Origin of the sequence: Microbacterium sp. NPDC019599 (genome assembly GCF_040632175.1) — a bacterium.
Classification (GTDB): domain Bacteria; phylum Actinomycetota; class Actinomycetes; order Actinomycetales; family Microbacteriaceae; genus Microbacterium.
This window is the reverse complement of record NZ_JBEYBL010000012.1, coordinates 1-57,671: the sequence shown is the minus strand read 5'-3', so window position 1 is coordinate 57,671 and position 57,671 is coordinate 1. Positions and strand designations below refer to the sequence as shown.

Annotated in this window: 45 protein-coding genes (1 of these 45 running past the window's edge); 29 read left to right on the top strand and 16 right to left on the bottom strand. The window is 70.5% G+C overall.

The window, feature by feature from the left end; translation table 11 throughout:
• Positions 1 to 1,014, bottom strand: the 5' portion of a protein-coding gene (locus ABZ477_RS17485; protein WP_360135802.1) for a phospholipase D-like domain-containing protein. The gene continues 669 nt to the left of window position 1, outside the view; only the first 1,014 of its 1,683 coding nucleotides appear in the window; its start codon is at positions 1,012 to 1,014; its stop codon lies beyond the left edge, outside the window.
• 206 nt (positions 1,015 to 1,220) lie between these two features.
• Between ABZ477_RS17485 and ABZ477_RS17480 the strand changes: the two genes are divergently transcribed.
• Both ABZ477_RS17480 and ABZ477_RS17475 read left to right on the top strand, forming a co-directional pair.
• Complete coding sequence (locus ABZ477_RS17480) at positions 1,221 to 3,632, top strand: hypothetical protein (protein WP_360135800.1); 2,412 nt, start codon at positions 1,221 to 1,223, stop codon at positions 3,630 to 3,632.
• A gap of 11 nt (positions 3,633 to 3,643) precedes the next feature.
• Positions 3,644 to 4,297 (top strand): hypothetical protein, encoded by a 654-nt coding sequence (locus ABZ477_RS17475; RefSeq protein WP_360135798.1) that lies wholly within the window; start codon positions 3,644 to 3,646, stop codon positions 4,295 to 4,297.
• A gap of 39 nt (positions 4,298 to 4,336) precedes the next feature.
• Here the strand turns inward: ABZ477_RS17475 and ABZ477_RS17470 are convergent, their stop codons facing one another.
• Positions 4,337 to 5,215 carry a helix-turn-helix transcriptional regulator gene (locus tag ABZ477_RS17470; RefSeq protein WP_360135796.1) on the bottom strand — a complete coding sequence of 293 codons (879 nt, stop codon included), beginning with the start codon at positions 5,213 to 5,215 and terminating at the stop codon, positions 4,337 to 4,339.
• A gap of 126 nt (positions 5,216 to 5,341) precedes the next feature.
• Here ABZ477_RS17470 and ABZ477_RS17465 point away from each other — a divergent pair, with 126 nt between their 5' ends.
• On the top strand, positions 5,342 to 6,328 hold the full coding sequence (locus tag ABZ477_RS17465; RefSeq protein WP_360135794.1) for an aldo/keto reductase: 987 nt from the start codon (positions 5,342 to 5,344) through the stop codon (positions 6,326 to 6,328).
• Between the two features lie 72 nt (positions 6,329 to 6,400).
• On the opposite strand, the gene ABZ477_RS17460 is transcribed toward ABZ477_RS17465, so the two are convergent.
• Complete coding sequence (locus ABZ477_RS17460; RefSeq protein ID WP_360135792.1) at positions 6,401 to 7,747, bottom strand: vanadium-dependent haloperoxidase; 1,347 nt, start codon at positions 7,745 to 7,747, stop codon at positions 6,401 to 6,403.
• 267 nt (positions 7,748 to 8,014) lie between these two features.
• Positions 8,015 to 8,542 carry a hypothetical protein gene (locus ABZ477_RS17455; protein ID WP_360135790.1) on the bottom strand — a complete coding sequence of 176 codons (528 nt, stop codon included), beginning with the start codon at positions 8,540 to 8,542 and terminating at the stop codon, positions 8,015 to 8,017.
• Between the two features lie 96 nt (positions 8,543 to 8,638).
• Here ABZ477_RS17455 and ABZ477_RS17450 point away from each other — a divergent pair, with 96 nt between their 5' ends.
• Positions 8,639 to 9,022, top strand: coding sequence for an MmcQ/YjbR family DNA-binding protein (locus ABZ477_RS17450; RefSeq protein ID WP_360135788.1), 384 nt, complete (start codon positions 8,639 to 8,641; stop codon positions 9,020 to 9,022).
• Between the two features lie 68 nt (positions 9,023 to 9,090).
• On the opposite strand, the gene ABZ477_RS17445 is transcribed toward ABZ477_RS17450, so the two are convergent.
• From ABZ477_RS17445 to ABZ477_RS17425, 5 genes are all read right to left on the bottom strand, one after another.
• Positions 9,091 to 11,931: a right-handed parallel beta-helix repeat-containing protein gene (locus tag ABZ477_RS17445; RefSeq protein ID WP_360135786.1), complete on the bottom strand. Its 2,841-nt coding sequence runs from the start codon at positions 11,929 to 11,931 to the stop codon at positions 9,091 to 9,093.
• Positions 11,932 to 11,935: 4 nt separating this feature from the next.
• Entirely contained in the window at positions 11,936 to 13,132 is a 1,197-nt protein-coding gene (locus ABZ477_RS17440) for a hypothetical protein (protein WP_360135784.1), read from the bottom strand.
• Positions 13,133 to 13,315: 183 nt separating this feature from the next.
• Positions 13,316 to 13,828 carry a hypothetical protein gene (locus ABZ477_RS17435; protein WP_360135782.1) on the bottom strand — a complete coding sequence of 171 codons (513 nt, stop codon included), beginning with the start codon at positions 13,826 to 13,828 and terminating at the stop codon, positions 13,316 to 13,318.
• Positions 13,829 to 13,835: 7 nt separating this feature from the next.
• Entirely contained in the window at positions 13,836 to 15,245 is a 1,410-nt protein-coding gene (locus ABZ477_RS17430; protein ID WP_360135780.1) for an aldehyde dehydrogenase family protein, read from the bottom strand.
• A 98-nt stretch (positions 15,246 to 15,343) separates the two neighbouring features.
• Positions 15,344 to 16,279 (bottom strand): helix-turn-helix domain-containing protein, encoded by a 936-nt coding sequence (locus ABZ477_RS17425; RefSeq protein WP_360135778.1) that lies wholly within the window; start codon positions 16,277 to 16,279, stop codon positions 15,344 to 15,346.
• Positions 16,280 to 16,439: 160 nt separating this feature from the next.
• On the opposite strand from ABZ477_RS17425, the gene ABZ477_RS17420 reads away from it, so the two are divergent.
• A complete protein-coding gene (locus ABZ477_RS17420; RefSeq protein WP_360135776.1) occupies positions 16,440 to 17,963 on the top strand; it encodes an APC family permease in 1,524 nt (507 codons plus the stop codon).
• A gap of 185 nt (positions 17,964 to 18,148) precedes the next feature.
• On the opposite strand, the gene ABZ477_RS17415 is transcribed toward ABZ477_RS17420, so the two are convergent.
• The 4 genes from ABZ477_RS17415 to ABZ477_RS17400 form a co-directional block, all read right to left on the bottom strand.
• A complete protein-coding gene (locus ABZ477_RS17415; protein ID WP_360135774.1) occupies positions 18,149 to 19,468 on the bottom strand; it encodes a DUF222 domain-containing protein in 1,320 nt (439 codons plus the stop codon).
• A 211-nt stretch (positions 19,469 to 19,679) separates the two neighbouring features.
• Positions 19,680 to 21,752 carry a primary-amine oxidase gene (locus tag ABZ477_RS17410; protein ID WP_360135772.1) on the bottom strand — a complete coding sequence of 691 codons (2,073 nt, stop codon included), beginning with the start codon at positions 21,750 to 21,752 and terminating at the stop codon, positions 19,680 to 19,682.
• Positions 21,753 to 21,845: 93 nt separating this feature from the next.
• A complete protein-coding gene (locus tag ABZ477_RS17405) occupies positions 21,846 to 23,567 on the bottom strand; it encodes a Na+/H+ antiporter (protein ID WP_360135770.1) in 1,722 nt (573 codons plus the stop codon).
• 148 nt (positions 23,568 to 23,715) lie between these two features.
• Complete coding sequence (locus ABZ477_RS17400) at positions 23,716 to 24,576, bottom strand: helix-turn-helix domain-containing protein (RefSeq protein ID WP_360135768.1); 861 nt, start codon at positions 24,574 to 24,576, stop codon at positions 23,716 to 23,718.
• A gap of 56 nt (positions 24,577 to 24,632) precedes the next feature.
• On the opposite strand from ABZ477_RS17400, the gene ABZ477_RS17395 reads away from it, so the two are divergent.
• From ABZ477_RS17395 to ABZ477_RS17365, 7 genes are all read left to right on the top strand, one after another.
• The gene (locus ABZ477_RS17395; RefSeq protein ID WP_360135766.1) at positions 24,633 to 25,445 is read left to right on the top strand and encodes a phytanoyl-CoA dioxygenase family protein; all 813 of its coding nucleotides are present in this window, start codon (positions 24,633 to 24,635) and stop codon (positions 25,443 to 25,445) included.
• 147 nt (positions 25,446 to 25,592) lie between these two features.
• On the top strand, positions 25,593 to 26,798 hold the full coding sequence (locus ABZ477_RS17390) for an ROK family protein (protein ID WP_360135764.1): 1,206 nt from the start codon (positions 25,593 to 25,595) through the stop codon (positions 26,796 to 26,798).
• A 31-nt stretch (positions 26,799 to 26,829) separates the two neighbouring features.
• Positions 26,830 to 27,789 (top strand): sugar ABC transporter permease, encoded by a 960-nt coding sequence (locus ABZ477_RS17385; RefSeq protein WP_360135762.1) that lies wholly within the window; start codon positions 26,830 to 26,832, stop codon positions 27,787 to 27,789.
• Positions 27,782 to 28,597 carry a carbohydrate ABC transporter permease gene (locus ABZ477_RS17380; protein WP_360135760.1) on the top strand — a complete coding sequence of 272 codons (816 nt, stop codon included), beginning with the start codon at positions 27,782 to 27,784 and terminating at the stop codon, positions 28,595 to 28,597. The genes ABZ477_RS17385 and ABZ477_RS17380 overlap by 8 nt, the downstream gene beginning before the upstream one ends.
• Before the next feature lie 79 nt (positions 28,598 to 28,676).
• Positions 28,677 to 29,930 (top strand): sugar ABC transporter substrate-binding protein, encoded by a 1,254-nt coding sequence (locus tag ABZ477_RS17375; RefSeq protein ID WP_360135758.1) that lies wholly within the window; start codon positions 28,677 to 28,679, stop codon positions 29,928 to 29,930.
• Between the two features lie 112 nt (positions 29,931 to 30,042).
• A complete protein-coding gene (locus ABZ477_RS17370; RefSeq protein ID WP_360135756.1) occupies positions 30,043 to 31,239 on the top strand; it encodes a glycoside hydrolase family 15 protein in 1,197 nt (398 codons plus the stop codon).
• Positions 31,236 to 33,470, top strand: a complete 2,235-nt coding sequence (locus tag ABZ477_RS17365) for a TIM-barrel domain-containing protein (protein WP_360135754.1) — start codon at positions 31,236 to 31,238, stop codon at positions 33,468 to 33,470. The genes ABZ477_RS17370 and ABZ477_RS17365 overlap by 4 nt, the downstream gene beginning before the upstream one ends.
• A 7-nt stretch (positions 33,471 to 33,477) precedes the next feature.
• Here ABZ477_RS17365 and ABZ477_RS17360 read toward each other — a convergent pair whose 3' ends face one another.
• The 3 genes from ABZ477_RS17360 to ABZ477_RS17350 form a co-directional block, all read right to left on the bottom strand.
• Positions 33,478 to 33,879 (bottom strand): hypothetical protein, encoded by a 402-nt coding sequence (locus tag ABZ477_RS17360; protein WP_360135752.1) that lies wholly within the window; start codon positions 33,877 to 33,879, stop codon positions 33,478 to 33,480.
• A 107-nt stretch (positions 33,880 to 33,986) separates the two neighbouring features.
• On the bottom strand, positions 33,987 to 34,532 hold the full coding sequence (locus ABZ477_RS17355; protein ID WP_360135750.1) for a hypothetical protein: 546 nt from the start codon (positions 34,530 to 34,532) through the stop codon (positions 33,987 to 33,989).
• Positions 34,533 to 34,674: 142 nt separating this feature from the next.
• Complete coding sequence (locus ABZ477_RS17350) at positions 34,675 to 35,430, bottom strand: helix-turn-helix transcriptional regulator (protein WP_360135748.1); 756 nt, start codon at positions 35,428 to 35,430, stop codon at positions 34,675 to 34,677.
• Between the two features lie 198 nt (positions 35,431 to 35,628).
• On the opposite strand from ABZ477_RS17350, the gene ABZ477_RS17345 reads away from it, so the two are divergent.
• From ABZ477_RS17345 to ABZ477_RS17265, 17 genes are all read left to right on the top strand, one after another.
• On the top strand, positions 35,629 to 36,027 hold the full coding sequence (locus tag ABZ477_RS17345) for a hypothetical protein (protein WP_360135746.1): 399 nt from the start codon (positions 35,629 to 35,631) through the stop codon (positions 36,025 to 36,027).
• Positions 36,028 to 36,049: 22 nt separating this feature from the next.
• Positions 36,050 to 37,588, top strand: coding sequence for a phage tail sheath subtilisin-like domain-containing protein (locus ABZ477_RS17340; RefSeq protein ID WP_360135744.1), 1,539 nt, complete (start codon positions 36,050 to 36,052; stop codon positions 37,586 to 37,588).
• Positions 37,589 to 37,590: 2 nt separating this feature from the next.
• Complete coding sequence (locus tag ABZ477_RS17335; RefSeq protein WP_360135742.1) at positions 37,591 to 38,112, top strand: phage tail protein; 522 nt, start codon at positions 37,591 to 37,593, stop codon at positions 38,110 to 38,112.
• A 9-nt stretch (positions 38,113 to 38,121) separates the two neighbouring features.
• On the top strand, positions 38,122 to 38,829 hold the full coding sequence (locus ABZ477_RS17330; RefSeq protein ID WP_360135740.1) for a hypothetical protein: 708 nt from the start codon (positions 38,122 to 38,124) through the stop codon (positions 38,827 to 38,829).
• An 828-nt stretch (positions 38,830 to 39,657) separates the two neighbouring features.
• The gene (locus ABZ477_RS17325; RefSeq protein ID WP_360135738.1) at positions 39,658 to 40,941 is read left to right on the top strand and encodes a DUF4255 domain-containing protein; all 1,284 of its coding nucleotides are present in this window, start codon (positions 39,658 to 39,660) and stop codon (positions 40,939 to 40,941) included.
• A complete protein-coding gene (locus tag ABZ477_RS17320; protein ID WP_360135736.1) occupies positions 40,938 to 42,860 on the top strand; it encodes an ATP-binding protein in 1,923 nt (640 codons plus the stop codon). Before ABZ477_RS17325 ends, ABZ477_RS17320 begins: the two co-directional genes overlap by 4 nt.
• Positions 42,851 to 43,105 (top strand): hypothetical protein, encoded by a 255-nt coding sequence (locus ABZ477_RS17315; RefSeq protein WP_360135734.1) that lies wholly within the window; start codon positions 42,851 to 42,853, stop codon positions 43,103 to 43,105. Before ABZ477_RS17320 ends, ABZ477_RS17315 begins: the two co-directional genes overlap by 10 nt.
• Positions 43,102 to 47,553, top strand: a complete 4,452-nt coding sequence (locus ABZ477_RS17310; RefSeq protein WP_360135732.1) for a DUF4157 domain-containing protein — start codon at positions 43,102 to 43,104, stop codon at positions 47,551 to 47,553. The genes ABZ477_RS17315 and ABZ477_RS17310 overlap by 4 nt, the downstream gene beginning before the upstream one ends.
• Entirely contained in the window at positions 47,550 to 48,197 is a 648-nt protein-coding gene (locus ABZ477_RS17305) for a hypothetical protein (RefSeq protein WP_360135730.1), read from the top strand. The genes ABZ477_RS17310 and ABZ477_RS17305 overlap by 4 nt, the downstream gene beginning before the upstream one ends.
• An 8-nt stretch (positions 48,198 to 48,205) precedes the next feature.
• A complete protein-coding gene (locus tag ABZ477_RS17300) occupies positions 48,206 to 48,505 on the top strand; it encodes a hypothetical protein (protein WP_360135728.1) in 300 nt (99 codons plus the stop codon).
• Positions 48,506 to 48,509: 4 nt separating this feature from the next.
• Positions 48,510 to 49,604 carry a hypothetical protein gene (locus ABZ477_RS17295; RefSeq protein ID WP_360135726.1) on the top strand — a complete coding sequence of 365 codons (1,095 nt, stop codon included), beginning with the start codon at positions 48,510 to 48,512 and terminating at the stop codon, positions 49,602 to 49,604.
• Complete coding sequence (locus ABZ477_RS17290; RefSeq protein WP_360135724.1) at positions 49,601 to 50,110, top strand: phage baseplate assembly protein V; 510 nt, start codon at positions 49,601 to 49,603, stop codon at positions 50,108 to 50,110. The genes ABZ477_RS17295 and ABZ477_RS17290 overlap by 4 nt, the downstream gene beginning before the upstream one ends.
• Entirely contained in the window at positions 50,110 to 50,427 is a 318-nt protein-coding gene (locus ABZ477_RS17285; RefSeq protein ID WP_360135722.1) for a PAAR-like protein, read from the top strand. The genes ABZ477_RS17290 and ABZ477_RS17285 overlap by 1 nt, the downstream gene beginning before the upstream one ends.
• Positions 50,428 to 50,429: 2 nt before the next feature.
• Complete coding sequence (locus tag ABZ477_RS17280) at positions 50,430 to 50,798, top strand: GPW/gp25 family protein (RefSeq protein ID WP_360135720.1); 369 nt, start codon at positions 50,430 to 50,432, stop codon at positions 50,796 to 50,798.
• Positions 50,795 to 53,335, top strand: coding sequence for a hypothetical protein (locus tag ABZ477_RS17275; RefSeq protein WP_360135718.1), 2,541 nt, complete (start codon positions 50,795 to 50,797; stop codon positions 53,333 to 53,335). Before ABZ477_RS17280 ends, ABZ477_RS17275 begins: the two co-directional genes overlap by 4 nt.
• On the top strand, positions 53,332 to 56,025 hold the full coding sequence (locus tag ABZ477_RS17270; protein ID WP_360135716.1) for a putative baseplate assembly protein: 2,694 nt from the start codon (positions 53,332 to 53,334) through the stop codon (positions 56,023 to 56,025). Before ABZ477_RS17275 ends, ABZ477_RS17270 begins: the two co-directional genes overlap by 4 nt.
• Positions 56,022 to 57,671, top strand: a 1,650-nt coding sequence (locus ABZ477_RS17265; protein ID WP_360135714.1) for a hypothetical protein, incomplete at its 3' end; no start/stop codon positions are given. The genes ABZ477_RS17270 and ABZ477_RS17265, both read left to right, overlap by 4 nt.

Sequence of the window (57,671 nt, the reverse complement as noted above, 5' to 3'; positions counted from 1 at the left end):
CATGGGCAGCGTGTTGTTCTGCTCGAGCCAGGTCCGCAGCTGCGCCGTCGTCGTCGAATCGTGCAGTCGACCCCAGTACTCCAGGAAGGCGGCGGCCACGGCCCGATCGTGCACGAGGTGACCCACGTTCGAGTGGCCGTAGATCGCGCCCTGTGTGAGGTTGGTCGACCCCGTCCAGACGGCGACGGGCTCGCCGTTCCGGGACAGGACGAGGAACTTGTTGTGCTGCAGCGAGGACTTGTTCTTCGCGACCCGCCACGTGATCACCGGATCCAGGCCGACTGCCGTCGCGGCGGCGTGATTGCGGGCTGCCGTCTCGTCGTTGTCCGCGTCGGCGCCGTCGGGGTCTCGGTCCCTGCCGTGCACGACGAGATTCACGTCCACCCCGCGGGCGGCTGCGAGCGCGAAGGCTTCGAGGGCCTTGGTCCACGTGAACTCGTAGAACGCGCCGTGCAGCGCCCACGTCGCGTCGGTCGCCGACGCGATGGTCGCCAGGAACGCCTCGCCGAGGCCGCGAGAAAGCCAGGCCCAGGCGCTCGAGTCCGGATCCTTCAGTTCGACGGACGGCGGGCCGTACTTCGCGTTCCAGGCCTGCGATCCGGCGACGCCACGGTTGAACCACACACCGTGCTCGCCGTCGTCCTCCAGCTCCGTCGTGACGGTGACGTCGACGTGCGCGCCGAGCCGGGGCCTGGAGACCGGAGCGTGCAGAAGAGCGACCCGATACGTGTAGGTACGGCCCGGCTTTGCGCTGTAGTCACCCCACTGGAAGCCCTGGATCGGGTGAGACCTCGTCGAGAAGTTCTGCCCGGGGGCGGGACTCGGGACGACCGAGCGGAACACCTTCATGCCGCGCAGATAGTACTGCTCGTCCTCGAGGTGGTCCTTGCGGCGGATCGCGAACCCGATCGCATCGACCCTCTCCAGGTCTTCCACATCGAAGCCAAGGAGGACGGCGTGCGTGCCCGCGATCGCCTGGACGGTGACGCCGTCGCGTGTCTCTTGTCGCCGCATCGCGGCATCCTCTCCCGTGCGGAATCGAGGAACCTGACGGCCGTCAAGCTAGCAGTGCCGGGTGTCGCCGTCCACAGGCATCGCGGCAGCCTCCAGACCGGCCGGGGATGGTCTTGTGCGTCGCGCCCGGCGAGAGGACTCTGGTGCGCGGGGGATCGATCCAGCTGTCGACGGCCTCGGCGCAGGCGACAGGAGAGGGGACCCCTATGTCTGTCATGGAGCTCAACGGCGCCATGTGGCGTCGCAAGCACGACGACCCTGCGGCTCCCACGAGACCGACGACTCCCCGCATCCTCTACCCGACGTCGCTGGAAGAGGTCATCGAACTGTGCGCGACGCGACCGCGCGGGCAGCGGGCCACCGGTGCGGGCAGCCATTGGTCCCTCTCGATGGGCGCGGTCGCCGATGTGAGCTTCGTCGAGACCCACGACCCCACCGACGTGCAGAAGGCGATGGGCCGGACCCTCTTCGACGTCGTGCCCGGCTGCCTGTCCGACGCGATGCTGGACCACCTCGCACAGCAGCAGCAGCCCGAGTACTCCGACCGGACCTTCGGGGAGAACGCGGGCGAGTACTACGTGCACATCGAGACGGGCAAGCGTGTCTATCAGGCCTATGCCGAACTCGACCAGGGCGACGATGCCAATCCGCAGAGCCTCGCCGCCTACCTGCGCGACCAGCGGGGCAATCCGACCTACCTCGGCCCCTGGGGATTCCGCACGCTCGGCGGCGCGGGTGGCCAGACCGTCTTCGGTGCTCTCACGACCGGCACCCACGGCGGCGACTTCCGGACGGGGCCGATCGCCGAGTCCGTCGTGGCACTCCACCTCGTGGTCGACGGCGGTCGCCACTTCTGGATCGAGCCCGAATCGCCGCACCGCACCGAGGTCCGGTTCACCGACGACGACAAGCTCCGGCGCGTGTATGCCGACGACCGCTACAAGGGCGCGGCCGCGTCGGGAGACGAGAACTTCCAAGTCATCCGCGACGACGACGTCTTCAACGCCGTCCTCATCGGCTCCTGGCGCTTCGGCATCGTCTACTCGGTGGTGCTCCGCGTCGTGCGGCAGTACACGCTGCACCAGGAGCGGCGACTGACCACGTGGTCGCAGGTGAAGAACCTCATCGCCGATCCCGCGTCGTCGCTCTGGACGAGTGCGGCCGCGGCGCCGCCGTCCGACAACCGCTTCCTGCAGATCGCGGTCAACGTCGTCCCGAACGCGAACTCGACCGACAATCTCGCCGGTATCACGAAGCGGTGGAACGTGCCGTTGGCGGCGCACCCCGTGACCGGCGAGCCCGCCGGTCGCGACGAGAGGGTGGGGCCGATCGTCGACCCGTTCGACGCGCTCATCGGCGCACCGCGGTTCGCGGGGGCGGGCAACAGCCGCACCTACTCTCCCGACCCCGCGCGTCCGGGCGCCGCTGCGCCGCCCAACTTCCTGGAGCGCGCGTGCGCGGATGCCGACTTCGTCGTCGGGGTCCTCCGCGTCGTGGCTGAGGAGGTCGCTGACTTCATCAACAGCAACGGTGCGGTCATCGGCGGCACTCTGGCCGCCGTCGCCGCGCTCGGCGGAGGGGCTGCCCTCCTCGCGCTGCTGGCGGCGCTCGCCGTCATCCTGGTGGTGCTGCTCGCCTTCATCGCCGCCCTCGAGGCGGCGCTGGGGCCCCGGCTCGGCAACACCCTGAACGATCTTCGGGACACCCTGCTCAACCGCTCGGACCCGGCCGAGCAGCAGGCCGGGATCCTGGTGTGGCAGATGATCGGCGAGCGGCTCTTCTCCAGCCAGCAGAACGACCTCGACTTCGAGGCGATCAGCTACGCCGTCATGGACGGGCACGACTACTTCGACAAGAGCTGCAACGTCAACGTCGACTCGATCGAGGTCTTCTTCGACGCGACGAATCCGATGCTCGTCGCCTACGTCGATGCGCTGCTGGCGTTCGAAGTGGCGCAGGAGCGGCTGACGCGCGCGTTCGTCGGATACTTCTCGCTCCGCTTCACCGGTCCGACGGAGGCTCTCATCGGACCGGAGCAGTTCGAGCGGACGTGCGTCATCGAGGTCGCGGGCCTCAACGACGTCTCGGGCGTTCGCGAGCTCATCGACTTCGCCATCATGCTCGCCCTCGATCCGAACTTCGGCGGCATCCTGCACTGGGGCCAGCGCAACCCGTCGACGATGGCCGAGATCGAAGCGCGATTCGGGGACGTCGCAGGGGATCCGCGCGAGAAGCTGACCCGCTGGCGGGGCGTGCTCAGCCGCCTGTCGGACAACGGAGCCCGCGAAGGGTTCAGCAACGCCTTCACGCGAGACGCGGGTCTGGAGATCGTGACGCCCGCCATCACGTCCGCCGTCGGGCCGTCGGCGCCCGTGTCGCGGGGTGACCTGTTCACCGTGCGCTGGGACTGCCGACGCAATCCGCCGGCGACCCGGACTTCGGTCCGCGTGCTGTCGCCGACCGGCGTCGTCACATCCCATCCGGCATCCCCGCGGGCCGGCACCCTCGACGTCCCGGCCGTCGAGGGCGGGACCTACCTCGTCACCGTGTCGGCGTCGCTCACCGTCAACGGGCGGACGCGGACCGCAACGACCGACCTCTACGTCGCCGTCGTCTGAGAGGACTGATCATGGAAGAGATCTTCTACGGGCCGTGGGACGTGCGGGTGGTCAGCCGCGACGCCTGGTTCTCTCAACAGCTCGTCATCACCGGATCGGACGCGTCGGACGGCGCCTACGACGCCTCGCCGGGAGGCGGGCCCGGGCTCGTCACCGGCCCGCGGTGGGTCCTCCACGCCGAATGGGACGACAACGCGGGATCCGGGTGGCAGCCCAGCGCCCTGCGCCGCTCGGCGGCGTACACTCTCGCCGACGGCCTCGTCGTGACGATCGGAATCGACGACAATCTCGAAGCCGTGCGCGACCACGACTACGACGACGTCGTGATCGTCGCCCGATCCCTCGATCCCGCGCACACTCCGCTGCACCCGCTCGCGCCCCCGCTCGACTTCACCGTGCCCGAGGACGTGTGGTGGAAGTACTGGAAGTCCTCGGGCCGGAACCCCGACGACCCCTATCGCGGATACCCGCCGCCCGAATCCGGCAAGGACGGCAAGGACGATGAGGGGAAGGATCCCCGGGACCCCGACAATCCTGAGGACCCCAAGGACCCGAAGCACCCGCTCGATCCCCGGTGGCCCGACCGTCGCCCCCCGAAGCCGAACCCGCGGGACCGCGACTGGACAGACAAGGGAGGTGACTGGCGCCGCCCGACGTGCTGGTGAGTGCTGCGCTCAGTCCGTCGCCCTCGGCTCGACGGCCCGTCAGGGTTCCCGCGCCGCGGCTTCGGGTCGCATCTCCGGTGCGTCGGCGGCCCAGCTGGCGAGGAGCCTGAGGGCGTCGGCCGACGGCGTTCCCGGCTCGGCGGTGTACGTCGAGAGGTGCAGACCCGGGTCCGCGGGCAGCTCGAATGCCTCGTAGTCGAGCTCGAGGTCGCCGACGACGGGGTGATGGAGACGCTTGGTGCCGCTGCGGTGGAAGCGCACGTTGTGCGCGGCCCACAGGGTGCGGAAGCGGTCCGACCGCGTCGAGAGCTCGCCGACGAGGTCGCTCAGACGCTTGTCGTACGGGTTGCGGCCCGCTTCCGACCGCATCGCCGCCACGAGCTCCTGCGTGTTCTTGTCCCAGTCCGGGTAGAACTCGCGCGCGGCGGGATTCAGGAAGGCGAACCGGGCGCTGTTCGGCGCCGGATCGGCGAAGACGGGCGCGTACAGGGCACGGCCCAGCCGGTTCGCGCCGACGTAGTCGAAGTAGCTGTTGCGGACGATGGCGGGTGCCTCGGTGACGGCGTCGAGGAGGCGCTGGATGCTGGGCCTCAGCGTCTCGGCGCGCTTGCGCGGCTTGCGCGCGATCGGTGAGGCGTTCGCGGTGCGGGCGAGGTCGAACAGGTGCGCGGTCTCGGCCTCGTCGAGCTGGAGCGCCCGCGCGAGGGAGTCCAGGACGCTGTCCGAGACTCCGCCGAGGTCGCCGCGCTCGAGGCGCGTGTAGTAGTCGACGCTCACGCCGGACAGCAAGGCGACCTCCTCGCGCCGGAGCCCGGGGACGCGCCTGTGGCCGCGGTAGGCGGGAAGTCCGGCCTGGTCGGGTGTGAGGCGTGCGCGGCGGGTGGAGAGGAACTCGCGCACATCGCTGCGATGATCCATGCTCCCGACGGTACGCCGACGTCACCGGGCGGGGGAGGGTCTGGCAGTACCGGGCACGACAGCCACTGCCACGGCCGGCCGAGAGCAGTTGAGATTGTCAGTGCCACACCGCAGGAGAGGGAGATCATGCACACTCGCACACTCGGACAGCGACTCGAAGTCTCGGCGATCGGCTTCGGAGCCATGGGCATGTCGATGAGCTACGGGCCGAACCCCGGCGATCGCGACGACATGATCGGCGTGATCCGCTACGCCGTCGAACAGGGCGTGACGTTCATCGACACCGCCGAGGTCTACGGGCCGTACGACAACGAAGAGCTCGTGGGGGAGGCGATCGCCCCCGTCAGGGATCACGTGGTGGTCGCGACGAAGTTCGGTTTCAACATCGTCGATGGGGCCATGCGCGGTGTGAATTCCCGCCCCGAGCAGATCCGGCGCGTCGCCGAGGGGTCACTTCGTCGGCTCGGAGTGGACACGCTCGACCTCTTCTACCAGCATCGCGTCGACCCGGCCGTGCCGATCGAGGACGTCGCCGGCACGGTGGGCGAGCTCGTCGCAGAGGGCAAGGTCAGGCACTTCGGGCTGTCCGAGGCGGGTGCAGGCACGATCCGCCGCGCGCACGGGGTCCACCCGGTCACGGCCGTTCAGAGCGAGTACTCCCTCTGGACGCGCGACCCCGAGCCCGAGGTCCTTCCCGTCTGCGCCGAGCTCGGCATCGGATTCGTGCCGTTCAGCCCGCTCGGCAAGGGGTTCCTCACGGGAACCGTCGCAGCCGACGCGACCTTCGGCGCGGGCGAGATCCGAGCGCGCGTTCCGCGCTTCCAGGCGGAGAACCTGGAGGCGAACCAGGCGATCGTCGACCAGGTCCGCGCGCTCGCGGCGACTCACGCAGCCACCCCGGGCCAGATCGCCCTCGCATGGCTGCTGGCGCAGCATCCCTTCATCGTCCCGATCCCCGGCACCCGCCGGCGCGAGCGGCTCGAAGAGAACGCCGCGGCCACCACGGTCCGGCTCTCCGCCGACGACATCGCCGACCTCGACGCTCTGCTGACTCGCACCGCGGTCGCGGGCAACCGCTACGACGAAGCGGGGATGGCCGCCGTCGGCCTGTGACCTCCGTGACGAACCCCCGGCCCGAATGGGTCAGGGGTTCACGCGGACGGCACGCACGCCGTCCGCCGCCGGTCAGCGGCCTACGGACTGGAAGTAGTGACTCGCGCCGTACTCGGCTACGTTCCTGCCGAGCACCTGGCCTTGGACGTCGGCGAAGCGGTAGTGCAGACCCGCCCAGATCCGAGCGTCGATGAGTTCGGCCATCGGCTGCGAGAACGAGTCGAACGTGCGCACCTTCGGCTCGGCCGCCGCGAGGAGCGGCGACACGCTCGTGATCTGGAAGCCTCCTTCGATGACGTCACCGAAGAACATCCGCAGGATCGTCACGTGTGCGGCATCGTTGCAGTTGTGACCCGAGGGGTGGTCGGGATACGGCGCAGTGATGAGGGCGGTCCAGCCGGGCTCGGCGATCGTCGCGGGATTGTCGTCCTCGCCGGCGCGAGGAATCGCGTTCCACGGCCGCCAGAAGTCGTAGTGGTACTTGTCGTTCCAGCAGTTGATCAGCGCATCCGCGCCGCTCAGGTTCTGCAGGGCGAGGAGCCTCGCGCCGTCGGCGGCGCTGAGGCCGTTGCGCTCGATGAGCTGACGGGACACCTCGTTCCAGGTGAGTATCGGCGCGCTCTGCCACCACTTGGCGATGTAGGTCTGCTCGTCCGTCCTGGTCGACCCGGTCGCGCGCCCCAGGGCCTGCACCTCGTTGAGCTCGGCCGCATACGCGGGGCTGTCCAACGCGAGCGGAGGCGCGGTGCGGAACTGCGAGGAGCTCTCGATGAGGAAGGGCTCGACGCCGCCCGCCCACGGAGTGGGGTCGAGGATCTGCTGGCCTGCGGCGTTGAGCAGCGGCCACCAGTGCCCCGGCCGGGTGTCGGGAACCCATTGCGATTCGCCGAACCGGCCGTCGTCGGCGCGGGCATCGATCATGGCATCGGCAGCCGCGTGGCCGGCCGCGACGCCCTGCCGCTTGAAGGCTCCGTCGACGATCGCATCGAGCGAGGCGTCGTACTCCGCCGCCAGGCTGTCCAGCAGCGCCGCTCGACCCGGGAACGGCGCCCGCTCCGGTGCCGTCGTGACGAGCTCCGTGAGCACGTCGTACGCGGCGGTGGCCACAGCCGCGTCGGTCGACGCCTTCGCCCCGAAGCGCCTGTCGAGCAGGTAGGGCTGATGCCGCTTGGGGCCGATCGCGTTGACCGCGTCGTAGACGGCGCCCTGCGTCATCCCCATGTTGATCTGGAACGCCGGCGGGGCGCCACCATCCGGCCCCGGCACCGCGGCCAGCGTGGACGCCGCGACCTGGTTCCAGTGGACGACCGCCGTGGCGTCGGCAGGGGCCGGCGGGGCGGCAGACGCTCCGGCGGCACCGAGCGTTGCCGATGCGAGAAGGACCGCAGCGAAGAGGCTGAAGGATCGACGACTGTTCATGATTACCTCGAGATGTCGCGATCCGAGGCGAGACCTCGGGTACGCCTCACTGTGGCACCGATCCCCGGTGGTGTCGATTGCTCAAATCCCCTAGGGAGATCGACCCATCCGCGGCTCCGGTCCTGGTCGTGCGGGCCCGGATCGAACCCTTCGATCGTGGTCATGTCATCCTCCTTCGACTCGTTGAGAGAGCTGGGCTGTTGCGGTGCCGGCCAGTCTCGGAGACCGAGGTATCAGCCCGGTATCAGGCTGCGGCTGCTCCGCCGCTCAGCCCTCGCGCAGCGGCACGCGGTTGAGGGTGAAGCTGTAGCCCGCGTCGCCGACGCGCGGCATCCCGTCCTCGTCCAGCAGCAGGAGCAGGTCGTCGCCGACCGCCCAGAACGTGCGGAGGTGGTCGGGCACACCAGTGAGCCGGTACACGACATCGTCGGCATCGAGGGCCGTGCCGGATCCGATGCCGACGTCGCCCTGACGGACCTCGCGCTCGTCGCCGACCCCGACCCGGATGATCGACATGACGTACGTCGTGGGCTCGTCGGTGACGGGGTCGCGGTAGAGCACGAGGCCGAGCTTGATGCGCTGGCACGCGGGGTCGGGAACCGGATCGAGCGAGCACGGCACGTGCGCCTCGAAGTCGGCGGAGGCCGCGTCCCCTTCGGAGTTCCGGGCGGGGTACCAGGGCGGGAACTCCGTCACCGGCTGCGGCTGCGACGCGGCGATGCCGACCAGGATCGCACCCGCTCCGACGACCACCGCCGCGATGCCGGCGATCGTGACCCACGCGCTGGTCCTCATGGTCCGTCCGCCTCTCGCGTCCGACTATGCGCGCGCCCGGCATCCGCCACAAGCGCCACCGTCAGGAGGGTCGGAGGCCCGGCGTACGATCGCGCCGTGGCCACCCTCGACGACCTTCGCCGCATCGCGGTCGATCTGCCGGGCAGCGAGGAGCGAGCCATGACGGGCGGCGCCGCGTGGTTCGTGCGACGGAAGCTCTTCGCCTGGGAGTGCCACCCGTGGCCCAGCGTTCCCGAAGACATCCGCGAGATCATCGCGGCGGAGCTCGTCGTCGGCGTGAAGGTCGGCGACCGCATGGACGCCCTCGCGCTGGTCGAGATGGAGCCCGACACCTTCCTGCGGACGACCACGCCATGGAACGAGCCGAAGATCGCCTTCCGGATGGCCCGGATCGACCTCGACCACCTCGGAGAGCTCGTCACGGAGGCGTGGCGCACGCAGGCGCCGAACTACCTGCGGCGCGAGTTCGACGGCGCATAGCGGGGCGAAGAAGGGGAGCGCGTCCCCGATGCGAGCCGGTCAGCCGCGCGGCGAGAAGTCAGATCGGGTCATCCGACGGGCACGGCGCGCGCTCCGGGCACTCCCGTCGGCGCGTCCAGCGCGAGCCGGAGTGCAGCCGCGAAGGGATACACCGGGCAGAAGAGCGGCACGTCGGGCGCCGGCTCCGGCGCATCCGCGGCCTCGAACGCCTTACGGGCCTGGCCGAGATCGGCGAGCAGATCCGCCACGGACGGCTCGGCTGTCGGCGCGGGCGCGTCCGCGGACGCCGCAGTGGCCTCCGCCCCCGCAGGGGCTGCGAGCGAGACCCCCAGAGCTGCCGCCGCCGCGTTCAGGCTGTCCTTCGGCATCGCCGCGGCGAGCGCCGAGAGCCGTGCCACGGCCTCCTTCGCGAACGTCGGGTCGACCGGCACCGCGGGCAGTGCGAACGTCGTGCCGGACTCGACGCCGAACGGCGCGTCCTGGAAGACGCGATCGCGGTTCGCAGCGTCGATCAGGACGCTCCTTCCGTCGAAGATGTCGGCGTAGAGGTTCGCCGCGAGGGCGTTCCCCTCGAGGGCCAGATTCCAGCCCGGCACGGTCGCCCGCAGCGCGATGCTGTCCGCGAAGGCCAGCACATTCGAGGTCACCCGGATGACGCCCTGCCCCGACATGTCGAGCAGGCATCCGCTCGTGGACTGGCCCGTCGAGGCCCGGCCGGTCGGGTCGGCGGCGAAGAGGATCGTGTTGCCCTGCACGCTCCAGGGTCCGGGCCCGGGGACCTGGATGCGGACCGCCGTGCCGCTCGTGTTGACGACGACGTTGTTCTCGAACGCCCCGTGTCCGGCGCTGAGCTGGACCGCGCCGGATGCCGCGTTGGCGAAGACGCAGTTGCGCACGGTGAGCCCGCCGTTGCCGCCGCGAAGGTCGAGCAGCACCGCCGACTGGGAGGCGGCGGGGTCGAGGCTCCCGGCATCCGTGTACGTGTTGTAGGTCGATCCGTCGAAGACGAAGCCGTCGAGGACGAGGCCTTCCGCGGAGTCCTCGACGGTCAGCACGGGGATGCCGAAGATCCCCTTGGCCTTGGTCTCCGGCGTCAGGACGAAGCGCACAGGATGGCGCCACGGATCGCGCGCCGCGAACTCGGCATCCCATCCGCCCAGGAGCGTGAGGTTGCGGACGGGGATCCGCCAGGCGCCCGACCGCAGACGGCCCGTGTACTCGCCCTCGGCGACGAGGATCCGGTCGCCCTCGGCGGCCTTCTCGAGCGCCTGGAACGGATCGCGCAGCGGCGCCTCGCGGGTGCCGTCGCCGTCCGCACCCGTTCGCACGAACCAGTCACGCCCGGTCGGATGCTGTTCCTCCGGCGCCGCGATGTCGGTGACGGGTGCGATCGAGTCGAGCACGATCGTGACAGGCTGGCGCCCGCCCGCGGCGACATCGGTGCGATAGGTGCCGCGCAGGACGGTGAGTGCCTGGACGTCGAGGCCGCGTGAGTAGCGCATGGCCTCCGCGGTCTGGTGGTGGACGAGCCCGTGGCGCGGCGCGAGGGCCCACCACGGACTGTCGTCGGTGCCCGGCTCGTACACGGCGACCCCGATGTGCGACTCGGCCAGCTCGGGGATGATCTGCGTGTTCTGGTCGTTGCCGAGCCCCGCGCGCACCTGCACGGGCGCGCCTGCGAGCGACGGATCGGCCTGAGCCAGTCGAGTCCAGTCGATGTCCTGGTAATCAGGTGCCGCCGGCCGCTCTGTGAAGGGCCCCGGCGCCGCCGGCTCGGTCGGATGGCTGCCCTGGGTCGCGCCGACCGAGAGCGCGAGGACTTCCGCGGGGGCGAGGCGCCGCATGACCGGGCGCGGCACGTCGGAGTCCGCAGCGGGCGGGAGCTCGCCGAGCCCCGCGGCCTTCCGCAGCCCGTTGAGCGCGTCGACCGGTGGGCGCTCGTAGGTCGCGGCGACATCCGCGGTGTAGCTGTCGAGCCATCCGCTCGGCAGACCCGTCAGCTGCGGGTCGCCGACCGCATTGCCGGTCGCCGAGCGCAGGCCGACGTCGGCCAGTTCGTGGACATACTCCTCGGTGATCTCCGCCTCCGCCCCCGACACGCGACTGCGGAGGATGTCGCGGAGCGTGACCGCGAAGAGATTGCGTTCGACGCCGATCTGGGCGACATCGCTGAGGCACGCGATCGCCGCGTTGCCGCATCCGACGAAGAGGTTGTCCGCGATCGTGGCGGCGCCGTAGACCCGCACGCCGAGAGCCCGATCGGCGCCCGACCCGCGCGGCGGGTCGGCGTCGTCGTGCGCGAAGCAGAAGGTGTTGCGGCTGACGGTGATCGGCGCCTCCGGGGTCGCGTCCCGGACGATCAGCAGGCTGAGGCCGACACAGTTGACGACAAGATTGTCCTCGAACACGCCTCCGTCGCCGGAGAGCTCGACCCCGCCCGAGCTGCCGTTGGCGAAGACGCAGCCCCGCACGGTGATGCGCTCGCCGCGCAGGCTCACGAGCGCGCCGTCCCCCTGCGACGCATGCTGTAGGACGCCCTGGTCGTCGTACTCGTCCCGACCGGACCCGTCGAAGAACAGCCCGTCCAGGACGAGCCCGTCATGGTCTTCGGTGCCGAGGAGCAGGTTGGGCTCATGCGGCACGCGCAGCCCCGCGGTGGCCGAGAGCACGGTGGGCGTGCTCCAGGGCGACCGCGTCGAGAAGTCGCTGCTGTAGCCGCCGAGCACGGTGAGGTCGGGGCAGTCCACGACCCAGGAGGATCGCTGCAGGCGGCCCGTGTACGTGCCGGCCGCGATATGGATGCTGTCACCGGGAGCCGCCTCGCGCAGCGCGAGCCACGGGTCGTGGAACGGCGACTGCCGGGTGCCGTCGCCGACGGCGGACCCGGCAGCGACGAAGTAGTCGGTCATCGGGTTATCCCTTCACCTCGTCGTCGGCTTCCTTGGTCTTGCTGAAGAGCATGTCCCAGCCCGCCCGGAGAGTCAGCTTCGTCTGCTCCAGCATCCCGACCGCCGTCTGCTTGTAGTCGCCGTCGGCGAGGTCGGCGACGAAGTCGCTCTCGTTCGCGAGCAGGTCCTCGAGCGACTCGAACGTCGACTTCAGGTCGTCGTTGAACTTCTGCAGAGTGGCCGGATCGTCGGTCAGCTGCGCGAACGCCTTCGTGCTCTCCTCGATGAAGGTCGGATACAGCTCCTCGTAGAGCTTGCGGGACTGCTCCTTGGCCGCCTCCGCACGCGGTTCGAGCCCCTCGTTGATGACCTGGTCGGCCATGCCCTCCCAGTCGGTCGCCTGGTAGTCGCCCGTCTGGCCGATGCCGCGCCACGCCCCGGCCGCCTCGCCGCCGCGCACGAACACCCTGTCGATCCACTCCTCGTCGAGCTGCTCGCGCGCGTCCGTCAGCAGCTTGATGTTGTCCTGCACGACCTGCTTCGCGGCGCGCTTCTGCTTCGCAGCCTCGTAGTTCTCGGCCGCGGCCTTCTCCCACGACTGGATGAGCTCGGTGGCCGCGGCCTTGGCCGCCGGGTCCTTCATGAACAGCACGACAAGCCGGGCGATGCCGCTCGGCAGCTGGGCGTACTTGGCGATCAGCGCTTTGGCCTGATCGGTCATCGACGCGAAGTTCTTGACGAGGATCTGCTCGACGATCTTGTCGTTGCTGCGCGCCTGCTTGAGGTCCTCCTCGCACTTCTTGATGACGGCAAGGTCGGTCTCGAGGATCTTGCTCATGAGCTCGGCGGCGTCCGGGACGTCGAGCCGGGCGACTGCCTCCCACACCTTGCGCTCGCCGGCGAGGAGGTCGTTCGGGGCCACCGCCTCCATCCGCTCCTCGATGGACATCGCATTGGCTTCGCTGTCCTCGAGGACCGAGGTCAGGTCCTCTTCGAGCCGATCCAGCAGCGCTTCGGCCTGCTCGCAGTTCGTGGCCCACCGGTCGCGGAGGCCGTCGTGACCGGGCTGCTCGAGCTTGTCGAGCATCTCCTCGAACAGCTTCTCGCGATCCGTGTCGAACTTCTCGAGCAGCTCCAGGACCCGATCGAAGATCGACTCCTCGAAGCCCTCGGCGCGCATGCGCTGCTCGACCAGCTCGCGGGCGTCATCGACATCGTCCACCGGCAACCTCCGTGCACGGGCCGGACGGCGGCGCAGAACGAGCACCCCGCCGATCAGGCGACGAGCTCCCCCGGGTCACATGGTAGGGGCCCCCGGCGCCGGCTGCCACGGGGGTGCCGCATCGCGTGCGTGCGCCACGAGAGTCTCGGCACTTCGTGCCCGCGGTCCGCTCGTCGGCGGACGTCAGCTCAGCGCCGCGATCCCCATGAGTCCCGCGGACACCCCCATCGCGGCGAGGTGGACACGGTCGAGGGGATGCCGCATCCGGAGGGCGCCGGCGATCGACCCGATCAGGTACGCGGTCGGGACGAGGACGAGGAGCGCCACGAGGGAGCCGCCGCCATGACCGTGGTGGCCGGATGCTGTCCCCTCGAGGTGCGGGACCCCCGCGACGAGAGCGGCCATCACGACGAGTCCGAGCGCCGTGTACACGGGGGAGTGCGGCACGGCCACGGGTTCGTGGTCCGCGTGAGCAGGACCCCGCCGGGCGCGGTGCGCCACACCCAGCGCCCCCGCCGTCGCGATCAGGATGCCCGTCCACAGGATCGGCGGGAGCACCGGGGCGGTCGCGCCGGAGTCGAGCATCGCCGGCACCATCACGAGGGATGCCGACAGCTCGAGCAGGCGCGCCCGCCGCCGATGCGCCGCGAGGCAGAGGATTCCGATCACCGCGAGGGCGATCGCGAGCTCGTGCATGCCCGGATCAGCGGCTGATGACCTTCGGCGCGGCGACGGCCTTGAGGCCGGCGACGCCGAACTCCTGGCCGTACCCGGAGGCCTTCGTGCCCCCGAAGGGCACGACGGGGTTCAGGGCGCCGTGCCCGTTGATCCACACCGTGCCGGCCTGGAGGCGCGTGGCCACCTCGACGGCGGCGTCGACGTCGGCCGACCAGACCGAGGCGCCGAGGCCCTGCTGGGACGCGTTCGCGCGGCGCACCGCGTCGTCGACGTCGCTGTAGCGCATGACCGGGATGACGGGGCCGAACTGCTCCTCGTCGACGAGCGCGGCGCCGTCCTCGATGTCGGCGACGACCGTGGCCCGGTAGAAGAGCGGGCCGAGATCGGGTGCCGGCGCCCCGCCCGTCACGATGCGCGCGCCGCGGCGGCGCGCGTCGTCGACGAGGCCCTCGACGATGTCGAACTGCTTCTGGTTCTGCAGGGGGCCCAGGACGTTGCCCTCGTCGAGGCCGCGGCCCATCGGCATCGCCTCCGCCAGCCCGGCGAGGGTGTCGACCACCTGGTCGTACAGCGAGTCGTGGACGTAGAGCCGCTTGAGCGCGGCGCACGTCTGGCCCGTGTTGATGAAGCATCCCCAGAACAGGTTCTCGGCGATGGCGGCGGGGTCGGTCCCGGGCAGCACGATGCCCGCGTCGTTGCCGCCGAGCTCCAGCGTGAGCCGGGCGAGGTTGCCGGCGGAGGCCTCGACGATCCGGCGGCCGGTCGCGGTCGAGCCGGTGAACATGATCTTGTCGATGCCGGGGTGGCCGGCGATCGCGGCCCCGACCTCGCGGTCGCCTGAGACGACCGTCAGGACGCCCTCGGGCAGGTGGCGGTTGTAGACCTCGGCGAGGGCGAGCACCGACAGCGGTGTGTACTCGCTCGGCTTGACGACGACGGTGTTGCCCATGCGCAGCGACGGCGCGATCTGCCAGACGCTGATCATCACGGGCCAGTTCCACGGGCCGATCGCCCCGACGACGCCGAGCGCGTCGTAGTGCACTTCGGCGCGGGCGGCGCCCGCCTCGAAGACGACCTCGGGCTCGAGTGGGGTGTCGGCGGCGGCGCGGGTCCACACGGCGCTCGCACCGACCTCGAAGCGGGCGTTGGGGCCGTCGAGCGGCTTGCCCTGCTCGCGGGAGAGGATGACGGCGAGCTCCTCGGCGCTGGCCTCGAGGTCGTCGGCGATCGCGTTCAGGATGCGCGAGCGCTCGGCATGACCGAGGGTGTTCCACGCCGGCTGCGCGGCGCGGGCTGCTGCGACTGCGGCGTCGAGGTCCGCCGTCGTGTGGATCGGCGCGTAGCCGATCGTCTCGCGGGTCGCGGCATCCGGAATCGCCCGGCCCTCCGACTCGGAAACGGTGATGGCGTCCAGAAGCGACGTCGCGACGGTCATGGGATCCTCCTCGATCGGGTGTCCCTCGATCATCGGAGGATGCCGCGCGCCGGGTTTGCCCGTCCGCGCAGGTCGGTTGACCGGGCGTGCAGCGCTGGTCAGCCGGCGCGAACGCTGCTCGGCGGCACGCCGAAGTGCGCGCGGAACGTGCGGCTGAAGTGGGCGGAGTCGACGAACCCGTTGGCGAGCGCGATCGTCGTGATCGAACGGTGGGCCTGCTGCGGATCGACGAGGGCGTCGTAGCACCGCTCGAGGCGGCGCGTGCGGATGACGGTCGAGACCGTCGTGCCCTGCTCGTTGAAGACGGCGTGCAGGTGCCGCACCGAGATGAAGTGGGCGGCCGCGATCTCGCCGGGCGAGAGCTCGCTGTCGTGCAGGTGCTCGTCGATGTAGTCCAGCACGCGGCGCAGGAGCGTGCCGTGGGCGTCGGTCGAGGTCGCTTCGGGCCCGAGGTTGGCCTCGAGCAGTGTCCCCACCATGTCGACCGCCGTGCGGAACATGCGCCGCGCGAGGTGGCTGTCCAGCTCAGCGGCGCCACGCGCGAGGGACGCGACGTACGGGCCGATCATGGCACCGACACCGCCTGTGCCGTCCAGGCGCGTCGCCGTGAGCCGCCCGAGGGTCTCGGCGGGGATGTCGAGCATGACCTTCGGGAACATCACGACCGACATGCGCATCGTGTCGTCGAACAGCAGCGAGTAGGGGCGGTCGGTGTCGTAGATCGCCATGTCGCCGGCGCGCAGCGAGATCTCGCGGCCGTCCTGCACGATGAAGCCCGTGCCGCGCTCGATGAGCGAGAACTTGAAGTACTGCTGCGGCGCGCGGGCGATGAGGCCGGGCGTCCGGTGAACGCTGTGCTGGTCGGCGTCGATCCCGAAGACATGGATGTCGCCGGCGACGGCTGCGTCCAGCGCACCCTGGAAGGTCTCGTCGCGCTCCGTGTGGACGTCGAGCGCGACCACCGCGTGCGACACCGCGTGTCGGTACGCGGTGAAGGAGAGAAGGTCCGCGGTGGGGGTGGGGCGGTCGGTCATGGCTCACCTCGCTGTGGCCGAATCGTATACGATCAGCGAGTTTAGCACGGCGCGACTGCTCGTGCCCCCACAGGCAAGGACTCTGCCCGCCTGGTCAAAGGCGTCCCACGCCGCGTCGGGACGATGAATCCACCCGAACCGCGCATCGAAGGAGCTGCCCATGGCCACGACATCCCCGACGACATCCACGACACGGACGGCCGAGCATCGCCGGCTGGGCGTGTTCGCCGTCGCCTTCATGATCATCGCCGCCTCGGCGCCGCTCACCGTCGTCGCGGGAGGCGTGACCAGTGCGTACTCCGTGACGCATGTGGACGGCATCCCGTTCGGCTACCTGCTCCTGGCCGCCGTGCTCGCGATCTTCGCGATCGGCTATGCGGCGATGAGCCGCTTCATCACGAACGCCGGCGCCTTCTACTCCTACGTATCGCAGGGCATCGGGCGCCCCACGGGCGTCGGGGCGTCGATCCTCGCCCTCATCTCCTACAACGCGATGCAGATCGGTATCTGGGGCATGTTCGGCTTCCAGATCTCGTCCTTCATCGAGGGGAAGACCGGATGGGCGAGCCCCTGGTGGGTGTGGGTGCTCGCCGGCATCGTCGTTGTGGGCATCCTCGGGGTGAACCGCGTCGACCTCTCCGCCAAGGTGCTCGGCGCTCTCGTCGCGCTGGAGTTCCTCGCCGTCATCGTCTTCGACGCCGTCGCCTTCATCAACCCGGCCGAGGGATTCACCGTCGCGCCGATGACGCCCTCGGCGCTGTTCGTCCCCGGCGTCGGCGCCGTGCTCGCCTTCGGCATCGCGGCTTTCATGGGCTTCGAGTCCGCCGCCATCTACGGCGAGGAGTCGAAGGACCCCAAGCACACGATCCCGCGCGCGACCTTCCTCGCCGTCGTCGTGATCGGCGTCTTCTACGCGATCTCGTCGTGGGCGCTCGCGCTCGCGGTCGGCCCGGCCAAGATCACCGACCCTGCCGGCATCACGCCGGAGGAGGCGGGCCCGCCGCTCTTCTTCAACTTCGTCGCGGAGTATCTCGGCGTCCTGTGGGTCGACATCATGTCGATCCTGTTCATCACGAGCCTCTTCGCGGCACTCGTGAGCTTCCACAACGCCGTCTCGCGCTACGCCTTCTCGCTCGGCCGGGAGGGAGTCCTGCCTCGGCAGCTCGGGACGGTCCGCACGAGCAGCGGCGCACCGTGGGCCGGCTCGCTCGCGCAGTCGGTACTCGCGACCGTCGTGATCATCGGCTTCGCGATCGCCGAGACCGGGTGGAACCCCGCGAACGGCCCGTACCCCGTCCTGACGCTCTTCACGTGGCTCACGAACCTCGGCGCGTTCGGACTCGTCCTGCTCATGGTGCTCGTCTCAGCCGCCGTCATCGGCTTCTTCCGACGCGACCCCCGTGACGCCGGCGTCGGCAGCCGCGTGATCGCCCCGATCGTCGCTCTGGTGTCGCTCGGGATCGTGTGGATCCTGATCCTCGCGAACTGGGACGTCCTGCTGGGTCAGGCGCAGTCGACGCCGACGACGTTCATCCTCCCCGCCGTGCTGCTCGTGCCGTCCGTTGCCGCCGTCGTCTGGGCGTACTGGCTGCGCAAGGCCAAGCCCGACGTCTACCGCCGGATCGGCCACGGCGCCGACGAGGCCGACGCCCCGCACCTCGGGAGCGAGCCCGTCGGGGTCTGATCACTCAGGCAGAGGGGCGGATGCTGTCACAGCATCCGCCCCTTCCTTGTTCGGTCGTCGAGCAGAAGCCGATGCCTGGCGCGGCGTTTCGTCTCGGATGCGCTTCGCGCGACCTCTCTCAACGACCGGGAACTGCGACCCTCGGTCGTTGAACGAGCGAAGCGAGACGAAACGGTGACCGGGTCTCAGAAGGGCGGGTCGTCGCCGCCGGGGCGTGGACCTATTGGGGGCCCGACGGTGAAGACGGGGACCTTGCGTTCGGGTTGCACGACGTACCGGCGGCCGGTGGGGGAGGTCCAGGCGACGGCTCCTCCGGAGCCTTCGATCTGGCGGACGTCCCAGTCGGTGTTGTCCTTGACGAGGTGGTGGCCTTTGCAGAACGGCAAGTTGTTGTCCAGGCTCGTGTCGCCGTCGTCGGTCCAGCGGATCTGGTGGTCGATTTCGCAACGTGATGCCGGCATGCAGCAGCCCGGTCCCATGCACCGGTCGGCGCGCCACCTGACCAGTCGTCGCAGGGCGGCGGGTGGCCGGTAGCTGTCGCGTCCGACGGAGAGCACCATGCCGGTCTCAGGGTGGGTGAGCACGCGCATCCAGCGTGCGTCGCCGCCGCACAGTTCCCGCGCCTTCGACAGCGGGATCGGACCGATGCCCTCCACGACCGGCGCGTCGCCCGCGGCGGCGTGCTCGTCGTCGAGGAGAGCCAGGACCGGGACGGTCACGATGACCTGCGCCCGGATGCCGGAGGCTTCCGCGGGGAGGTGGTCGGTGGTGCCGTCGATCAGCAGGTCGGCCATGATGTCGAAACGTAGCTGGTCGAGAGTGCGTGTCTCGCTGTGGGCTCTGCTGAGCGTCTTCGCCAGGCGTGTGGCACGGTCGTGGATCGCATGGATCTCCACCGCGGGGCCGAAGATCCACAGCCCGGCCATCCCGTCCTGCGCGGGCGCTTCCGCGACCCGGCGCTGCGCGACCGCGCGACGGTGCCGTTCCTCGAGAGTGGTCGCCTGGGCGGTTTCGATGAAGTTCCGCAGGGCGCGTCGGAACGTGCCGACCGGCTCCGACTCGGCCAACGGCACGGCGCGCTGAAGGAGCGTGTCGCGAAGCTCGGGAGACGCCTCGTCGAGTAGATCCGCGATGAGCTCGGCGTGCTTCTCGGTGATCCGGCCCGAACTCAGAGCATCCAGCGCGGACGGGTACCGGCGCACCAGCGCCTCGGCCTGCGCGATCAGCCGTCCGGCGGCGTACTCGGTGACCCGCATCGCCGTCGCCAGTTCCAGCCGGATCGCCCGCTCCACGACGTCGCGCACCCCGTCACCACGGCCGGTCGCCTCCTGCAGCAGTTCCTGCCGCATCCTGTCGATGCGGGTGAGCCGCTGCGCCGCGAAGACCGACATCATGGTCGCCGTCTCGACCACCAGATCGACCGCATCCGGAACCGGTGGCAGAAACATGTCCGCGGCCTCGACCGTGCCAGTCCCCGCTCCTGGGTCGGGGAACCGTTCCTGCATACGTCGAGTATAGAACAAATATTCGATTCCTGCAGCAATGTCACGCGCCCGCCGCCAGCCGTCAGGCGCAGAGGTTTCGTCTCGCTCCGCTCGCTCGACGACCGGGTGCTCATGGTCGACGCTTCGACAAGCTCACCGATCGGGGCTCTCGACCCCACCAGCACGGGCAACACATGCTGACTGCATCCGTCGCCCCTCTTTCCGCCGGGGATCAGCTCCCGCAGGCGCAATCCGCGCCCATGCCGCAGCCACCGTCGGCGGTCGCGGCCGCGGACCGGGGGCCGGAGGCGCCTGACGCCCGGTGACCCACGGCGTGCGCCTGCGAAGACTCCGGGACGTCCATCGCGGGGTTCGTGTCGAGGAAGCCGTAGGGCTTGAACCAGAAGCCCGCGTAGTCGACGGGCATGATGGGCCAGTCCTCGGGCCGCGGAATGTGGGTCAGGCCGAACGTGTGCCACAGGACGAGGTCCTCGCCGTCGATCGGCCGGTCGTCGGCCGTGTACGCCGGCAGCCCGGCCCCGCCCTGATGCGCGTTGGGGTAGCGGCCGGCGGGCCAGCGCTCCGCCGGGTCGTACGCCGTGCCCCACAGGTGCTTCGTCGCGAACGCGGCGCGCGCCGCGACGGACGACGCCGGGTCGGCCATGAGCAGCGCGGTCGGCTGGGGGATGAGGTGGTATGCCGTCGGCTTGCCGAGGTAGTTGGTCTTCGAGGCGCTCTGCACCTCCCACACCCGAGCGACGGTCGCATCGGCGACGCGCTGCGCTTCGGATTCGGTCCGCAGCCGCGTCTCGGTCCACGTGAAGGCGTTGCCGAACGGGTTGCCCTCGCCCATCGGGATGCGGGCCGCGTCGATCTCGACGAGCCGGTTGTCCTCGCCGTCGATCGCGACGTCGAGCCGCGCAGAGAAGAGGTGCTGGTGCACCGGCGCGAAGACGCCCGGCGCGATCTCAGGGGCGTGCCGGTTCGTGGAGCCGGGGTGTCCCGCGCCGACGAAGACGATGCCCGTCGCCTTCGCCTCGAGCTGGATCGAGCCGTCGAGGTAGAAGTACCAGTAGAAGCCGTAGTCGTAGTTGCCGATCGTGGAGAAGTACGACACGACCAGGCGCCGCGAGCGGCGCACGTGGCCGCCGACCGGTCCCTGCTCGGTGTGCTTCCAGAGGATGCCGTAGTCCTCCTCGTGCATGCACACGACGTTGGGGATCTTCACCGGGTGGCCGTGGTCGTCGGCGACGTAGCCGTCGAAGTACCGGATGACGCCGAGGCAGTCGCAGCCGAGCTCGAGGTGGTTCGCGTTCTTGCCGAGGAGGTACTCGCCGGCGTCGAAGTAGCTGATCCAGAAGCGCGTGTTCGACGTGTCGCCGTAGGGTACGACCATCTCGGGGACGCTCGCTCGGGCGAGGACGGAGCGTCCGTCGAACCGGACGTCGTGCAGGACGAGCCCCTCGCGCGCGTTGAAGTCCACGCGCATCGACCAGTTCTCCCACTCGACGAGCGATCCGCTCACATGGAAGCTCGGGCCTTCGGGCTGGACGATCTCGATGGGCTTGAGGGTCGTGCGAGCGGGGCCGACAGCATCCGGGGTGTACTTCCCGCTGCCGGACGGAACGGGCACGTCGCCCTCGTCCTCGATGCCGATGACCGCGTTGCTCACGAGGTCGACGTGCACGATGAGGCCCTCGACGGGGTGGGCCCAGGGGATGTCGTCCTCGCTGTCGCGGAGGAACGTGAGCGAGCGGATGACGCGGCGCCCGACCTCGTTCTCGCGCCCGACGAAGCCGGGGGCCAGCGGCGAGCAGAACGCGAGGTCGATGCGGTCCTCGAGGCCGCGGCGGGTCATGGCGGCGCGCCACTCAGGCGAGGCCTTCACGATGTCGGCGGCGCGGTCGTACTCCTCGAAGAGGTACTGCGGCTGCCCGTACGGCGCCTGCGACGGATCGACCTCGCGCGCCGAGACGACCTCGCCGCGGCTCACCGAGACGATCGCCTCGGTGACGAGGCCGGTCGCGGCGTCCATGAGCGTCACGTCGACACGGCGATCGAGCGCGTCGCCGGGCGTCCAGTCCGCGAGCTCGTCCTTCGAGGGCTCGTCGGGCAGCAGCATGGGGACGCGGACGGTCTCGCCCAGCATCCCCGCCGCCACGAGGATGTCGCGCGCCGCGGCGATCTCGTCGGCCGTCAGCGGGTCGAGGGGATGCTGCGGCGCACCGCCGTCCACCACCGTGACGGGGATGAGCGCGGGGTTGTCGTGCGGCTGGTCGGGTGCTTCGTGCACGTGCGCAGGCATGGGGCCTCCTTCATATCCGCCACCACTCTGCTCGCGGAGCGGCTCCGCGGCTTGCCCGCAGGCGCAGAACGCGTGACCGCGCGTGCGGGGAACTCAGTCGAAGTCGTCCCCGCCGCCCACGCCGCTGAGGCGCACCTCCTCGAGGTCGAGGTGCGCCTCGACGCGTCGCACGACGAGGTCGTCGATCGTGCCTTCGCGCCGAAGCCGCAGCAGCACTTCGCGCTTGCGCTCGATGAGTGCGAGCTTGAGGCGCGCCGCCTCCTCGAAGCGCGTGATGGGCGAGCGCTGCGTGAGGTCGATGTCGGTGCTCACGGCGAGCATCTCGAGCCCCTCGCCTTGGACGGCGGACGGCACGGACAGGGATGCCGCGGCGGGAGCCTCGAGCATGGACTCGAGCTCGGCGACCTCTGCGTCGTCCAGAGCGCGCTGCCGCGCGAAGGCGCGCGCGTTGGCCAGCTCCAGCATCTCGAAGCCCTCTCGACGGGCCCGGTCGCGGACCTCGTCGCTGATCCCGTGCTCCGCCGCGAGGTCGTCGAGGGCGGCCAGGGCCGCGCCCGAGACGGCGCGCTGCGCCAGCTCGAGCTCGTCGATCGCGGCGTCGTCGGCGGGCAGCCGCGCCCACCGGACGACCATGGGAAGAAGCGGCCCTTGGACGAGGAGACTCAGGACTATGACGCCCGCCGTGACGAACACGATCGCGTCGCGCCCCGCGAGCGGCTCGCCGGTGTCGGTCGTGAGCGGCACGGAGAGGGCGATCGCGAGCGACACGGCGCCGCGGAAGCCCGCGATCGTGCTGACGACGCGAGCGCGATGCGGCGACCCGTGCACTCCGGCTGCGGCGGAGGGCCGCGTGAACGGCGCGAAGAGCAGCTGGAACAGGTAGCGCACGAGCAGCAGCGAGACCCACACGGCGATCGTCATGAGCGTGAGCCACCCGATCTCACGCGGCGAGATCTCGAAGATGACGTGCTCGACCTCGATGCCGATCAGCACGAACAGGGCGCCGTTGAGCAGGTAGACGCCGAACGGCCACGCGGCGACGGCCTGCCGCCGCGATCGCGCCGTCGTGATGCGCGGTGACACCCACGCGACGATGAGCCCCGCGAAGACGACGGCGAGCACGCCCGACGCGTGCATGAGCTCGGCCGCGAGGTAGGCCGTGAACGGCACGAGCAGCAGCGCGATGTTGATCGACAGGCTCGAGCGCACGCGGCGCAGCAGAAGGTATGCGAGGGCCGCGACGGCGATGCCCGCGGCGGCGCCTCCGACATACGAGACCAGGACCGTCCACGTGATCGTCCACGGCGTGACGTTGCCGCCCACCGCGAGCGAGACCGCGATGGCGTAGACGACGAGCGCCGTGCCGTCGTTCGTGAGGCTCTCGGCCTTGAGCTTCATGAAGGTCCGCTGCGGCAGGAGCCTGCCGAGCGCCGCGACCGCCGTGGCATCCGGCGGCGCGACGGCCGCCCCGAGAATGAGCGCCGCCTCCCACGGCAGGCCCATCATCGTCGCGACACCCGCGACGGCGAAGGCGGATGCCACGACCAGGAGTGTGCTCATCGGGACGATGTAGCGCAGCGACCGGCGGATCGACCGGAGCGACGTCGTGATGCTCTCCCAGAAGAGCATGACCGGCAGGAACAGCATCAGGACGACCTCGGGCGGCAGCTCGACCCCGCGCAGATCGGGGAACAGGCCCAGCAGCAGCCCGAAGATGAGCAGCAGCAGTGGTGTGGCGAGCCGCAGCCGGGGCGCGAGCATCGTGCCGGCGAGCACGGCCAAGCCCAGCAGCACCGTGACCTCGAGACCTTCCATGGCGACCCCCGCTCCGTGTCTTCGTCCAGTGTGCGCTCAGGTTCCAGCGAACTGACAGGCCCTGGCATTCCCTGGCAACCATCGGCGCGGCCGCTGAGCTTGGCGAGGCGTCTGTACGCGGCGGCTGGGGTGCGACCCTTCGACGAGCTCAGCGGTCGGGGGCGGGTGGACCCGCCGCTTCCGCCCGGCGGCGGTACGCCGTGGGGCTCAGCCCGTGCAGGCGCGAGAACCGTCGTGAGAAGTAGAGCGGATCGTCCCAGCCGACGTCGCGCGCGATCTCGCCCACGGCGCGGTCCGTCGAGGCGAGGAGCTGCGCGGCGCGCGTGAGCCGTTCGTGCTCGACATACCGCTGGGGCGGGATGCCGAGACTCTCGGTGAACAGGTGCGCGAGTCGCGACGGAGAGAGGTTCGCGATGCGCGCGAGCTCCGCGACGCCGAGGTCGTCGGAGAGGTGGCCGCCCACGTGCTCCACGACGCGGAGCAGCCGCTCGTCCATGCAGCCGCGCAGCGGGTTCTGCGTGTCGAGCCACAGCAGCGCGGCCTCGAGCGCGTTCATGGCGAACAGCTCCGACTGGGGGAGCGATCCTGCCGACGATCGGGCGCACGAGCGGAGCGCTGCGAGGATCCGCGGCTGCACATCGCCGGAGGCATGGAGGACGCCGACCGCTCCTGCCTCGACGGGCCAGTCGAGCAGCGGCGACCACTCGGCGCGCGGGTGGAAGTGCGCGAAGGCGAGCGACCACGAGTCGGCGGTCGTCCCGTAGTCGTGCGGCACCTGCGGGCGCAGCAGCACGGTCTCGCCGGGCGCGGTCACGACAGCGTCGATGGGCCCGACGATGCGGCCCGACCCGGCGATCGTGTGGATCAGCAGCCAGTCCCTCGTCCCGTGCGGGCGCCACGTGGAGTACTCGCCGTCCTCGGTGAACTCACCCGCCACGACGCGCACGACGTGCGGCCGCCCCGCGTCATGCCGTCGGTGGCCGGATGCTGTCACAGCAGGATCTTCCATGTCATCGCCAGATCATCCCATGGCATCGGCGGTGAGGCAGGGCGAGAGTGGTCGTCATGTCCATCAAGACCAGTTTCGCCCCGAGCCTCGCGGCCGACTACCAAGACAACGGCGTCGTGCACCTGCGGAGCCTCCTGAGCCCCGACGAGGTGGCCGAGATCCGCGACGCGTTCATGGAACAGGTGCAGCGCGACCGCACCGTGGGGCACGACGACCACGTCGGCGACGACGACGTGCTCGCCAGGTATCCGCGGTTCGTGCATCCCCACCGCCGCACCGACCTGGACGTCGGTCGCATCGCGCAGCGATGGATGCTGGACCCCCGCATCGTCGGACCCATCGTCGACATGGTCGGGCCCGTGTTCGCAGCGCAGTCGATGTTCTACTTCAAGCCGCCGACGGCGCGCGGGCAGGCGCTGCACCAGGACAACATCTTCCTGCAGGCCCACCCCGAGACGTGCATCGCGGCCTGGATCGCGATCGACGACTGCGACGGCGAGAACGGCGGGCTCAAGGTCGTGCCGGGCTCGCACCGCTACGAGATCGTGTGCCCCGGCGAGGCCGACCCCGAGGAGTCGTTCACGAGCACCGAGATCGAGCTGCCGGAGGGATTCACGGCGGAGCAGACCGAGCTCGCGGCGGGCGACGCCCTGTTCTTCCACGGCAGCATGGTCCACGGCTCGGGCCCGAACCGGTCTGCCGACAGGTTCCGCCGGTCGCTCATCTTCCACTACGTCCCCGTCGACAGCGTCGAGATCGCGCGGTTCTACAACCCGCTGCTCGCGCTCGACGGCAGCGAGGTCACGATCGCCGAGGCGGCCGACGGCGGTGCGTGCGGTGACGGCTGGGAGCCGGTCGCGCCGCACTGAGTCCGAAGACGACAGAACCGCTCGCCGGCCTAGCCGGCGGGCGGTTTCGCGTGCCGGGAGGACCGGCCGACGAGACTTCCAGATCGAGGGTTGACAGCATCCCGGACTTACTTCTACCCTTTATTCACGACTTAACAAAGGAGTGAAGTGGTAGCTGCGCCCCGGTCTCAGGCCGACGTCAATCGCACCGCGATCCTCGCGCATCTCGGATCGCAGGGGCCCGCGTCCCGCGCCGACCTCGCACGTGCGCTCAACGTGTCGCCGGCCCTCATCACGCAGCTCACGCGCGATCTCCTCGCCGACGGGCTCATCGAAGAGCTCGAGGCGGCCAGCAGCGGCGGGCGTCCCGCCCGGATGCTCGGTCTGGTGTCCCGTGACATCGCGGCCATCGGCGTGAAGGTCGCACCCGACCACGTCGCCCTCGTCGAGGTCGCGATCGACGGCGCCGTGCGGCGCTCGGTCACGGCCGTGTTCGACGCTGTCTCGCCGCTCGCGGCCTCGCGCCTCATCGAGCTCGTCGGCGATTTCGTCTCCGACAGCGAGTCGGCGATCCTCGGCGTCGGCGTGGGCCTGCCGGGCACCGTCGCGCAGCAGGGGATCGGCGTCGTCGACTCGACGCAGCTGCGGTGGAACCAGGTGCCGCTCGGCGAGCAGCTGCGGCGCGCGCTGGATCTCCCGGTCGTCGTCGAGAACAACGTCAACGCTCTCAGCATCGCCGAGCAGCTGTTCGGCCAGGGGCGCGACTTCGACAACATCCTCGTCGTGACGGTCGGCAACGGCGTCGGAGCCGGCCTCATCGCCGACGGTGCGATCGTCCGGGGCCGCGCCGGAGGAGCGGGCGACCTCGGCCACGTCCCCGTGCGCGAAGACGGCCCACTCTGCCAGTGCGGCAACCGCGGATGCCTCGAGGCGATCGTCGGGCAGTCGGCGCTCGTGACCGACGCGCGCTCGATCCGGCTCCTCGGACCCGACGAGGGCATCGACGACCTGCGCGCACTCGCCGACGCGGGCAACGACGACGCCCGCGAGATCTTCGCCCACGCGGGCCACCAGCTGGGCCGTGCGATCGCCGGCGCCGTGAACCTCCTCGACCCCGAGATCGTCGTGCTCTCCGGTGAGGGGGTCGAGGCATGGGCGCACTGGTCCCTCTCGTTCGACCGCGCGCTGCGCAGCGCACTCGTCCCCGGCAAGCGCGGGACGCCCGTCGCGGTCGAGCGCTGGCAGGATGACCGCTGGGCGCAGGGCGCCGCCGCCCTCGTGCTCGCGACGCCGTTCGACGCGCAGGGCGTCGCGGGCGACCAGGGGCGGCTCGTCCGCGAGCGCCTCGTGGCATCGATCGAGGCCAAGCCTTGAGCGCGGCACGGGCAGGGAAGGCGGCCGGCTCATGAGCACCGTCGCCCTCCGCCAGGCCGCGGCCGAGGCATCCGTCACGGCTCCGCCGCCCGCCGCCGCGCGCAGGAAGCAGCCGAAGGGCAAGCGCCTCAAGTACGGCCTCACGATCGCGCTCTTCCTGCTGCCGAGCCTCATCCCGCTGCTCGCGTTCGTGATCGGACCCATGATCACGGCGGCCTGGACGAGCCTGCACTCCTGGAACCTCATCGGCCCCATGCAGTGGGTCGGGCTCGACAACTACGCGTTCCTGCTCACCGACCCGGCGACCCAGCAGGCGTTCCTGCACACTGTGTACTACATCGTCGGCTACCTTCCGATCGTCTACATCGGGGGCCTCGGCCTCGCCCTCGCGCTCAACACGGCGCTGCGCGGCCGGGCGTTCCTGCGGGGCGTCTACTTCCTGCCGGTCATCACGAGCTGGGTCGTGGTCGCCCTCGTGTGGCGGTGGCTGCTCAACCCGAGCACGGGCATCGTCAACACGGTGCTCTCGTGGGTCGGCATCGAGGGCCCCGGCTGGTGGGCGGACCCCGTGTGGGCGATGCCGTCGATCATCCTCGCGTCGGCGTGGAAGGACCTCGGGTTCGTCATGGTGATCCTGCTCGCGGGCCTGCAGACCATCAATCCCGATCTCTACGAGGCAGCCTCGCTCGACGGGGCCGGCTGGCGGCGGCGCCTCTTCAGCGTCACGCTCCCGATGCTCTCGCCCTCGACCTTCTTCGTCATCGTGCTCTCGCTCATCAACGGCTTCCAGGTGTTCGACCAGGTGTACGTCATGACCGGCGGCGGGCCGAACAACTCGAGCCAGGTCGTCGTGGGGATGGTCTACGACTTGACCTTCCGCTACGGCCAGGCGGGCATGGCGTCGGCGCTGTCGTGGCTGCTCTTCTTCGTCATCCTGATCGTCACCCTCATCCAGTTCTACGGCCAGCGGAGGTGGGTCAACTATGACTAGTCCGCTGCGCAAGACCGTCCTGTACATCGTGCTCGGCGTGGGCGCGCTGATCATGGTGTTCCCGTTCGTCTGGACGGTGGTCACCTCGATCACGCCCGGCGCGACGCTCACGACGACGCCGAAACTCATCCCGGACGACCCGTCGCTCTCGCCCTACTTCGAGCTGTTCGACCGCGTCCCGTTCGCGCAGGTGATCCTCAACTCGCTCCTCATCGCGGGGGTCTCGACGCTCCTGCAGCTCGTGACGAGCGCGATGGCCGCCTACGTGTTCGCCCGGATGCCGTTCCCCGGCCGCGGCCCGATCTTCGTGCTCTACCTCGCGACGATGATGATCCCCTTCCAGGTGCTCATCGTCCCGCTCTTCGCGGAGATGAAGACGCTCGGGCTCATCAACACCTACTGGGGTGCGATCCTCCCCACGATCGCGTCGGCGTTCGGCGTGTTCCTGCTCCGGCAGGCGATGAGCACGGTGCCGTACGACCTCGACCAGGCCGCGACGCTCGACGGAGCGGGGCACTTCCGGATCTTCTTCCAGATCATGCTCCCGCTCATCCGGCCGGCGCTCGCGACGCTCACGGTGTTCGCGTTCCTCAACACGTGGAACAGCTTCCTGTGGCCGCTCATCATCCTGCGCGACCCGCTCATGCAGACGCTCCCCGTCGCGCTCTCGAGCCTGCAAGGCCAGTTCTCGACCCAGTGGGACGTCCTCATGGCGGGCTCCGTCATCAGCATCATCCCGATGTTCGCGCTCTACGTCTTCGCCCAGAAGTACATCGTCCAGGGCGTCGCAGGAACCGGCCTGAAGTAGCCGGGACAGCACCCATCCCACCCACCACGACCCCACCCACACCCGACCCACGACCACATCGAAGGAGATGGCAATCCACATGAAGAAGGCACTCATCGCGACCACCGCGGTCGCGGCCGTCGCAGGACTCGCGCTGACCGGCTGCTCGTCCTCGGGCGGTGACAGCGGCGACAGCGCCGGCGAGCAGGTCACGATCACGTACTCGAACTTCATCTCGAACGGCGGCAACGAGGAGAACCTGCAGAAGATCGTCGACGCCTTCGAGGAGGAGAACCCCGACATCAAGGTCGACGTGACGACGTCGGCGTACGCGGACTACTTCACGAAGCTGCAGACCGACCTCGCCGCCGGCACGCAGGCCGACGTGTTCGACGTCGACGCGGGGAGCTTCGCGAACATCCAGTCCAACGGCGTGCTCGCGGCGCTGGACGGCGTCGACGCCTCGAAGTACCGTGAGTCGGTCCTCGACGTCTACAACGTCGACGGCGGCCAGTACGGCCTGCCGACGTCGTTCTCGAACGTCGTGCTGTTCTACAACAAGGACCTCTTCGACGCCGCCGGCGTCGACTACCCGACGTCGGACTGGACGTGGGACGACGAGATGGCCGCGGCCGAGCAGCTCACCGACGCGGGCGCCGGCGTCTGGGGCGACTACCAGCCGATCTCGTACTACGAGTACTACAAGGCCGTCGCTCAGGCGGGCGGCTCGTTCCTCGACGAGGACAACGCCGAGGCCGCGTTCGATTCGGATGCCGGGCTCCGCGCCGCCGAGTGGATCGCGGGCAAGTCGGGCACCGTCATGCCGTCCGCCGAGGACGGGGCGGGCACGCCGGACTTCGACACCAACCTGTTCAAGGACGGCAAGCTCGCGATGTGGCACACGGGCATCTGGATGATCAGCCTCGTGGGCGACCTCCCGTTCGACTGGGACATCGCGGTCGAGCCGGGCGACGCCCAGCAGGCCAGCGCGACCTTCTCCAACGCCGTCGTCGTGTCGGAGAACTCCGAGCACAAGGAGGCGGCGCAGAAGTGGGCCGAGTACCTCTCGAGCTCCGAGACCATGGTCGACGTCCGCCTCGACGCAGGCTGGGAGCTGCCCGCCATCAGCGACGAGAGCCTCCTCCAGCCGTACCTCGAGAAGACGCCGCCGGCCAACCGCCAGGCCGTGTTCGACTCGCTCGAGAACATCGCCGTCGCCCCTGAGCTCGGCGCGAACGCGACGCAGATCCAGGACGCCGTGACGAACGCCCTCGGCGAGATCGCCGCGGGACGTGCCGAGACGGATGCCGCCATCCCGGCGCTCGCCGAGCAGGTCAACGGCCTCCTGCAGTAGCAGCCACCCCGACCCCATCCGGTCGTTGAGCGACGTTTCGACTCGCTCGCTCAACGACCGGTGGGACCGGGTCGCTGCCCACGACCGGAATCGACCAACGAAGGAATCCCCTGTGTCCGACACCACCCCGCGCCCCGACGACGGCGCCCTCGCGCGGCTCGCAGAGCGCAGCATCCGTCTCATCACGGACCTGCAGACGCCGGAAGGCGCGTATCCCGCGAGCCCCACGTTCTCGGCCTACGTCGGCTACAGCTGGCTGCGCGACGGCTCGTTCATCGCGGATGCCGCGTCCGCCGCGGGAGCGGTCGACTCGGCGAGCCGCTTCTACGGGTGGTGCGCCGACGTCCTGGAGCGGCGGGCCGACAGCATCCGCTGGATCGTCGCGGAGTCGCGTGCCGGCCGTCCTCCCGCCGCCGAGCACATGCTCCCTGCGCGTTTCACGTTCGGAGGCGAGGACGGCGTCGACGAGTGGTGGGACTTCCAGCTCGACGGCTACGGCACGTGGCTGTGGGCGCTCGTCGCGCACCTCGAGCGGCACGGACTGGACGGCGACGCCTATCGCGAGGCCGTCGCGCTGACGGCCGATTACCTCCTGGCCTCGTGGCAGCGGCCCTGCTACGACTGGTGGGAGGAGCACGCGCAGCACGTCCACATCTCGACGCTCGCGTGCATCGCGGCGGGTCTCGAGTCCGTCGCCCGCGCGGGCCTCGTCGACGACGAGACCGTCGGCCGCATCCGCGTCGAGGCCGTCGAGATCCATCGGCTCGTCGCCGAGCACGGCACGTCGCACGGCCACCTCATCAAGTGGGTCGGCAGCACCGCGGTCGACGGCAGCCTCGCCGCCGCCATCGCCCCGCTGGGATTCACGGATGCCGCGTCCGACGTCGGCCGCCGCACGATCGCCGTGCTCGAGGCCCATCTCGTCGTCGAGGGCGGCGCCCACCGCTACCTCGGCGACACCTTCTTCGGGGGCGGCCAGTGGCCCCTCCTCACGTGCTTCCTCGGCCTCGCCCATCTCGAGGCGGGCGACCGCGAGCGCGCCGACGAGCTCTTCCTGTGGGCTGCGTCCACCGCGACGCCCGAGCTCGACATGCCCGAGCAGGTCCCGTCCCACCTCATCGCGCCGGGCATGCGCCAGGAGTGGATCGACCGGTGGGGTCCCGCCGCGACGCCGCTCCTGTGGAGCCACGCGATGCTCCTGCGCCTCGGCATCGCCCTCGGCCGCATCGACCCCGCAACCCTCTCCGCGGCCGTCGCCCAGCACACCCCGATCCCCGCCGCCCGCGCTCAGGAAGAAGCCCTCCGATGATCCGTCACCGACCCGCAGGCTCGGGGCACCCCTACTCCGTCGACACCGAGCAGCGGTGGCCCGTCGTGCCCGAGGCGGGATCGACCGCGGCGCTCGGCCTGCGCGCCGACGCCGGCGTGGTCGCCGTCACGGCAGCGCTCGAATGGGCGCCCGACGACGGCTCCGCGGGCGAGACCGTCGATCTCGATCTCGAGCGCGTCGCGACGACCTCTCGCGGACGCGTCACCGACGGCGGGCACCTCGCCTCGGCCGCCGCCCGCCTCGCCCGCGCGGCGGGCGGCTGGCAGACCCGCACCCCCGAGCTGCGCCCCGGCGGCACCTACCGCTACCGCTTCACTGCGACGCGCGACGACGGCCGCGTCGAGCGCACGCGGTCCTTCGAGTTCCGCGCCGCGCGCTGGCAGCCCGCACCGGATGCCGTCATCGAGAGCGGCCGCGGTCGGGTGCTGCGCGACGGGGTCGAGGTGCTGCATGACGGCGTCCGCGCGTGGCGCGTGCGCTTCGCCCTGCCGCTCGCGGCGGGTGAGCACGTGACGGGCTTCGGCGAGCGGTACGACGCCGTCGAGCAGACCGGCGCCGAGCTGGACTCCGTCGTCTTCGAGCAGTACAAGAGCCAGGGCGCGGAGCGCAAGACGTACCTGCCGATGCCGTTCGCCCACGTCGTGGGCGGCGACGGCTGGGGCTTCCACGTCGACTCGACGCGGCGCGTGTGGTTCGACGTCGGCGCGTCCGACGCGACGCGCATCGTCGTCGAAGCCGAGACGGGCGCCGACGGCACGATCTCGCTGCGGCTCTTCGACGGCGCGCCCGCCGAGGTGCTCGGCGGCTTCCTCGACGGCGTCGGCCGGTCCAGCGAGCTGCCGTCGTGGGTGTTCCGGCTGTGGGCCAGCGGCAACGAGTGGAACACGCAGGCCGAGGTCATGCGGCAGATGGACCTGCACGCCGAGCACGACATCCCGGTCGGCTCGGTCGTGATCGAGGCCTGGAGCGACGAGTCGACGTTCACGGCGTTCCGCGACGCGCACTACGACGTGTCGGCCGACGGCGCTCCGCACCGGCTGTCCGACTTCACGTTCCCCGCCGAGGGAGCATGGCCCGACCCGAAGGGCATGACGGACGAGCTCCACGAGCGCGGCATCCGGCTGCATCTGTGGCAGATCCCGCTGCTCAAGATGCGCCCGCATCCCGCGGGGCAGCTCGCGGCGGATGCCGAGGCCGCCGTCCGCGAGGACGTGCTCATCCGCGAGCCCGACCCGCGCGGGGGCACGCGCCCCTACCGCAACCGGGGCTGGTGGTTCCCGCTCGCGCTCATGCCCGACCTCACCGACGAGCGCGCGGCGCGGTGGTGGACCGAGAAGCGCCGCTACCTCGTGGACGAGATCGGCGTCGACGGCTTCAAGACCGACGGCGGCGAGCATGCGTGGGGCTCGGAGCTGGTGTACCTCGACGGCAAGCGCGGCGACGAGAAGAACAACACGTTCCCCGTCGCCTACGCGGCCGCCTACGGCGAGCTGCTGGAGTCGGCGGGCAAGGCGCCCGTCACCTTCAGCAGGGCCGGCTTCTCGGGCTCGCAGGCGCATGGCGCGTTCTGGGCGGGCGACGAGAATTCGACGTGGGAGGCGTTCCGCTGGTCGATGAACGCGGGACTCACGGCCGCGGCATCCGGGATCCTCTACTGGGGCTGGGACATCGCCGGCTTCTCGGGCGAGATCCCCACAGCCGAGCTGTTCCTCCGCGCGACGCAGGCGTCGGCGTTCGTGCCGATCATGCAGTACCACTCCGAGTTCAATCACCACCGGACGCCGTCGCGCGACCGCACGCCGTGGAACATCGCGCAGCGGTCGGGGGACGACCGAGTGCTGCCGATCTTCCGGCGCTTCACGCAGCTCCGCGAGCGGCTCGTGCCGTACCTCGAGCGGTCCGCGGCCGCCGCGATCGCGAGCGACCGTCCGCTCATGCGTCCGCTGTTCTTCGAGTGGCCCGCCGATCCCGCAGTGTGGTCGGCGCCGGTCGAATGGCTGCTCGGCGATGACCTGCTCGTCGCGCCGGTGCTCGAGCCCGAGGCGTCCGAGTGGACGGTCTACCTCCCGGACGGGGCGTGGACGGATGCCTGGACCGGCGAGCGGCTCGCGGGCGGGCAGACGATCACGGTCGGGACGCCGATCGACCGCATCCCCGTGTTCGCGCGCGGAGCGGCGGCCGACGAGCTCGTCGAGCTGTTCCAGGACTGAGGCAGGCTCAGGATGCTGTGACCCGCGGCCTGCGCAGCACCATCGCCGTCGTGATGCCGAGCACGACGATGCCGAGCGACTCCACGATGACCGTCTCGGGGACGAGCGTGAAGTCCCAGGTCTCGTGGATCCCGAACAGCCCCACTGTGAGCGCGAGGAGCAGGGCACCCAGCGTCGCGATGAGGAACAGCAGACTCAGGACCGTCGCGAGCTGGAGAAGCCGGCCGCGGAGGAACAGCATCCCGATCGCGAGCACGAGTCCCGCGATCCCGTTCAGGATGAACGTCACCCCGAGGATGCCGCCGACCCCGTTGAACGCGAGGTACAGGTGGATCCCGCCCGCCGCGAGAAGGAAGATCGCGCTGAGGATGCGCATGATCCACAGGGCGCGTGAACTGGTTTCGGCCATTCCCTCACCTGCTTCGTGTGTGGCCCGTCTCGGCAGAGGCCTTCTTCAGGGAAACGAGCCGGCGGCCGGGCGGGTTCACCGGTCGTCGCACGCGTCGGGTCGCGGCCTCACGGCGAGGGCTGCTGCACCGGATAGTCCTTCGGCGCGCGCCGCAGGTGCACCTCGATCGTCGACGCGATGTCGGTGCCCGGGGACCGCACGACGTTTCCTCGATCGACCGGCGTGATGCCGTATTCCGCGAGCAGCATGAGGGACTCCTGGACGACGAGTGCCTCGAGCTCGGGGTCGGTCTGCTCGTCCACATCGACGAGTGCGATCGCCGCGCGCGGGACGATCGAGCCGGCGAGTGCGGCGACCGCCTCCCGAGTCGGCACCATGGGTCCGTCCTGCGCGTTGACCACGAGCAGGACGAGGTCGGTCGTGGGGGAGAGGACGCCGTCGTCCGACACCTGGTAGCCCGCATCGCGGAGGTCGAGCGCGAAGTCCTCGAAGGCGAAGCCGTGCATCCCGATGAGCTCGAGCTCGGCGGCATCCGCTCCCGTCGCCGGGGGCTGCGGCGCGGCGCAGCCCGTCAGCCCGAGGACGAGCAGGGCCGCCACGGTGACGGCGGCGTGGCGTGATGCGGATCGGCGGGTCAGGTGAGCACGAGGCATGACAGCTCCTTCCGGGTCGCCATGAGGGCGCGCGCGTCATGGCCGGTCGATAGGAGGAGCGCGCGGCGGCGGGTCTGATACGTCGGTTCCGATGCGACCGTGCCGGCTGGTCCGACCTGTCGGTGTTCCGTCGGATCGAGGGTCATCGCGCGGCGGCGACCGGATCGAGGATGCCCATCGCGCGGGCGACGCGGACCGCGCTCACACGATCCGAGACGCCGAGCTTGCGATAGACGTGCTCGAGGTGCTTCTCGACGGTGCGCGGCGCGCACTGCAGCTGCGAGGCGATGGCGAACGAAGTGCAGCCCCTGGCCACCAGGACGAGCACCGAGAGCTCCCGGTCGCTCAAGCCCGTCGCGGGACCGCCGGGCGGGACGCCGCGCAGCGTCTCGACATGCGTGCGCAGCGCGCGGAAGAGCGGTGCGATGCGCGTGGCCACCTCGAGATCCTCGTCGCTGAAATCGTCGCCGCACGACCGGCAGACGACGACAGCCGACGCATCCCTCCCGGGCCGGGACAGGGGGATCGCCAACTGCCGCGTCATGCCGTGAGCACCCATGAGCTCGGTCACCTCGGCCGAACGATGCGTGAGCGATACGGCTCGCGGGACCCGATCCATCGTCTGGGGTGCGGTGCCGCGCGTGAGCGTGTACCAGCGCAGCAGCGGGTGATGCGGGAGCAGATCGGAGTTCGCGGCTCTCGCGATCGCCTTCCCCGCCTCCGCGAGCGGTCGTCCGCCGAAGGTCGCGCCGGGGCGTGCCACCGCCGCGAACTCCGCGCGGCCCTCCGCCGTCTGCCAGGTCCTGGATGCCGCATCCGCATCGAATGTCTCCACGAGGGCGCGCCCGACGATGCCGACGGGGAAATCCCGCACCGGCTCGGAGAGTATGTCCGCCACCACGTCAACCCACGCGGCGACTCGCGCAGCCGCCCCAGCCACGGCGCTCAAGATACTCGCCGAGCGGTGCGATGCGTAGAACTACGTATTCGGGTTACGCCTGCCCAGCGGAGGCGCTCATGATGACGCCTGTGCGCCAGGCCGCCTTGTGCGGCCGCCGTCTTGGGGGAGACCAGGCGATCGAGGGAGTCAGCTGTCATGGGAGTGACCGCGAACTGGTATTTCGAGATAGACGTCGTCGACGGTCACAGCGTGAGCGGCCGGGGCACGGAGACCACCGATACGGTCGACTTCTCCAGCGTCGACGTCGACGCAGCAGCGGTGAAGGCGGTCGATCTGCTGCCGGACACGGCGGCAGGAAAGGTCAGCCTTCTGGTCCTCAAGCCATCCGCGCTCAGCGACCAGGTGACCTTCTCGTTCAAGGATCCGGCGGGGACTCCGCCACCCCCCTCATTCAGCCTCGAGGCGCCCGTCGTGCTGATCGGGGCCGGCGCCGTCCAGCTGCTACCCTCGCCGCCGCTCAAGCTCTGGCTGAAGAACGCCACCGCCGATCCCGTCGCCGTCGACATCCTCATCGGCCGCGACACCACGCCCTGACCTTCACGAACGGAGATGACCGATGCCTGTTTCCGTCAGCTACCCGGGTGTGTACATCCAGGAGCTCGACTCCGGCGTTCGCACGATCGCGGGCGTCCCGACCTCGATCACGGCCTTCGTCGGCCGGACGCGTCGAGGGCCCGTTGATGAGCCCGTCCTGATCCACGGCCTCGGCGAGTTCACCCGCCGCTTCGGCGGCTTGTGGGCGGAGGCGCCGCTCGGGCACTCCGTCGCCCAGTATTACCAGAATGGCGGAGCCGACGCGGTCATCGTCCGCGTGTACGAGCCGCCTGCGGGCGGCGCGGACGGCTTCGCGCGCCGGTCGCTCGCCTCAGCCGGAGCGACGGCGCTCCAGTTGAGGGCGGCGAGTCCCGGCAGCTGGGGAAACCGGCTCTTCGTGACCGTCGAGACGGATCCCGTCGACCCCGTCTTCCACCTGACGATCGACGAGCGGGCACCGGGCCCCGCCGGACCGCCGCTTCCTCCGATCGTGGCCAGCGAGCGCTTCGTGCGCCTCTCGCACGTCGCGGGCAGTGCCCGGTTCGTGACCGACGTGCTCGCCGCCGAGTCCAAGCTCGTGCGCGTGGAGACCGCCCCCTCCGGAGTGGTCAACGCGGCGACGAACTCGCAGTTCAGCGCGGGCGACGACGGCAGGCCGGTGGCGCACGCGAACATCGCCGACGCGGCGACGCTCGAGGGGCGCAAGCGCGGTCTGTGGGCCCTCGAGAAGGCGGACCTGTTCAATCTTCTCGTGATCCCGCCGTTCGCCCCGGACGCGGATCCGCAGAAGGTCACGTGGGATGCCGCCGCCGCCTACGCGGCCAAACGACGGGCGATCCTGCTGGTCGACCCGGCTCCAGCGTGGGACGAGTCGAGCGACGTCACGACAGCGAACATCAATGGTCGAGTCACACGCACAGCCAATGCCGCGCTCTACTTCCCCCGTATCGCGTTCCCCGATCCGCTTCAGGAGAACCGGTCGAGAGCGTTCCCGCCGGCGGGAGCCGTGGCCGGAGTCATCGCGCGGACCGATGTGCAGCGCGGACTGTGGAAGGCGCCTGCCGGCCAGGACGCGACGATCTCGAGCGCCACGGGTCTGGCCGTCCAGCTCACCGACAACGAGAACGGCGAGCTCAACCCCCTCGCCGTCAACTGCCTGCGCACGTTCCCGGCATCGGGAAGCGTCGTATGGGGTGCCCGCACGCTGCGCGGCGCCGACGCGCTCGCGGACCAGTGGAAGTACCTGCCCGTGCGCCGGACGGCCCTCTACATCGAAGAGGCCCTCTACCGCGGGACCCAATGGGTCGTCTTCGAGCCGAACGACGAGCCGCTCTGGTCCCAGATCCGGCTGAGCGTCGGGTCGTTCATGAACGGGCTCTTCCGCCAGGGCGCTTTCCAGGGCACGACCCCCGCACAGGCCTACTTCGTCCGGTGCGACCGCGACACGAACCCCCAGGAGGACATCGATCGCGGCATCGTCTCGATCTTCGTCGGGTTCGCGCCCCTCAAACCCGCGGAGTTCGTCATCATCAGCATCCAGCAGATCCGACCGGCGGAGTGATCATGGCCAGCTTCAGCGTGAACACGCACCGTTTCGACCCGTACAAGAACTTCAAGTTCAAGGTCAAATGGGACGGAAAGTACGTCGCGGGCGTCAGCAAGGTGAGCGCCCTGAAGCGCACCACCGAAGTCGTCTCGCACCGTGACGGCGGAGACCCCAGCAGCAGCCGCCGCTCGCCGGGTCGCACCGAGTTCGAGGCGGTCACGCTCGAGCGAGGGGTCACGCACGACCCGGAGTTCGAGAAATGGGCGAACAAGGTATGGAACTTCGGGTCGGGTCTGGGCGCCGAGGTATCGCTCAAGGACTTCCGCAAGGACATCATCCTCGAGGTCTACAACGAGGCCGGACAGCTCGCGATCGCCTACAAGGTCTTCCGCTGCTGGGTGTCGGAGTTCCAGCCCGTAGGCGAGCTGGACGCCAACGCGAACGCCGTGCTCATCGGCACCCTCAAGCTGGAGAACGAGGGGTGGGAGCGCGACTACGACGTGACCGAGCCCACCGAGCCGAGCTTCACCGAGCCCTAGCGGGTGACCATGCCCACCGCGACCGAGGGCGAGCTGCTCGCTGTTCTCGCGCGGGGCGCAGGTCTCGCGCCGACCGCGCGCGCGGCCCTGCTCGCCCGCGCCGGCGGCGGAGCGGATGTCGAGCGGCTCCCGCTCGGCGAGCGCGACCTGCTCATCCTCCGTCTGCGCGAGACGCTCCTGGGGCGCGCGATCGTCGCCCAGGACGCGTGCCCCGACTGCGGCGACATGATGGAGTTCTCGCTCGACACCGACGCACTGGCCCGCACCGCCCAGGGCGAACCCGACATCGTGCGACTCGACGGGTTCGAGGTGCGCGTCCGCGCCCTGACCGGTGCGGACGTCGTCGCGGCCGAAGCGTCCGCCGATCCGCGAGCCGCCCTGCTCGACAGCGCCGTGGTCGGTGCGGTGCAGGATGGGGACTCCGTTCCCCCGGATGCCCTTCCGGCGCGCGTCCAGAAGGCGGTCGAGGCCCGGGCTGCCGCGACCGACCCGCTGGCCGAGATCTCGTTGGATCTCACCTGCGCTCAGTGCGGGGCGCAATGGCGAAGCCTCCTCGACCCGGGCGAGTTCGTCTGGCAGGAGCTCCAGGAGTGGGGGCGCGAGCTTCTGTCCACCGTCCACGTGCTCGCTCGCTCGTACGGCTGGACGGAGTCCGACGTACTCGCCCTGCCGCCTGCCCGCCGGCGGGCCTACGTGAAGCTGGCGCTCGATGGCTGACTTCTTCGACCGGCTCATGGCACGTGCCTCGGGGGGCGCCCGCTCCGCGCGCCCCACCTTCGACGTCACCGACGTGCTCTTCGGCGGCGCAGCGCCGGAGGCCGACGACGACGCGATGCAGGAACCGCCACCTGAGGCGGCGGTGGGCCCCGCTGCTTACGCGGTGCCTCCGTTGGCGGGCAGCCCCGTCCAGCCGCCCGCCCCGCCCTCCGCTCGCGGCGTCCGACGGGACCCGCCCGTGCCGATGCCCGTTTCGATGGATGCCGGGGGTTCTGCATCGATCCTCGGTCCGGATCCCGTGCGCCAACCACCCCGTGAGCGCGTCGATGCGATCGACGCGCATGCGCCGCACCGAGCCGAAGACAGCACGTCGCGCACCTTGCCGACGGTCCTCCGGGCGGCGCCCGCCGGCCCCGTCGTGCCCGCGACGCCGAGAGAGCAGTCTCACCCCGCCGTGACACCCCGCCTCGCATCGGCTCGAGACGGGTCTGCGCAGGTCGTGCGCACCGCAGCGGGAGAAGCATCCGTCGGCCCGACCTCAGGCCATGTCGTGCGGATGGACGGCCCCGCGAGCCGGTCCTCCGCCGACGACACGTCTCCCTCGCCGCGTGCCCAGGCTCCGCGCGTGCCCGCTGCACGCCCGGCATCGCACGCCGCCGCCCATCCTTCCGAGCCACAGGCTCCCGTCATCCGCATCTCCATCGGTCGCATCGACGTGCGGGCTGCGACACCGGCCGCGCCGCCTGCGGCGATCGCGCGCCCAGTCGTGGCTCCGCCCCGCCTCACACTCGAGGCGTTCCTCAGTCGATCCGCACGGGGAGGGCGACCATGAGCAATGCGCTCTCGGTCGCCGCCACGACGGCGGCCCTCGCCTATCGCCTCACGCAGGCGATGGCCGGACACGGTTTCGGCGGCGCGGCCTCGCCGGGTCGGCCGGAGCCGCCGGTCGACACGACCACTCCTTCGATCAAGGTCTTCCTCTACCGAGTCGAGCCGAACGCCGCGCGACGCAACGACGATCTGCCGACGCGTTCGGGCTCGGCGATCGTGACGCGCCCCGCGGCGGCTCTCACACTGCAGTACCTCCTCGTCTTCCTCGGCGACGAGGCCACGGCTGTCCCGGACCGCCTGCTCGGCGTGGCGGCGACGACGCTGCACGCGCAGCCTCTCCTCACGCCGGAGGAGATCGACGCGGGGTGGACGCCGCTGGCCGGCGGCGCCACCCAGGACCTCGCCGGGGCACCCGATCGCGTGCGGCTCAGCATCCTGGGACTCGGACTCGAGGACCTGTCGCACGTGTGGTCGACGCTCATGGGCCAGCCCTATCGGCTGTCGCTCGGCGTGACGGCCGATGTCGTCCGGCTCGAGCCCGATGTCACTCCGATCCGTCCCGTTCCCGTGACGACGAGATCTCTCGCATCGTTCGTCGTCCTGTCCCCGGAGATCACGTCCGTCGCGGTCGCCGGCAGCGCCCCGGGCGCCCCCGCGCCGATCGTCGCGGGTGCTCGCCTCGAGCTCCGCGGGCGCGACCTGATGAGCGAAGATGCCTCAGTCGTGCTCTTCGGCGACACCGAGGTGGTCCCGGACGGCGCATCCTCGACTCCTCCCGCGGAGTCGCCGGCGGCGGATCGGCTCTTCGCCACGCTTCCCGCGTCCACTCCGCCGGGTGTTCTGGGCGTCGCCGTGGAGCACCGGCGCGCACTCGGATCGCCGCCGTCCGCGCGCACGGTGCGCCGGTCGCCACTCCACGCCATCGTCGTCGCACCGGTCGTCTCGTCCGCGACGCTGGCCGCGCCGCCCACACCGTCGGGGACGACGCCGCAGACCTATTCGGGCCGCGTCGACATCGTCATGCAGCAGGCCGTGCCCGACGACCAAGCGGTGACGATGCATCTCACCGGCGGCGGCCGTGCCTTCGTGTTCGAGCAGCCGTCGCGCACCACCCCGGGTCCCGCGACCAGCACGAACAATCTCGCCATCGACTTCGGCGGCGTGCCCGCCGGCGACTATCTCGTCCGCGTCGTCATCGCGGGCGCCGCCAGCGCGCCGGTCGTAGCGACCGCGGGACCCCAGCCAGGCACGATCATCGGCCCCAAGGTCGCACTGCCGTGAGCGGGACCTGGGCCGACGACAACCGCCTCTACACGGCGGCCGCCTTCCGCCGCGTGCGCGCGCTCCTCGCGGACGAGACCGGGGAGCAGGTCGACGCTCCCCAGCGCGAGCTCGACGAGATCGCGGATCGGATGTCGGGCCTGCCCGCGCTGTCGACCCTGGAGGCGGCGTTCGGGCTCTCGCCCTTCGAGCGCGACATCCTGCTCGTGTGCGCCGGGGTCGAGCTGGACGAAGGCGTGCGCCGCGTGCTGGCGGATGACGACGATCAGCGTCGCGGAGTGCCCTCGCCGACGTTCGCCCTCGCGCTGGCAAAGCTCCCGGGGGCGCACTGGAGCGCGCTCACCCCGGCGGCGCCCCTGCGCCGGTGGGACCTCGTCGAGGTGGGCGGGGGTCGGGGGCTGACGGAGGCGCCGCTGCGGATCGGCGAGCGCGTCCTGCACTATCTCGCCGGCATCCACTACCTCGACGAGACGGCGGGGATGCGGCATCCGATCTCGAAGGTGGCGTTGAGCGGCAGCCATGTCGCCCTGGCGCAGAAGACGGCCGAGCGCCTCGCCGAAGCACCCGCGCCCGAGCAGCCCGTCGTCCAGCTCGTGGTGTCGCAGCCGGCGCTCGGCGAAGCGCTCGGGATCGAGCTCGCCGCCGCCGTGGGGCTCGCCGCGGCGGTCGTCCCGGCATCCGGTCTGCCGCTGTCGACCGGCGATCTGCGCGTCGTCGCGCGCATCGTCGAGCGCGAAGCGGTGCTCGCGGGCGTCCTTCCAATCGCACTCGTGGACGAGGCCGACGTCGAGCCGGCGATGGCGCTCATCGACGAGATCACCGGCCCGGTCATCGTCGTGACGCGTGCCCCGATTCCGCTGCGCCGCACCGACCTGCGCGTCATCGTGCCCGCAGCCAGCTCGGACGAGCGCCTCCAGGCGTGGGAGGCCGCGCTCGGCGGTGCCGGCGAAGACATCGGCGACGAGGTGCGACGGGCCGCGGACCTGTTCGACCTGGATCCGCTCGCGATCCGGGCCACGGCTGCGGAGTTCGGAAGCTCCGCAGGCGATGAACCGGAGGAGGCGGCGGCTCGGTTCTGGGCCCTTGCGCGGGATCGCGCACGCCCGCAGATCGACCGGCTCGCCGAGCGAGTCAGCCGACATGCCACCTGGGACGATCTCGTGCTGCCCGACGAGCAGAAGCAGACGCTGCGAGACATCGCCGCGCAGGCGCGCTGGCGCAGTCTCGTCCAGCGGGAGTGGGGGCTGGGCCCCGACACCGGAGAGGGGATGGGGATCGCGGCGCTCTTCGCCGGCCCCAGCGGAACAGGCAAGACCATGGCCGCGAGCGTCATCGCGACAGACCTCGGCCTGGACCTGTACCGCGTCGATCTCAGCCAGGTCGTCAGCAAGTACATCGGCGAGACGGAGAAGCACCTCGCCGAGATCTTCAGCAGCACCGAGGGCTCGGGCTGCGTGCTCCTGTTCGATGAAGCGGACGCTCTCTTCGGGCGGCGCAGCGAAGTGCGCGACAGCCACGATCGCTACGCCAACCTCGAGGTCAGCTACCTCCTGCAGCGGATGGAGGCGTACCAGGGGCTGGCGATCCTGACGACGAACCTGCGAAGCGCACTGGATCCGGCGTTCCTCCGGCGGCTTCGCTTCGTCGTGACCTTCTCGATCCCCGACGAGTCCAGTCGTGCGGAGATCTGGAGGAAGGTCTATCCCGACACGGTGCCCCGGGTCGGGCTGGATGCCGACCGTCTGGCGCAGCTGGCGATCCCCGGCGGCAACATCCGGACGATCGCGCTCAACGCGGCCTTCCACGCGGCTGCGCGCGGCGGCGACGTCACGATGGCCGACGTCCTGCGGGCGACGCGCGCCGAGTTCGTCAAGCTCGAGCGCACCCTTCCGGAGGCGCAGGTGCGCGGATGGACGTGACTCCGATCTCGGTCGAGATGCGGATCGACCGCCTCACGCTCGAGGGGTTCGGGCGGATCGACGTCGCGGCGGTCCGCACCGCGCTCGAGGCCGGGCTCGAACATCGCATCGGCGAAGGCGGAATGCGCTTCAGCCCCTCCGATCGTCCGGCGCTCGCACTCACCGTGGCGCTCGACGGCCTCGCGGACTCGGCTGCGCTCGGCGAGGCCCTCGCCGCCGTCCTCTATGACGGGATCGCACCGTGAACACGGCGACCCGCACGACCGCCGCACCGACGGGCACTGAGCGCCGGTCGCCCGGTCTCATCGCCCGCGCCGCGCAGCGGGCGCTCGCAGCCCGTCGGCAGCCACCGGCCGCGCAGCTGTCGGACTCTGCGGCGGAAGGCGCCGCCGACCGGGCGCCGCTGGTTCCGGAGGCCGGCGAGCGGGTGGCGCTGCCCTATCGCACCGCGCTCGAGGAGCGGTTCGGCCGGTCGCTCGGTGACATCGACGTCTACGCGGGTCCGCGGTCGGCCCATGCGCTGCAGCGGCTCGGCGCCGTGGCGGCCACGACGGGGCGGTCGATCGTCCTGGCCCGCCCCGACGCGTCCATGGCCGTGGTCGCGCATGAGATCGCGCACGTCCTCCAGGCGCGTCGCCTCACTGCAGGCGACGCGCGGCCGGGTCCCATCGAGCCGGCCGGCTCGCGCGCCGAGCGCGAAGCGACCGTCGTGGCCGCCGGTGAGGCGCGGAGTACCCACGGGCCGGTCGAGATCACCGAGGGGCTCTCGCCGGGCGCGACGGCGCTCCTGCGTCAGTCCGCACCGCCCACGACGCCCACGGCTGAGACTCCGATGCTGTCGCTCGGCGCCAATCCCGCCGTGCCCGCGCTCGAGGCGGCCCCGTCCCAGCCCGCAGCCCAGGTCGCGCCCGCACCATCGCCGACAGCATCCGTCCCGGCCACCGCGACGCCCGCCGCCGCCCAACCGACTGACGCCGGCGTGCCCGTCGCCGCCGAGCCTGCTGCCGCGTTGCCGGACGTCGCACCGACGGCGGCTGCGACCGCCCCCATGGCGGACCCGGCCCAGGCCGCAGCCCAGCAGGCCGCGGCGGCCGCTGCACAGGAGGCGATCGCCGCCGCAGCAACCCCCGCGGATCGTCTGCGCGCGTACGCTGCGGCTCCGCCGTCGGTCAAGGCCACTCAGACCGCGACACTCTCCAGCGGCATGGCGCAGCTCGCCGCCGACGAGGGGAAGGCGGTGCAGGCCGGCGTGCCTGCCGTCCAGGTCGCGCTGCCCGGCGCGCCGGCACTCGCCCAGACGCCCGCGTCGACGCCGGCCCCTGCTGCTCCGGCGGCGGCGACCGAGCTCGTGCCGCCGCCCGCGCCGGCGGCCGCGCCGCCGGTCATCGAAACCCCCGAGGTGCTTGGCGCCTTCCGCCCCGCGTCCGACGCCGGCGCGCCGCTCGCACTCGCCTCCAACGCGCCGCCCGAAACGCTCGCGGCGAGGATCGACGACTCGCTCGCGGCGGTCCCGACCGCCGATACGGAGGTTCCGCGCACCGCCGGAGCGCCGCCGCCGATCGCGCTGGAAGGCGAGAGCGATCCTGCGCGCGTCCGCGAGCTCGACGAGAAGGGCCGGGCTCAGGGTGCCGGCGCGCGGGATGCCGCTGCTCGCGCCGTGCGCGAGGGTCCTGGCCCTGAGCACATCAAGCCCGTCGCCCTCGAAGCGGCCGGCGAGCTGCCGACCGCCGAGGTGGCCGCCCACCCCGCCGCACCGGCGCCCGCCGGTCCCGAGCAGTTCGCGGCGATGCAGCTCCCGCCCGACGTGCAGGCGTCGTTCGATCAGCAGCAGGGCCCCGCGATGGAGCAGTCGCTCGCCGGGGCCGTCGCCGAGACCGACAAAGCGGCCGCCGATCGCGACGTGGCTCGGCAGGAGGCCCTGGACCAGGCGCACGCAGGTGAGGAGCAGCTGCGGAAGGATGCCGAATCCGGCCGCGCCGAGGCCGTCACCACAGCCCGGGGCAAGATCACGACAGCGCGCGATCAGACGCTCGCTGCGCAGGACGCCGAACTCGCCCGTGTCGAAGGCGACGCGTCCAAGCGGAAGCAGGCCGACGCGACGGCCGTGCAGCGCGAGGTCGACGGAGGCCGCAAGACGATCGACGCCGACTTCGCGAAGGCCGACACCGACATCAAGACGGAGGTCACGTCAGGAGAGCAGAAGGCGACCGCCGAGAAGCAGAAGGCCGAGCGGGACGCGCAGAAGCAGAGTTGGTGGGATCGGGCCGTCGACTTCGTCAAGAGCGCCATCTCGTCGCTCGTCGCGGCGGTCGGCAAGATCTTCGATGCCGTGCGCGCCGCCGTGAACAAGGTGCTGGATGCCGTCAAGAAGGCCGCTCTCGCCGTCATCGCCGGCGTCGCGAAGTTCGTCAAGGCGGCGATCGCCGCGTTCGGCGAATTCCTCAAGGCGGCCATCACGGGCCTCATCGGTCAGATCTTCCCGGGGCTCGCGGCCAAGCTCAACAGCCTCATCGACTCCGCCGTCGCCCTCGCCCAGAAGGCCGTCGACGTCGTCGCCGACAAGCTGAGCAAGGGCGTCTCGGCGCTCGTCGAGGGCCTGCGCGCGGGCCTGAACAAGGTCATCGACGTCTTCCAGGCGGGGGTCGATTTCGCGGTCGGCCTCGCGGTGGCTGCGATCACGGGCGATTGGGGAGCACTGTTCCGCAAGGTCCTCGAGGCGGTCCTGCGGCTCGTGGGCGTCGAACCCGAGCAGTTCTACGCATTCGTCGGGCGGGCGGAGGAGACCCTCGGCATCATCGTCAACAACCCGCTCGGGTTCGTGGGCAACCTGGCGGCCGCCGTCAAGGGCGGCATCGTCGCGTTCGCCGGCAACATCGGCACGCACCTGAAGGAGGGCGTCGTCGGGTGGCTGACGGGTGCGCTCGGCCCGGCCGGGATCACGATCCCGAAGACCTTCGACCTCGTGGGGGTGCTCGACCTCGCTCGGCAGATCCTCGGCCTCACGTGGGAGAACCTCAAAGCCAAAGCGGTCAAGCTCATCGGCGAGAAGAACGTCGAACGCATCGAGCAGGCGGCGAGCTGGATCGGCACGCTCGTGACGGAGGGCTGGAGCGGCCTGTGGACGCGCATCATGGCGGATCTGGCGTCGCTGCGCGACGCGGTGTTCGACGGCATCCGCACGTTCATCCAGGAGCGGGTCATCATGAGCGCCATCACGAAGCTCGCGAGCCTGCTCAACCCCGTGGGCGCCATCGTGCAGCTCGTGCTCGCCGCGTGGAACCTCTTCACCTTCCTGCGCGATCAGCTCGCCCGGCTCGTCGAGCTCGTCCGCACCGTGGTCGACACGATCGGCGACATCGCGCGCGGCATCCTGGACAAATCCATGAAGGCGGTCGAGGGCGTGCTCGGGCGCCTCCTTCCGCTGGCGATCGACCTGCTCGCCCGGCTCATCGGGCTCGGCAACGTGGGCGGCAAGGTGCGCGAGATCCTCGAGAAGGTGCGCGGGGCCGTCGACAAGGCGATCGACAAGCTCATCGCGAAGGTCGTCGGACTCTTCAAGGGCGGCAAGGGCAAGGGCGGGAAGGATGCCGCGGCGACGGGCAGGATCACCGAGGCAGAGCACCCCGCCTACGCCGAGAAGGCGTTCAAGCTCCTGGAGGAGAAGTCCGGCGACAAGATGGATCCGGCTGAGCTCAAGCCGATCGCGAGCGGACTGGAGCCCGGCCTCACCAAGGCCCTCGCGCCCGGCATCAAACTCACCTTCCTCTTCACGGGCGGCCCCGATGACGCCGCGGACGGCGATGTGCAGATCACGGTCCGGATCGCGCCCAACACGACGAACGCGCTGAAGCACAAGAAGGGTTCCAAGGCATCCGGGCTCGCCGAGATAGGCGAGATCTCACTCCACGGGGCGCAGCGACGCCGATACCGCGGGGGTGACAAGCTCCTCGAAGGTGAGTCCGAGCACGTCATCCCGTATGCGGTCGCGGTGAAGTTCCTGCAGGCGGCGGGCTTCGAGAACGCGAAGGTCCGCGCGAAGAACAGGGCATTCGACAAGGCCCTGACGACCATCGTGATCTACGAGCGCGCCGCGCGAATCAAGACGAAGACCGACAACCCGAGCAGCGAGGCGTTCGGACAGAACTCCGACGCGATCCTCAAGGACATCAGCGGGTCTCGCGCCGGCTACGACGAGGCCGACAGCACGAACATCGACACGAAGAAGCTGGATGCCGCCTGGGACAAGCTGACCGCGCTGCTCACGAAGGAGAAGACCTCGCGGGTCAAGGCCACGAACAAGGCCGTCTCCGAGGAGCACGGTGAGGCATACAAGAAGACGAAGCGAGGCGCGGCGCGCGGCGAGAAGTCGCCGACCCCCGTGGATGTCCTCGTGAGCAGCGCCGCGGCCAAGGAGTACCAGGACATCCTCGCGATCGCGGAGCAGACCTTCCAGGCGGTCAAGCGCAGTCAAACCCCCGACCGCCTCGCCGTCATCACGCGGATCACCCTGGCGCAGCTCAACGACGCGAAGGCGTGGCCTGCCGGGGCGCTCGCCATGATCGAGAACCTCGGCGCCCGGACGGCGCAGAAGGTCGCCGACTCTCGAGCGGCGAAGAAGTTCGCGAGCGTGGACGACCTCACCGGTCGAAAGCTCGGCATCACGCAGGCCTTCCTGAAGCGAGTCAAGCCATGACCGGCACCCCGCTCTCACCCAACGTGTTCCGCGGCGCGATCGTCGCGGGGGAACCGCTGCGCCCGGCGTCCAGCGTCGCGGTCTTCCAGTACAACCCGGATGAGCTCACCCGCACGCTCGAGCCGCGCACCGTCGGAGGCGACGCCGGGTCGGGGCCCCTTCGGCTCAGCGGGCCGCCCGCCGAGACGCTGCAGTTCACGATCGAGATCGACGCCGCCGATCAGCTCGAGGCCGCGAACCCGACGACACTCGCGCGCGGCGTGCGGCCCGCGCTCGCGACCATCGAGCTGATGCTCTATCCGCCCGCGCCCACCGTGATCGCCAACCTCGCTCTCACCGCGATGGGCGTCGTCGAGATCCTGCCCGCCGCCGCCCCGCTCACGCTGCTCGTGCTCGGGCCGTCGCGCGTCGTGCCCGTGCGCCTCACATCGTGCGCCATCACAGAGCAGGCCTTCGACCCCGCGCTCAATCCGATCCGCGCGAAGGTCGATCTGGGCATGAAGGTCGTGAGCTATCACGAGGCGGGCGCCGCCAGCGCCGCGGGCACGATCGCGCTCGCCAACCACGTCGCGCTCGAAGTGCTCGGCGCGCTCGGCACGACGGCCGCGGCCGCGCGAGCCGTCCGAAGCACGGCAGGACTGTGAGGGGAACGATGAACGCGCAGAACGGACGCTATGCGGGCCTCGAGGTCGTACGGATCACGACGCAGGGGCCCGATGGGATCCCGCACGACGTCGCCTACACCCGGCGTCGCGTCATCCCGGACTACGCCGACCAGCCGGTGCTCGCCGAGCATCGGGTGGCCGATCGGCAGAGGCTCGACGTCATCACCGCCCTCTACGCGGGCGATCCCGAGCGCTTCTGGGTGCTCTGCGACGCGAACAACGTCCTGAGCCCCGAGGAACTCGAACGGGTCGGGCGCGTCATCCGCATCCCCCTGGCGAAGGAGTGATGCGATGACGATGCCGGCCCGCCTGGGAGCGCGAGTGATGCTCATGCTCGGCGCGAAGCCCGCGCCGAGGCCCGCCCCGCCGCGTCTCATCGAGGCCCTTCAGTCGGTGGAGGTGACCACCGACCGCGAGAAGGGAGACGGGGCGCAGATCGTCTTCCAGCAGTGGCCGCCGGCGGCTCTGCTGGGCGATCCGGCGCTGGCGCCGGGGAACCGACTGATCGTCGCGGTCCTCATGGGGCTCGTGCCTCAGGTGCTCCTGGACGGGATCATCGTGCACCAGGAGTCCGGTGACGGCGCGCTGACGGTGACGGCCCAGGATCTCTCGGTCGAGCTCGACATGGAGGAGAAGAACGCGAAGTACCCGAACCAGTCGGACTCGATCATCGTGACGCAGATCCTCGGGCGCTACGCGCACCTCGGCATCGCCCCGGCAGTCGCCCCCACCGGCGACATGCCGATCGAGACGGAGCGCGTGCCGCAGCAGAACGAGACCGACCTCGCGTTCGTCAAGCGGGCTGCGGAGCGCAACGGCTACGTCTTCTACATCGAACCGGTCACCGTCGGCGCATCGAAGGCCTACTGGGGCCCGGAGGTGCGGCTGGGCTTCCCGCAGCCGGCGCTCACGAAGGACATGGGCGCGGCGACGAATCTCAAGTCGATCTCGTTCACGATCGACAGCGAGGCGGGTGTCGCGTCGTCCGGCAAGATCCTCGAGCCGTTCACGAAGATGGCGATCCCGGTGCCGTCGCTGCCGTCCCTCAAGATCCCGGCTCTCGCGGCGAGGCCAGTCCCCGCGATGCGCAAGGCCCTCGCTCGCGACACCGCCAATCAGGCCGCGGCGACCGCCGCGACGAACCTCCTGGCCGCGGCGATGAACGCGCCGAACGCCGTGACCGGCACGGGCGAGGTCGACACGGCGGCCTACGGGCACGTGCTGCGCGCCCGCGGGCTCGTCGGCGTGCGGGGCGTCGGGATCGCGTTCGACGGGCTTTACCACGTGGATGCTGTGACCCACAAGCTGTCCCGGGGCGACTACACGCAGTCGTTCCGGCTGAGCAGGGAAGGGCTGGTCAGCACCGTGCCCGTGGTGCCGGTATGACCAGTTCGCAGTCACGCTTCTACGGCAAGTACCGCGGGACGGTCAGCGACACCAGCGACCCCCTGCAGACGGGTCGCATCAAAGCCCGGATCCCCGATGTCATGGACGATGAGAGCGGCTGGGCGATGCCGTGCGCGCCCGTCGCGGGCAGCGGGATGGGCGTGTTCGCGCTGCCGCCGAACGGCGCCGGCGTGTGGATCGAGTTCGAGCACGGGGACCCCGACTATCCCGTCTGGTCGGGATGCTGGTGGGGCTCGGCCGCCGATGTCCCCACGGACGTCGCTGCTCCGCCTCAGACGGGGAAGATCCTGCTGCAGACCGACGGCGGCACCACGATCCTGCTCGACGACACCCCGGGGGCCGGAGGCATCACGCTCAAGACGCCCGGCGGTCAGAAGATCGTGATCTCGTCGACGTCCATCGAGATCGACAACGGCTCGGGCGCCTCGCTCAAACTGAGCGCCTCACAGGTGTCCATCAACAACGGCGCCCTGGAGGTGATGTGATGGGCTACCTCCTGGACTCCGGAGCCACGGTGATGTGCGCGCACGGCGGGCAGGCGCAGGCCGCCTCGCCCAATCCGCGGGTCAAGGCGGGCGGGCAGCCCATCACGACGCAGCCGACTCCTCATACGGTGTCGGGCTGCCCGATCATGACGGGCACCAATCCCATGCCCTGCGTCACCGCGACGTGGACCTCGGCGTCGACACGGGTCAAGGCGGGCGGTCAGCCCGTCCTCATGATGGACAGCCAGGCGACGTGCGCGCCCAATGGAACGCCCGTGAACATCGTCGTGACGCAGCTGCGAGTGAAGGCTCAATGACCATGGCCGACGTCAACCACCCCTTCGCCTTCGGCCCCGACGGGCGCACGCTGTCACCGACGCACAGCGGCCATGTGCGCGACCTCATCGAACAGGTCCTCTTCACCAATCCGGGCGAACGAATCAACCGCCCCGAGTTCGGGTCGGGCCTGCAGGGACTCGTGTTCGAACCCAGCGGGTCGGCGATCGCCGCGACGCTGCAGTCCACGGTCGAGGCCGCCCTGCAGCGCTGGCTCGGAGACGTGATCGTCCTCGAGGCCGTCTCGGCCCGCGCTGACGAGGGCGTCTTGGAGGTCGTCGTGCAGTACGTCGAGGTGCGCACCGCCGAGAGGCGGACCGACACGATCCGCTCCGGGGGAGGCCCGTCATGACGACCTATGCGTGCCCCACGCGCGACCGCGCGGAGGCTCTTCGCGGCGTGGCCGGCTCGAACGGGATCGACTATCTCGAGGTGCGCGACGGGCCCGGCGTCCCGGAAGCCGAGCGCCAGCGGGTCCTCCTGGTGCACCTGCTCAACGCGCCGGACGCCGCCTTCCCGGCGCTGAGTGCTCGCAATGTCGTGATCGAGGGTGGCACCCGAGTGCGGGGCATCCAGGTCGACCGCGTCACCCCGGCGGCCGAGGTCCTGAGGGTCGAGGTCGACAGGCCGGGTGACTTCTCGGTCTACACGCTGCGTCTGGTGGACTCGAGCGGCGGCCCCCTCGCCGGAATCGACGAGCGCCTGGCTACCGTGGACTTCTCCTTCAAGGTCGAGTGCCCCGCGGACTTCGACTGCGCCCTCCGCGGACTGTGCAGCCACGGTCGGCAGGACCCGGTCGACTCGCCAGAGATCGATTACCTGGCCCGCGACTACGAAGGCTTCCGGCAGCTCATGCTCGACCGGCTCGCCGTGCTGGCGCCGGAGTGGACGGAGCGCAACCCAGCGGATCTGGGCATCGCGATCGTCGAGGCGCTCGCCTACAGTGCCGATCACCTGACCTACACGCTCGACGCCGTCGGCATGGAGGCGACGCTGCCCTCGGCTCGTCGGCGCACATCCGCGCGGCGCCATGCGCGCACCGTCGACTATTCGACGCACGACGGCAGCAACGCGCGCACGTGGGTGCAGGTCCATGTCGGGGATGATGCGGACGGCACGATCCTGAAGGCCGGCACGATGCTCTTCACGCGGGTTCCCGAGACTCTCGCCGTCCTCGAGCCCGGTTCTGCCGAACTGCGTGAGGCCGAGGCCGCGTCGCCCACCGTCTTCGAGACGATGTCGGATCTCACGCTGCACCCGGCGAACAAGGAGATGGCGTTCTACCTGTGGGGTGAGCCGGAGTGCGCGCTCGCGGAAGGCGCGACGTCCGCGACTCTCCGCGGCCATCGCGCGCTGGCGCCCGGCGACGTCATCGTCCTGACCGAAGAATGCGGGCCGGCGACGGGGAAGCCGGGCGACGCCGACCCGGAGCATCGGCACGCCGTTCGGCTCACGTCGGTCGCCCACACGACCGACGAGCAGTTCCCGCACATCGACGACGCGACCACAGGCGGCGCGATCACCGAGATCACGTGGGACGCCGAGGACGCCCTGCCCTTCGCGCTGTGCCAGGGGCAACGAGCCGACGGCCCCGTTGCCCGCGAGGTGAGCGTCGCACGGGGAAACATCGTGCTGGCGGATCACGGTCGCACCGTGGCCATCGTTCCGGGGTCGCGCGAAGTGCTCATCGAGCCCTACACCGTGCCGGGTCCTGACGATCGGCTCGCCTTCGTCCCTCCGACGGATCACGGATGCCGCGACTCCGCGCCGCGCGAGCGTCCGGCGCGCTACGCACTCACGCTGCCGTTCACCGACCTGACGATGACGGGTACGGTCGGGCGCGCCCGACCCGGCACGGACCCGCATCGATGGGCACGGTTCGACGAGAAGAAGTCGGCGACGGCGGCCCTGCGCTGGGAGGACCGCCACGTGGTCCCCGCCGTCAGGCTCGTGGAGCGTGCGACGGGCAAGCCGTGGTTCCCCGTGCGGGACCTGCTGGCCACGGACGCGTTCATGCGGGAGTTCGTCGTCGAGGTCGAGGCCGACGGCCGGGCGACGATCCGGTTCGGCGACGGCGAGTACGGACCGCGACCTCGAGCGGGCACGGTCTTCGACGTCACGATGCGGCGGGGCACCGGCCCGGCGGGCAACATCGGCCGCGAATCCATCGGGCATGTCGTCACGGACACGGCCGGCGTCACGGGAGCGACCAACCTCGTGGCGGCACGCGGCGGCACACGGGCCGAGCCCCTCGAGCGCACGCGTCAGGACGCGCCGGCGGCCTTCTTCGTTCCGCAGCGTGCCGTGACGGCCGACGACTACGCGACCATGGCCGAGCGGCACCCCGACGTTCAGCGCGCCGTGGCGACCGAGCGGTACACGGGCAGCTGGTACACGGTCTTCCTCACGGTAGACCGCCGCGGCGGCGGCGCGGTCGACGCGCGGTTCGAACAGCGCCTGCGCGGATTCCTCGAGAGGTACCGGATGGCAGGGCACGATCTGGAGATCGACGGCCCGCACTTCGTCGCGCTGGAAGTGGGGCTCAAGGTGTGCGTCCTGCCCGACTTCTACCGCGCCGACGTGCGGCAGGCGCTGCTGACGCGTCTGGGCCGTGGTCGCCGGGACGACGGCGGGCCCGCGTTCTTCCACCCCGACGAGCACACCTTCGGCCAGCCCGTCACGCTCAGCGCGCTGCTCGCCGCCGCGCACGGTGTGGAAGGCGTCCACCTGGTCGAGCCGATCACCTTCCAGCGACGCGGCGACCCTCGCGGAGACGGCATCCGTCGTGGCGAGCTCGCGATGGGGCGGCTCGAGATCGCGCGGCTCGACAACGACCCGAGCTTCATCGAGCGCGGGACGCTCGAACTCGCGATGGAGGGCGGGCGATGAGCACCGGCACGCATCGGGACTGCGCATGCTGCGGCGGGCTCGCCGACCGCACCCCCGTCCAGATCGCCAACCGTCCCGGCCTACCCGCCATCTCGTATCGCGCGGGCGCCTACGCGCAGTTCCGCGCGAGCCTCATCGCGGGCCTCAGCACGCACAGCCGGTCCGCGCTGAAGAGCCTCAGGACGCGTGAGACGGACGACTTCTCCATCGCCCTCCTCGACGCGTGGGCCGTCGCCGCCGACGTCATCACGTTCTACACCGAGCGCATCGCGAACGAGCACTACCTCGGCACTGCGACCGAACGCGGATCGATCGCCGGTCAGGCAGCCCTGCTCGGATACCGCCTCGAGCCGGGTGTCGCGACCTCCGCGTGGCTCGCCATCACGGCCGAGGCGACGCCGGGCGGCCCGGAAGGATCACCGATCCCGGCGGGAACGCGCGTGCAGACGATCCCCGGTCCCGGTGAGCTGCCACAGAGCTTCGAGACGGCTGCGCCGATCGTGGCCTACCCCGCCTGGAACCGGCCGGAAATCCGCATGGTCCGTCCGCGCGATCCCGAGGACCCCCTCGACGTCATGGTGCTCGCGGGCGTCGAGACCGGGCTTCGCCCGGGCGACCCTATCCTGCTCGCGAGCAAGGACTGGCAGCATCACGAGGACGCCTGGTCCCTCGCACGTGCGGACAGCGTCGATCCTGACCCCGCCGGCAACGCAACGAACGTCCGGGCGACGCTCCATCCTGGTTTCAAGCCGACGGCCGCCGAACTCGAGGTCTACGCGTTCCGTGCCCGATCGACCCTCTTCGGTGCGACGGCCATGAATCCGAAGCTCCTGGCCCCGGAGATCCAGAGCGCGCTGAAGACCGCAAACCTGATCGACGACGACGATTGGGCCTTCGCCAACGTGGGCACCGGGACGCCGATCGCGCTCTCCGCCTCGTACACAGGCGTCCCTCGTACGGGTCTGGCCGTCCTCACGAATCCGAACGTCACCAAGGCCGTCCTCAGCGTCGTCAGCGACGCCGCGGAGGTGTCCGAGGCGAGGTACGCGATGAGTGCGCAGGTGACGGCCCTCGCACTCGGGTCCAAGACGCTGAGCGTCGGGCCCACCGTCACGGACGAGGTCGCAGCCTTCGGCGGCGACAACACTCGCAGCACGGTCGTGCTGTTCGGGAGCGAGCGGCTCCGCTTCGCACCCGTTCCCATCGTCCAACCGCTGTGGGGTGATCGCATCCCGCTCGCCCGGCCGCTCGGCGGGCTGCCGAACGCTCACCAAGTACTCGTGCGTGGCACCCGCGCGCGTGTCCAAGGCCGGCCGGAACACGGTCACCTCGAAATCGGCGGCTTGCCCAGAGGCGAAGACCCCATCCTGATCTCCCTGGCGCGGCTGAGTGCAGATCCGAGCAGGGTGCGATGCGTCGTGCGCATGAAGTCTGGTGAGGATGTCGTCGCCACGATCCCGTTCGCCGAGCTGATCTTCTTGCCGCCGTTGTCTGACGATCCGGTGGTCGGCGAGGTCGTCACGGTCGAGGCCTCCGAGACCAGCGCACCCATCGATGAGCTCGTGCTCGTCGAGCCCCTCAGAAACGTCTACAGCCGTGACGCGGGCATCGAGCTCTTCGGCAACGTCGCCGCCGCGACGCACGGCGAGACGGCGCCGCGCGAAGTCCTCGGAAGCGGGGACGGCGCCCGGGCGTTCCAGCGCTTCACGCTGCGCAAGGCCCCGCTGACCCACGTGCCGTCCGACGATCCGGGCGGCGCGGCATCCACTCTCGAGGTTCGGGTCAACGACATCCGCTGGCACGAAGTGCCGACGCTCTTCGGTCGCGCGCCGCGGGATCGCGTCTACACGACCAGCGCCGACGACGACGGGAAGGTGACTATCACGTTCGGCGACGGCGTCACGGGCGCCCGGTTGCCCACGGGGTTCGACAACGTCGTCGCGCACTATCGCACCGGCATCGGGCGAACAGGCGACGCCCGCGCCGAGCAGATCGCACTTCCGGTCGCGCGCCCGCTCGGACTCAAGAGCGCCGTGAATCCGCTCCCTTCAACGGGTGGGCAGGATGCTCAGACAGGCGCCGACGCGCGCGTGAACGCGCCGCGCTCGGTGCTCACGCTGGGCCGGGTCGTGTCGCTTCAGGACTACGCCGACTTCGCCGCCGACTACGCGGGAGTGGCGAAGGCGACGGCCGCGTGGACATGGGACACGCGGCGGCGCGGGGTGCACGTGACGATCGCGTCGGCCGACGGGCAGGCGGTCGACTCGGACTCGACGCTCGTCGACGACGTCCGGCGCGCTCTCATGGCGGTCTCCGACCCGCGCGTCCCCTTGGTCGTCAGGGACTTCCGTCCCCGGCTCTTCACGGTCGGCGCCCATCTGCGCGTCCACTCCGACCACGATCCGGAGCGCGTTCAGGCGGCCGTCATCGACAGCCTCGTGCGTCGCTATGCCTTCGATCGCCGCGACTTCGGTGAAGGAGTGTCGCTGAGCGAGCTGGCGGAGGCGATGCACCGGGTGGCGGGGGTGGAAGGAGCGCGCATCGATCGACTCCACCTGACCGACGACCAGGCGAGCCTCCGCACGTACGTGACGGCCGACGCACCCACGCCGGGAGGGCCGCCGGACGCCGCCGGCGCGGTGATCCTGACGCTCTCACGCGAAGACGCCGTGCTGGAGGTGGACTGGTGACCACGATCTCGCGCAACCATCTGCTGGACCTGCTGCCGGCTCACTATCGCCAGCGGGACGCCAGCGGCGCCCTCGCCGAGTTCCTCGAGGTGCTCGCCGACGAGCTCGCCGTCGTGGCGGACAACATCGATCAGCTCTACGACGACCTCTTCGCCGAGACGGCGGCGCCCTGGGTGCTTCCCTACCTCGCCGAGCTCATCGGGCTGCGCGGCCTGCCGGGGGCATCGGTCGAGAACCTGACCTCGCGAGCCGAGGTCGCCAACACGATCGGCTATCGGCGTCGCAAGGGCACGGCCGCGGTCCTCGAGCAGGTCGCGCACGACGTCACGGGCTGGCCCGCCAAGGCCGTCGAATACTTCGAGCTCCTCGCCGCGTTGCAGCACATGAACCACATCCGGCCGCACGCGCAGGCGACAGCATCCATTCGGAACCCCTCCCGACTGCAGTTCGTCGGCGGACCGTTCGAGCGCGGGGTGGAAGGGGCGCCGGATGCCGCGTTCTCGCACCTAGCCGAAATGCGGCGGATACGCACCCGCCGTGGGCGGTACAACATCCCGAATGTCGGGGTGCACCTGTGGCGCCTCAAGGCCCAGGAAGTCTCCGACTCACCCGCTCTTGCGTGGGACGGCGACAAGCATCGATTCCTGTTCGACCCGCTGGGAGCCCCTGTCCAGCTGTTCACGCAGCCCGTCACCGAGACGGAGGTGACCCAGGCGACGCAGCCGATCAACGTCCCGATGCCCATTGGGCGGCTCATGCTCGATGACTGGCGCGACACCTACTACGGAGAGGCGCTCTCCGTCTTCGTGGATGGGATCATCCCGACGGACCCGAGCCAGCAGACGAACCGGGTGATCGTCGAGTCCGCGAACCTCAGCGATGTGCCGGGCGGAGGCGCGTGGGGCAACATGCCGACTGCCGACCCGGGCGATCTCGTCGTGCGGATCGACCCGGTGCTCGGACGGCTGGCTTTCAGCGCCGAGCGTGACGATCCGCCGCTCGTCACTTACCGTCGCGGCTTCAGTGCCGACTTGGGCGGGGGAGAATACGACCGCGTCTCCTCGTTCGCCTCGCCCGGCAGCATCGTCGAACTCGTCGCGGACGGCGGGGTCTACCAGGGCACCGCCGTCAAGCCGACCATCGCCGCCGGGCTCGGCGCCCTCTCGGGCAGCGGGGTCGTCGAGATCGTCGACAGCCACCGACATGTCGCGCCCCCGTCGATCACGGCACACGGCCTCGCCGTCGAGGTGCGCGGTCAGGACAGGCGCCGTCCCGTACTGGTCGCGGCGGGCGAGGTGACCGTCGACCTCGACGACGTCGCGGGCGCCGACGGAGAACTCTTCCTCAACGGACTCGTCATCGTAGGCGGTGCCCTGCGGGTGAAGGGGCGCGGAGTCCTCACGCTCCGGCACTGCACGCTCGTGCCGGGCCGAGACGTTCACCGTGACGGCACACCGGTGAGTCCGGGCGCCGTGAGCGTGTTCGTCGACGATCCGGGCGTGAGCGTCGTCATCGAGCGGAGCATCGTGGGCGGAATCCGCTCGAATGTCGACGCCGACGTGCACGGCGTGGACTCGGTGATCGACGCCGGCGAAGAGGGGATCGCCTTCGCCTCTGAGGCGGCCGCCACGAGTCCCGGCGGCACG

Bases quoted from the DNA above. Each gene is read 5' to 3' on its own strand.
- ABZ477_RS17405 (WP_360135770.1), bottom strand. From the start codon at position 23,567: ATGGAAGGTCTCGAGGTCACGGTGCTGCTGGGCTTGGCCGTGCTCGCC.
- ABZ477_RS17435 (WP_360135782.1), bottom strand. From the start codon at position 13,828: ATGCACGAGCTCGCGATCGCCCTCGCGGTGATCGGAATCCTCTGCCTC.
- ABZ477_RS17280 (WP_360135720.1), top strand. From the start codon at position 50,430: ATGGCCGACGTCAACCACCCCTTCGCCTTCGGCCCCGACGGGCGCACG.
- ABZ477_RS17365 (WP_360135754.1), top strand. From the start codon at position 31,236: ATGATCCGTCACCGACCCGCAGGCTCGGGGCACCCCTACTCCGTCGAC.
- ABZ477_RS17385 (WP_360135762.1), top strand. From the start codon at position 26,830: ATGAGCACCGTCGCCCTCCGCCAGGCCGCGGCCGAGGCATCCGTCACG.
- ABZ477_RS17395 (WP_360135766.1), top strand. From the start codon at position 24,633: ATGTCCATCAAGACCAGTTTCGCCCCGAGCCTCGCGGCCGACTACCAA.
- ABZ477_RS17375 (WP_360135758.1), top strand. From the start codon at position 28,677: ATGAAGAAGGCACTCATCGCGACCACCGCGGTCGCGGCCGTCGCAGGA.
- ABZ477_RS17345 (WP_360135746.1), top strand. From the start codon at position 35,629: ATGGGAGTGACCGCGAACTGGTATTTCGAGATAGACGTCGTCGACGGT.
- ABZ477_RS17315 (WP_360135734.1), top strand. From the start codon at position 42,851: ATGGACGTGACTCCGATCTCGGTCGAGATGCGGATCGACCGCCTCACG.
- ABZ477_RS17380 (WP_360135760.1), top strand. From the start codon at position 27,782: ATGACTAGTCCGCTGCGCAAGACCGTCCTGTACATCGTGCTCGGCGTG.
- ABZ477_RS17285 (WP_360135722.1), top strand. From the start codon at position 50,110: ATGGGCTACCTCCTGGACTCCGGAGCCACGGTGATGTGCGCGCACGGC.
- ABZ477_RS17410 (WP_360135772.1), bottom strand. From the start codon at position 21,752: ATGCCTGCGCACGTGCACGAAGCACCCGACCAGCCGCACGACAACCCC.
- ABZ477_RS17270 (WP_360135716.1), top strand. From the start codon at position 53,332: ATGAGCACCGGCACGCATCGGGACTGCGCATGCTGCGGCGGGCTCGCC.
- ABZ477_RS17480 (WP_360135800.1), top strand. From the start codon at position 1,221: ATGTCTGTCATGGAGCTCAACGGCGCCATGTGGCGTCGCAAGCACGAC.
- ABZ477_RS17475 (WP_360135798.1), top strand. From the start codon at position 3,644: ATGGAAGAGATCTTCTACGGGCCGTGGGACGTGCGGGTGGTCAGCCGC.
- ABZ477_RS17360 (WP_360135752.1), bottom strand. From the start codon at position 33,879: ATGGCCGAAACCAGTTCACGCGCCCTGTGGATCATGCGCATCCTCAGC.
- ABZ477_RS17305 (WP_360135730.1), top strand. From the start codon at position 47,550: ATGACCGGCACCCCGCTCTCACCCAACGTGTTCCGCGGCGCGATCGTC.
- ABZ477_RS17455 (WP_360135790.1), bottom strand. From the start codon at position 8,542: ATGAGGACCAGCGCGTGGGTCACGATCGCCGGCATCGCGGCGGTGGTC.
- ABZ477_RS17355 (WP_360135750.1), bottom strand. From the start codon at position 34,532: ATGCCTCGTGCTCACCTGACCCGCCGATCCGCATCACGCCACGCCGCC.
- ABZ477_RS17325 (WP_360135738.1), top strand. From the start codon at position 39,658: ATGAGCAATGCGCTCTCGGTCGCCGCCACGACGGCGGCCCTCGCCTAT.
- ABZ477_RS17275 (WP_360135718.1), top strand. From the start codon at position 50,795: ATGACGACCTATGCGTGCCCCACGCGCGACCGCGCGGAGGCTCTTCGC.
- ABZ477_RS17295 (WP_360135726.1), top strand. From the start codon at position 48,510: ATGACGATGCCGGCCCGCCTGGGAGCGCGAGTGATGCTCATGCTCGGC.
- ABZ477_RS17330 (WP_360135740.1), top strand. From the start codon at position 38,122: ATGCCCACCGCGACCGAGGGCGAGCTGCTCGCTGTTCTCGCGCGGGGC.
- ABZ477_RS17445 (WP_360135786.1), bottom strand. From the start codon at position 11,931: ATGACCGACTACTTCGTCGCTGCCGGGTCCGCCGTCGGCGACGGCACC.
- ABZ477_RS17415 (WP_360135774.1), bottom strand. From the start codon at position 19,468: ATGCAGGAACGGTTCCCCGACCCAGGAGCGGGGACTGGCACGGTCGAG.
- ABZ477_RS17465 (WP_360135794.1), top strand. From the start codon at position 5,342: ATGCACACTCGCACACTCGGACAGCGACTCGAAGTCTCGGCGATCGGC.
- ABZ477_RS17420 (WP_360135776.1), top strand. From the start codon at position 16,440: ATGGCCACGACATCCCCGACGACATCCACGACACGGACGGCCGAGCAT.
- ABZ477_RS17300 (WP_360135728.1), top strand. From the start codon at position 48,206: ATGAACGCGCAGAACGGACGCTATGCGGGCCTCGAGGTCGTACGGATC.
- ABZ477_RS17400 (WP_360135768.1), bottom strand. From the start codon at position 24,576: ATGGAAGATCCTGCTGTGACAGCATCCGGCCACCGACGGCATGACGCG.
- ABZ477_RS17335 (WP_360135742.1), top strand. From the start codon at position 37,591: ATGGCCAGCTTCAGCGTGAACACGCACCGTTTCGACCCGTACAAGAAC.
- ABZ477_RS17425 (WP_360135778.1), bottom strand. From the start codon at position 16,279: ATGACCGACCGCCCCACCCCCACCGCGGACCTTCTCTCCTTCACCGCG.
- ABZ477_RS17290 (WP_360135724.1), top strand. From the start codon at position 49,601: ATGACCAGTTCGCAGTCACGCTTCTACGGCAAGTACCGCGGGACGGTC.
- ABZ477_RS17430 (WP_360135780.1), bottom strand. From the start codon at position 15,245: ATGACCGTCGCGACGTCGCTTCTGGACGCCATCACCGTTTCCGAGTCG.
- ABZ477_RS17460 (WP_360135792.1), bottom strand. From the start codon at position 7,747: ATGAACAGTCGTCGATCCTTCAGCCTCTTCGCTGCGGTCCTTCTCGCA.
- ABZ477_RS17340 (WP_360135744.1), top strand. From the start codon at position 36,050: ATGCCTGTTTCCGTCAGCTACCCGGGTGTGTACATCCAGGAGCTCGAC.
- ABZ477_RS17470 (WP_360135796.1), bottom strand. From the start codon at position 5,215: ATGGATCATCGCAGCGATGTGCGCGAGTTCCTCTCCACCCGCCGCGCA.